Genomic DNA, 57,671 nt, shown 5'->3' on the forward strand with positions numbered 1-57,671 from the left:
TGCGCAACTCCTCTGCATATTCTTCAGCTGTACCCAGTCCGCCACTGGACCAGCGCTCCACTACCTGCGGTTTTGGCTTAGGCTCGTCCTTATTCACGTCAAATCGGAATGTCATTCTTCCGTTATTCAACAGTAACACCTCACCTCATCTAATCTATATGGAAATATATGATAGACAATAGAGAGATATGCTATTTTTATAGCCAAATGAATAATGAAAGTTATACGGATTCAGTTTACATTACATGTAACTTTTATATACTATATAAAAAGAGCTAAAAGTGTGCACTATACTAGTTAAGCTAGAAATAGGATTTTAGTTCATTACAGTTTAGGAGGGCTTTTTCTGAAACAAAAAATTCAAGCAGCAATTGTGGGCTACGGTAATTTAGGAAAAGGTGTACGTAAGGCCATTAACCAAAGTGAAGATATCGAGCTGGTTGCGATCTTTACGCGCAGAGAGCCTGGACAACTGGAAGCCAGTGAAACCGGTGTGAAATTCGAGCATATCTCTGCCGTCGAACAATATAAGGGAAAAGTAGATGTTATGATTCTGTGCGGAGGATCGGCTACCGATCTGCCAGAACAGACACCAGCTATTGCCCGGATGTTTAATACCGTGGACAGCTTTGACACTCATGCCAAAATCCCTGAGTTCTTTGCGACCGTTGATGCCGCAGCTAAACAAGGCGGAACACTCAGCGTAATTTCTACGGGCTGGGATCCAGGCCTGTTCTCCATGAACCGTCTGCTAGCTGAAGCTATTCTTCCACAAGGTAAAGAATATACTTTCTGGGGTAAAGGCGTCAGCCAAGGTCACTCTGATGCCATTCGCAGAGTAGAAGGCGTTAAAGGTGGCGTACAGTATACTGTTCCAGTACAAGAGGTTATCGAGGCCATCCGTGCGGGTGAAACACCAGAACTCACTACTCGTGAAAAACATCTTAGAGAGTGTTTTGTAGTAGCTGAGACAGGTGCAGATCAAGAGCGCATTCGCGAAGAAATCGTGAATATGCCGAACTATTTTGCAGATTATGATACTACAGTTACTTTCATCACTGAAGAAGAACTGGCAGCTCAGCATAGCGGTATTCCGCACGGCGGGTTTGTTATTCGCAGTGGGGTAACAGGAGAAGGCACGAAACAAATTGTTGAATTTGGCCTGAAGCTGGAGAGCAATCCTGAATTTACAGCTAGTGTGCTTGTGGCTTATGCCAGAGCTGCTCAGCGTATGAGTCAAGAAGGTCAAAGCGGAGCGCGTACTGTATTCGATATTCCACTTGGGATGTTGTCTCCGAAATCACCAGAAGAACTGCGCCGCAACTTACTCTAAAATCCTGTCAACAAATAACCCGCGTAGGACTTTTAATGGTCCTCGCGGGTTATTCGTTGTCCAGAGCGGCAAGCATCATGTCTGACAACCCTCTATACAAGACTAAGAATCTTACTCTTAACATGATTCATTTCGTAATTCTTCAACAAAGTCTCATGCGCACGATCCGCAATAATGGCGCCAAGCTCAGGATTTTTCAGTAAATTCAGTACACTTCCAACAACCTCAACTGAGGTATTAGCCAGCAAAATATTTCGGTTATGCTCACAATTCAGCTTCTCACACATGATTGAGCTGGTAACCACCGGGGTTTTTAGCGCCCAGGATTCCAGTATATTTCTAGAAACTTCGCAGCCTTCAAGGATGGGCACCAGAACAGCTTTAGACCGTCGTATGTATTCAGTAGAGGAATTTACTGGTCCAGTGACTATGACCGATTCATCTTCCTTAATCAAAGTCATGACCTCCGGGTGAACCTCTGAGCTGATAATGTAACTTTTGATATCAGGCACTTGTTCCTTAATCATGGGATAGGTTTTTTTAAAGAATACTCGGGCTGCATCTATTCCCAGTCTTATATTCATATTCCAGTGCAGAACAATTGAATTTTCTTTAGTCACAGGCTCTGCAAAAGTCTCATACTCATTCATCTTGATGAAATGGGGGACAACATGAACCTTACGGGCATCGGCAAATGATAGAGATTTGAACGCTAGTGCATCCCATTCCGAGGTTGCTAAAAGTAGTCCCGTCTTATTCATTAATCGCCGTTTATTCCTACGATCCCATGCAGCATTGAGTTTATTATATGGATTCTTCCTGCTTAACTTTCCTGCCTCTCCGGCAGATCCTCCGCTTCCGTTTGCAAAACTATAGGTATCTGTGATCACACTGGCTTCTGGAAGCAAGTTCCGCACCATATCAATGCATTTACCCAATAGGACATGCGATATAAATACATGCTTATAATTATTGGAACGGCAAAGCTCCAAAATAGTGTTCTTCATATCTTTATCTATATGACTTAAGTTCGAGAAATTCCGCAGTTTATGTAAGGGGCGCAGCATTGGCCTCCAGGTCGTATAATCTTCATTAATGTTATGAACCGTAAGTGCCGTCCGCTCATTTATAGACACGGTTTGGTTGGCACTGCCGTACGTCAGCAAATCTATATCAAATTTCCCAAGCAAAATCTCGAGAATACTCCCTGTTCTCATTTCTCCTTCTAGATCCTCTGCGCTTTGATTCTGGGCTGATAGGAACAGCATTCTTTCTCGCATGACTCTGGCTCCTTGTATTTTGTAATAAAAACCCCCATCTACTAACTGAAACTTTAGATGCAGTTCAATAGTAACTCATTTCACTTAAAAGTTTTGTCGATTTATAGGAGAAGCATAAAATTTTTTAAGTTTTTTTCTGAGTTACCAGAAATCCATCACGATTTCCCCTTATAAAACGCCACATTTTCTAAAATATAGACTAAAACCCCTTTTTTGACGCCATACATAATCATGAATTGCTCTATGGATAGAAATCATAATCGTTAGGTAATATGTACTACGCCTCTTTGCATACAAAAAAAGCATCTCCCTCGCTTAATGTCGAAAGGAAGACACTTTAGTTGTCGTAGCTTCTAACTACACAGTTCCGGCCCTTTTTCTTAGCCTGATACAATGCAGTGTCACTAAGTTTGTAAAGAGTGTTCAATGCGTATCGTTCACCTGAATCCACCGTGATGATGCCAACACTTATCGTGTAATGCAAGGGCACACCATGAATGACCGCCCCTGTAACCGCTGTGCGCATCCGCTCTGCAATCATATCACTGTTTTGTTCATCGGCTCTATGCAGCAGCACAGTGAACTCCTCACCACCGAATCTTCCGAACAGATCACCATTGCCAAGCTGCTGTTTTATTTTATGAGCCAGATCCTTCAGAACATGGTCGCCGGTATTGTGGCCGTAGGTATCGTTTATGCGTTTAAAGTGATCCACATCCAGCAGTAAAAAAGAATACGGCAGCTTCTTCATTGCTGAGGCAGCTATTAAAGGCCGGGCGCGCTGTACAAAGGATCTGCGATTCAAAATACCTGTCAACACATCATAAGTGGCCACCCGTTCCAATTCTGTAAAGGAATCCTCCCTATAAAGCAGCATGATTCCTGCAGTTCCTAAGAACATAAGCAAATAAATCCCCAGATAAAAAAATATCTGCAGCCAGTGAGAGGTCTGTGCATTCCATCCTAACATCGAATAAAACGGTTCAAGTCCCTTGCTAACCAGCGCTAAAATTACAACAAAGTACAACAATCCTATGGTTCGCTGGAGAGAGGTTTCTCTAATCTTCACAGCTAATATATAAGCTGGCAAAGCTATGATCATAATCCCAAATAGACAAGTTGCAGCCATAACCAACCGCTCATCTGGCATAATTATATGCAGTAGCACTACGATGACAATGGATACTCCGAACAGGATCGTATAATATCGTTCAATCCTACTCCCAAAAACTCTGAGAAGCATCAGAAGCGCTAAGCTTTCCAGCGTACCTCCAGCTAAAGCAAGCAGCATACTGATTGGAATGGGAAGTCGTGAGTCTGTGAAATCATTCAGCAAAAGGAGAATTAAAGCTGCCAGCTGCAAATATTTTGCCGTGACAAACAAGGTAGAAGTCCGTTCCTGCGCGTAACGCAAACGATAGACGACAATAAGTAATACCGTAAAGGATTGCCACATAAAGAGGCAGACCAGCAGTGTCTTGAGATCCAGATGCATGTTAGTGAATTTCACCCCCTGTATTCTCCATGCTCAATAAATATAATTGTATCTGACCACTCGGTTTCTTCCTTCTTGTTTGGCTTGGTATAACGCTTTATCGCTCAGCTTGTACAGCTTATTTATCCAGATCTCCTGATCCGGTATGATTGTAATTACACCTATACTAACTGTATAGCCTTGTAAAAGTTTTTGTGTAGGCGTCTTCATTACTGCCTTTCGTAACACTTCAGCTTTCCGGTCACAGCTAGCTTCATCCAGCCCGCAAAGGATAACTGCAAATTCCTCGCCGCCCAGCCTGCCAAATAAATCGCTGTTTTCGAGGTTGTCCTTAATCGTCAATGCGAATTCTTCCAGAACAACATCGCCGGTATCATGGCCGTATGTATCATTGATTTCTTTGAAATGATCCAAATCCAGCAGCATAAACGAAAAGTACTCTTGCTCAGCAACTGCCTTCTCAAGCCGTACCTCAGCTTCCTCAAGAAATGCTCCACGGTTAAGGATTCCAGTCAGATCATCGTAGCTAGCGATTCGTTTCAGTTTCACAAAGGAATGCTCGTTAGAAAGTAGAATAAAGCCTGCGGCTCCCACAATCAACAATAAATACATCCCCAGGTAATATAAATACTGCGAAAGATTAGTTGTGAACACGTTCATCTCTGGCTCCCAGATCAATGCAACAATCGCGCGGAGCAGCATAATCCCTGCAAAAGCGTAAAACAATATTCCGAGTATCTTCTGAAGAGGGGTGCCTTTGGGGTTCACCGTGAGGTGGTAAGCTGGATAGACAATAAACAGTATCGACCATAATGAGGTACAGGCTATGCGCCAGCTGGAATGATGAAAGAAGATCGCAACAATACTAAAAGTAATCGAACTAAGTATGGAAAGCGTTATGTAATACAACTTTATCCGCTGACCAAGGATTCCCATCATCAGCAGTAAAGCAATAATCTCCAGACAGCAGCCTAAAAGAATCAAAGCGTTGCTAAGTGGAATGGATAAAGCGCGGGGGATATGACCCCATAATAATAATGAACACCAGAAGAGCAGCTGCACCGCCTTTGAGCGTATGAATAAGGTGGATGCCCTGTCTTTAGGAGCGCTCCTCCGGTAATTGGTTATCAGCAGCAATATAAATAGATTTCCAAAAATAAATAAATACACTAACGTTTTGATATCAAGCTGGGAGTCCATGAGTCACCACCTACACGGAAAAATTGATCCTCTACTGACAGCACTATAGCACTCAATGGCTGGTTCAGCAAATACCCTATTTATTTCATTTTTTAGAATGTACATACACCGCTTAAGTATACAAAAAAGCACTTCCCCCTGCACGGAGCTCGGGGGGAAGTGCTATGGTCAAGAGAATATGAATATTCTCGTGTAGGCCTGTGTTTGTATTAACGCTTCTTCAAGCCGTCCGCCAATGCGTATCCAACCTTCCAGATATCGCCTGCGCCCATCGTAATCACTAGGTCACCTGGGGCAATACGAGGTTTCAGATCAGCAAGCACATCTTCTTTGGTTGGCAGATGTCTTGCACCAGCGTTACTGTTCTGCACAATAAGCTCAACCAGCTTCGCAGATGTAACCCCCTCAATCTGCTTCTCACCTGCCGGAGAGTAGATGTCGGTGATGATCACCTCATCTGCTTCGCTAAAGGCGCGGCTGAAGGCATCTAGCAGGAAGAACGTACGTGTATACCGCTGAGGCTGGAATACGGCAATAATCCGTTTCCCCGTTGCCTTAGCAGCACTGATTGTCGCCTGAATTTCAGTTGGGTGATGCGCATAATCATCGATGACCAGAATGTCATCGACTTCTCCGAGCACTTGAAAACGGCGCTTCGCACCATGGAATTTCACGATCGCTTCAGCGATTTTTTCAAAAGAGATTCCTGACTTCAAACAAGCGATAACCGCAGCCATTGAATTATACAGATTGTACTGGCCTGGCACGGATAGTTCAATTTGTCCCAATACTACGCCATTATGGTTCATCGTATACGAAACCTGACGGTCGCCAAGAACGATGTCTGTGGCAATATAATCTGCAGTCTTCGACTTGATGCCGTAAGTAATCACCTTACCTGACACTTCAGGCAATAAAGAAATCACGTTCTCGTCATCTGCACACACAATCGCAGTGCCGTCTTCACGGGTCTGGTTCATAAACTGTACATAAGCAGCCTTGAGACGGTTAAAATCTCCGCCATAATTCTCCAAGTGATCTGCTTCCACATTCGTGACAATTCCAAGCCAAGGGTGATAGTGCAAGAAAGAGCCATCGCTCTCATCCGCTTCCGCCACTACATAATCGCCTTGTCCTGCCTTTGCATTCGTACCGACGTTCATAATCTCTCCGCCAATAATATACGTAGGATCAACTTCACACTCTTCCATTACAAGTGCGATCATAGAGGATGTAGTTGTTTTACCATGCGCTCCGGCAACAGCTACCCCTTTACGTTCGTTCAATAAACGGGCTAACATTTGTGAGCGGTGCAGAATTGGAATCTTAAGACGCTCTGCTTCCACCCATTCCACATTATCGCTAGACAAAGCCGTAGAGTACACGACCAGATCCGCACCTTTTACTTGTTCTGCTGTATGCCCAATATAAATCTTGGCACCTTTAGCAATCAATTTATCCGTCAATTCTTGGGCAGCCACATCGGAGCCCGTAACCGTATATCCCATTTCTAGCATTACTCGGGCAATCGCGCTCATACCGTAGCCGCCGATCCCTATAAAATGCACACGTTCAGTAGTATCCAACAGTCGTCACCAGCCTTTTTCAGTATCGGGTTGCTGCAAAAGTGTACCGCGCACGTCAGAAATCAAATACAGCGTACCAGATACGACGGCAAGGTCATCCTCCGCTGTAATCGACTTCAGTTGTTGCAGCGCTTTTCCCCAATTATGTTCTACTATGATTACCAAGTTTTCCTTGGCATATTTATCCCGCAGACTTTCTGCGATAACCTGCAGATGCTCCGCGTCCATTTTGTTCTGGAAATCCGGTTCGGTCAGGATGAGCGTATCCACTATAGGCAGTATATGCTTAAAGTAGGATTCATGATGCTTATTTGCCATCATTCCCATAAGTAAATTTAATTTACCGTATTTATAGAGCTGTGGCAGGCTTTTGGCAAGGCTCTCCGCGCCTTCCGGATTATGTGCTCCATCCAGTACGATCCTCGGAGATTTACTTACCTCTTCCAGCCTTCCAGCCCAAAATGCATGACGCAATCCTTCCAGAACATCTTCATCCTCTAGCATGAACGCCATATACTGGCGCAAAACTTCAAGAACCATCATGGCTCCTGCCGCATTGCTAATCTGGTGTTCGCCTTTCATCACAATCCCAAGTCCAAGCGAACGGAAGGGACCCTTAAAGTTAAAGGTCTGCACATCCGCATGGATTCCAGTAGCTTCATAGCTAAAATCTTCTCCGGCAAGATAAAGAGTAGAGCGGCAAGCCGCCGCTTTCTCCTTGAGTACAGCCACGACTTCCGGTTGATTTACGCAGCTAACAACAGGTACACCGGGTTTGATAATCCCGGCTTTCTCCATTGCAACCTTCTCAAGCGTATCTCCCAGAATATCCATATGGTCATGGCCGACATTTGTAATCACCGACACGATCGGAGTAACGATGTTCGTTACATCCAGCCTTCCCCCAAGCCCAGTCTCCCATACGACAACATCCGGACAAGAAACACCCGCAAAAAATAGAATGGCCACAGCTGTAGTTACCTCAAACATCGTTGGTGAGCCAAATTCCGTTTCTGCAATCTCATCTACCAAAGGACGAAGGGTATTCACTAGCTCAAGAAGAGTTTCTTCAGGAATGTCCGTATTATTATATTGGAACCTGTTCGTGAACTTCGTAATATACGGAGACGTGAAGGTGCCGACAGAATAGCCGCTTTGCAACAGTGCGCTTGTCAAAAAAGCACAGGTGGAGCCTTTGCCGTTGGTACCCGCCACATGAATAAATTTCAGCCGACGGTGCGGGTTTCCCAGCTTGTCCATCAACATCTCAATTCTGTCTAAACCTGGCCGGATTCCAAAAGGAATCAGGCCCTTGATCCAGTTAACCGCTTCGGTATATGTCGCAAGAGGGGCGGTGCTCCCGCCCCGATTTAGGTCATCCATGTCTCTTATCCTCTCAGCTCTGCTATGCGGGCAAGTACTTTCTCACGTTTGGCAGAATAATCTGCCTGCTTCGCCTGCTCCTCTTCGATAACTTTTGCGGGAGCTTTGGCCACGAAGCCCTGATTGCTCAACTTTTTCTCTACGCGTTCTACTTCGCTGTTCAGCGTCTGCACTTCTTTTTCCAGACGAGCGATTTCTTGTTCAATATCAATCAGCCCCGACAAAGGCAGAAGCAGTTCCGCTCCCGTTACTACAGCGGACATTACCTTGTCTGGCGTTTCCGGATTCAGGCCAGCTTCGAAAGAAGAGGTATTGCAGAAACGTCCGATGTAGTTGTCGTTACGAGTAATGATGCTCAGCGTTTCCTCATTGCTCGCTTTAATAATCAAATCAACCTTTTTGCTCATCGGTACATTTACTTCAGCACGGATATTACGAACTGCCCGGATTACATCCATCAGCAGGTTCATTTCCGCTACCGCTTGCGGGTTCTCCAGAGCAGCATCATACTCAGGCCAAGCAGCCAAAGTAATTGTCTCTCCTTCATGCGGCAGATGCTGCCAGATTTCCTCCGAAATAAACGGCATAAACGGATGGATCAAGCGCATCGTGCGGTCGAGTACATAAGCAAGTACGGACTGTGTCTTCGCTTTGGCTGCGGCATCCGTTCCGTAAAGCGACAGCTTCGCGAACTCAATATACCAGTCACACAAATCGTCCCAAATGAAGTTGTACAGCTGGCGGCCGGTCTCGCCGAACTCGTACGAGTCAATTAGACGCGTAATTTCACGAGAAGTTTCGTTCAGGCGGTGTAAAATCCAACGGTCAGCCGTAGTTAGCTCACCAGTAATGTCAATATTCTCGAAGCTAACTCCTTCAAGATTCATGAGGGCGAAGCGTGACGCATTCCAGATCTTATTAGCGAAATTACGCGCCTGCTCTACCTTTTCCCAGCGGAAGCGTAAATCCTGACCCGCTGTGCTGCCGGTAGAAATCATATAACGCATAGCATCTGCGCCATACTTCTCGATAACCTCAAGCGGATCTACACCGTTTCCGAGTGATTTGGACATTTTTTGTCCTTCAGCATCCCGTACCAAACCATGCATCAATACGTCGGAGAATGGTTTCTCTCCGGTGAATTCCAGTGCCGAGAAGATCATCCGCGCTACCCAGAAATAAATAATATCGTAGCCTGTTACAAGCACATCGTTCGGATAGTAACGTTTGAAATCTGCACTGTCTTCATTCGGCCAGCCTAGGGTTGCAAATGGCCAGAGGTTGGAGCTAAACCAAGTATCCAGAACATCCTCGTCCTGTTTCAGGTCGGTTAAGCCGCTGATCCGGCGCGCTTCTTCCTCGTCATTCGCCACAACCAGCTCACCGGTAGATTCAGAATACCAAGCCGGAATACGATGTCCCCACCAAAGCTGACGGGAAATACACCAGTCGCGTACGTTTTCAATCCAGTTCAGGTAGGTTCTCTCGAACCGTTCAGGTACAAAGTTAACCCCATTACCATCCTTCTGTGCATTGATGGCAGCTTCGGCGAGCGGCTGCATCTTCACGAACCATTGTGTGGACAGGTACGGCTCAACAACCGCTCCTGAACGTTCACTGTGTCCAACTTGATGCACATGATCTTCAATAGAGATCAGAACGCCTTGCTCCTTCAGATCCGCCGTGATGGCCTTACGGCATTCACTCCGGTCTTGACCTTGGTAAGGTCCTGCTTCTTCGTTCATCGTACCGCTCTCATCCATTACGTTGATCTGCGGCAAATTGTGCCGTTGACCTACCTCGAAGTCATTTGGATCATGAGCTGGCGTGATCTTAACCGCACCGCTGCCAAACTCTTTATCTACATACTCGTCAGCGATAATTGGAATCTCCCGGCCGATAATCGGCAGGATCAGCGTTTTACCAATCAGATCTTTATAACGATCATCCTCAGGATGAACAGCAACTGCCGTATCACCCAACATCGTCTCCGGACGTGTGGTCGCTACAGTGATATGTCCGCTGCCATCTTTAAGGGGGTAACGCAGGTGGTACAGATGACCGTTAACTTCCTTATATTCAACCTCGATATCCGACAACGCCGTACGAGCCGCCGGATCCCAGTTGATGATACGTTTACCGCGGTAGATCAAGCCTTTATTATAAAGCTTAACAAATACCTCGCGAACTCCCTTCGACAAACCCTCATCGAGGGTAAAACGCTCGCGGGAGTAGTCAAGGGAAAGTCCCATTTTTGCCCACTGCTCATGAATGGTGTTCGCGTATTTGTCTTTCCAATCCCACACCTGCTCCAGGAACTTCTCACGTCCGAGGTCATGTCTGGAAATCCCCTGCTCGCGCAGCTTCTGCTCTACCTTCGTTTGTGTTGCAATACCTGCGTGGTCCGTACCTGGCAACCAAAGCGTATCGAAGCCCTGCATCCGTTTAGTACGAATCAGGATATCCTGTAATGTGAAATCGAGCGCATGCCCGATGTGCAGCATTCCTGTTACGTTTGGCGGCGGGATCACAATACTATAGGCTTTAGCATCCGGACGCTGGCCTGCACGGAAATATCCGCCCTCTGTCCAGTAGGAATACCATTTCTGTTCTGCTGCCTTCGGATCATACGTTGTTGGCATCTCGTTTTTAGATTCATTCGTAGCGGCAGCATCTGCCGCTGTTAGATGGTTTTGGTCAGCCATTCTCTGATACCTCCACTAGTTTACTTGTAGTTGCTTATAGTTGTTAATAAAGTTGCTGTATAGAGCGCACAGGTCTCTGAAAAAAACAAAAAGACCCCTCGTCTCAAAGGACGAAAGGTCATTCTTTCGCGGTACCACCTTTGTTTCGCGCCAATGAAAAATAAAACTACACTTCTTACCCTACGGATTCAGAAGCTTAGCGCGACACTCGTACAGATAACGGCTGCTACCGGCCACAACCTAACTTATCCTTCACAAATATGAAGATAAGCTCAGAAGGGCGACTCCGGGGCGACTTCGGGGGCTGTTTCCTACGGAATGTCACAGCACTTGCAATTCCGCTCTCTGAAGGGCTGACCGCCTACTCTTCCCGTTCCCAGTCTTTACTTAGATATTGCTTACTCCATAATACATTTTGAGCCCCCCCTAGTCAACCTGGATACGCCTTTGCAGCGGGACTTTAGGCTGAATTTCGACTTATTTCTTCTGAAGCATCCCTTCCAACAATGAAACAGCAAAAATCCCGATCCTAATACCTGATCGGGATTCACCTATTCATGTGTGTACGCATCACGATTCGATTACGGGATGTACAACACTTGGCCTTCCTCTACACTCTGCCCGGATAAGCGATTATACATTACCAGCTCCCGCGCACTTAGCTGATACTTCTCTGCTATGGTATCCAGTGTTTCTTCACGCTGCACAATACACAGCCGAACTTTGCGGAACATGTTAGCTCCATCCGCGCTGGCAATGAATCTGCTCTTCCATTCCGTATTATTGCCAACCTCTGGAACGTCCACTGCTGCAGATGTGTTTCCTTCCGACTGCAGAGCTTCCTGCTCTTTACGGACACGACTGGAGCTTAGTAAAGAGGAGAAGGTGAGATGTTCTTTTTCCGGAATTTCTGCTTCTTTTTTACTGCCCAAGGCGATCTTAAGATCTTGTTTCTCCTCATGAGAAGCCACACTCTCTTGTGAAACAAAAACTTCGTTCGCATTCTCATTAATCGGCGCAGTATTCTCTTCTTGCTTAGGGAGCGCATTATTAGCCTCATTTTCAGAAGCGAATACAGGGATATCCTGAATTGCATCTGCACTAACGGCTAGGACAGCAGTCTCTCTAGGAATAAAATATTCCTCTGCCGACTGTTGGTTCTCTTCGCTCACATTGCTTGCTTGATTCAGCTGAGACACCTCAACCTCTTTGTTCTGGGCCTCGGCTTTAAACCAGTAATCGGATAAACCCGCTTTAGCATCGTCAACTTGGGACTCCAGACTATGTGTCCGTGCTTTAGCTCCCTTGTCCTTCTCCTGACCGGATGAGAAATTGACTACAGGGGACGTATGAGCGGCTCCACTTGAGACTAATGATTCTTCTGTTTCCTGTTCATTCGCTTCGGCATGCTCATGTTCTTCTACAGCAACCTGTGAGGCATCCTCACCGAAGGTCCACTGAGAATTTTCATAAAGTGCATCATTTTCCTGTTCTTGTAGCTCCGCAGTAGCTTCTACCCTGTCATCATTCACAGGAGAATAGGCGACTGTATACTCCTCTTGCTGCCAGGCTGGTTGAGGTTGAGGGTCCGCACCACCGATCCCCCGCAGCGATAATACGCCTGTTATATTCACAGTGCGCATCGTGAGCAGATCGATATCAAAATTCTCAATCTCTACCCCAATATCTTCAATCGAGCTGACGCGTGTAAGCGGAACAGTGATTTCCACGGGAATGGCATGCTCCAGACGTTGTGTTCGGTCATCTTCACTCCGGTAAAGCCCGGTAAGCAACAGCTGACCATATAACTCGGCACGATCCTCCCGCTGAATCACCTGAATTTCCGGAAGTAGTTCAACCTCCTCCAGCTCAGCTATTCCCGGAAGCTCTTCCGAAAGGTGAATGCGTTCGTAAATATCAAACCGCAAGCCGTGGGACTGATCAAACACGGGATATGTCCTCCTTCTTGGCATAATCTAACCCTGAGACAGGCCCAGAGCATAAGCCCAAAATGTTACTCCCCACATGTATATGCTTCAAACAGAGAGGCATGACAACTTTGGTAGTACTAACCGGACAGGATGCTAATAAATTTCATGAATTTAAGAGCTCACCAAACCTTCAGCCTGCTGATAGATGCACTACTTCGTAAGAACAAAGTATTATATGCTGCTTTTATTAATAAGACATGGATAGATGTTTTTTTTCTGAAAAAATAGAAAAAGAACAGCAGAACCAGCTTTTGCTGATTCTACTGTTCCTTAGCCACTTACGTATCTGTCAGGGTGCTTCAGACAGCAGCTCTCGCAGCTGCAGCATATCCTCCGGCCACGGATCGCTAACTTCCAGCTGTTCTCCGCTCCAAGGATGGCGGAAGGACAATGCCTCGCCATGCAGGGCATGGCGGCCGGCAGCGCTGGAAGCCCAGATCGGACCGCCATATAGTTCATCCCCATACAAGGGATGACCCATATGGCTGAGATGAACGCGAATCTGATGCGTCCGTCCAGTCTCCAGCTGCACATGCACTAGGCTTCCGCCATGCAGTGCCTCGCGCTCGATGATTCGCGTCACGGCAGATTGTCCGCCGGGCGAGACCCGTCTGCGCGCAGCGTGATGCCGGTCGCGCCCAATCGGGGCATCGATCACCTTAAGCGCGGGCGGCACGATGCCTTCAACGATCGCGGCGTAGTGCCGCGAGATGCTTTTTTCACGCATATTCTCGTCCAGGACTAACTGTGCGAACTCATTTTTCGCATACATCACCGGACCCGTTGTATCTTTGTCCAAGCGGTGAATATGGCGCACAGCCACATTTTCGCCGGAAGTGATATAATGCGCAGCTACGAGGTGATCCAGAGTTACACCTGTTCCACTGCCATCGGGATGTACCGCCAGCCCAGCTGGTTTATGAGCTACCAGGCAAAAATCATCCTCATACAGCACCTCAAGCTCTTCCCATATCGGTTCAAGCCCCGCTTCACGATCGGGAAAAAGCGCCAGCCGAAGCCGGTCGCCTTTCCACTGAATGCCTCCCTCGCGGCGTAACCGCAGATGAAGTTTCTCGGGCATGCCTACAGTTTCTAACAGCCACTTGTCAATCGTTGCCTGCGTATCCTCGGCTCCAGTAATGATTTTGCCGGGTGTTACCTCCAGCCACTCTCCACGCCGGGTCCAAGCGCCACCACCGGTTCTTTCTCCGGCTCCGATGCTCAAAGGGCCTTCAGGGCATTATAATGGCCCTCAATGGTATCATCAATATCTTGCTCACTATGTGCAGCCGATATGAACATCCCCTCAAACTGTGAAGGTGGCACACTGATGCCTTGGTTTACCATATGACCAAAATAACGACGGAAAAGATCCGTGTCACTGGACTTAGCCGTTTCAAAATTGATTACAGGTCCTTCAGTAAAGAATGGGCAAACCATTGATCCTACCCGGTTGATAGTGAGCGGAATGCCAGTCTCAATTGAATTCTTTTTCAAACCCGCTTCCAGACGTGCACCCAATTGTTCCAGACGATCATATACTTCCGGGGTCAACAGCTTGAGCGTAGTATATCCGGCTGCCATCGCCAATGGATTACCACTAAGTGTGCCCGCCTGATAAATCGGTCCAGTAGGAGCGATTTGCTCCATGATCTCTCTTTTGCCGCCATAAGCACCCACTGGAAGTCCGCCGCCGATAACTTTGCCAAAACAAGTAATATCCGGAGTAATCCCGAACAAGCCTTGAGCACAGCCACGATTAACACGGAAGCCTGTCATAACCTCATCAAAAATAAGCAGCGAACCATTGTCAGAAGTTAATTTACGAAGCCCTTCCAGGAAGCCTGGAAGCGGTGGAACAACGCCCATGTTGCCGGCAATCGGCTCTACGATCACTGCGGCAATCTCATTGCCAAAACGTTCGAAAGCAATCTGAGTGGACTCCAAATCATTGTAAGGAACCGTAATGGTATTCATTGCAACGCCTTCTGGGACACCCGGGCTATCCGGCAAGCCCAATGTAGCTACACCAGAGCCAGCCTTAATAAGCAGACTATCCGCGTGACCGTGGTAGGAGCCTTCGAACTTCAAGATTTTGCTGCGCCCAGTGTAACCACGTGCCAAACGAATCGCGCTCATCGTAGCTTCCGTTCCAGAGTTAACCATGCGTACGATATCTACAGATGCCACTCGTTCAACAACGGTTTTTGCCATTTCCGTTTCGAGTAGCGTTGGAGCGCCAAAGCTTGTCCCTTTTACCGCCGTCTCCTGCAATGCCTTCACAACCTCGGAATGCGCATGACCCATAATCAGCGGACCCCATGAGAGCACATAGTCGATAAAGCTGTTGCCGTCGATATCAAAAATACGCGAACCTATCCCATGATCCACATAAATCGGAGTCAGACCTACGGATTTAAACGCCCGTACAGGGCTGTTCACCCCGCCGGGAATATATTGTTTTGCTTCATCAAAAGCCTTCCGGGACGCTTCCTCTTTACGCGCCATTGGCACATTACTCATGTATCTTCACTCCTATTCTCTTCTTGGTTACACAAGCTTGTACAAACATATATTAGCTGCCGCGATGTCGGTGTGATGAAGATTAGCCGCGCAGCCAGCGGGCTGCATCTTTTGCAAAATAAGTAATAATAATGTCCGCACCAGCACGTTTCATGCCCGTCAGCATTTCCAGCACAACGGCTTGCTCGTCGATCCAGCCTTGCAATGCCGCTGCTTTTACCATGGAATATTCTCCACTCACATTGTAAGCCACCAAAGGAAGATCAAACTGATCACGAATCGTACGAATCACATCTAGGTAAGCCAGAGCTGGCTTCACCATTAACATATCCGCGCCTTCCAGCACATCAGATTCTGCTTCACGGAGTGCTTCACGCAGATTGGCAGGGTCCATTTGATATGTTTTGCGATTCCCGAACTGTGGTGCTGAATCCGCTGCTTCGCGGAAAGGGCCATAAAATGCCGAAGCATATTTGACCGAATACGACATAATCGGCACATGCTCAAAGCCGTTCTCATCAAGTCCCGCACGAATTGCGTGAACAAATCCATCCATCATGTTGGAAGGGGCGATAATATCTGCTCCAGCTTTTGCTTGGGATACCGCCGTACGAGTCAAAAGCTCCAGCGAGGCATCGTTGATAACATCGCCATGGACCACACCATTCACCGTATGCGTATGCACCATTCCACAATGTCCGTGATCCGTAAATTCACAAAGGCAGGTATCTGCAACGACCAACAGCTCTGGGTACCACTGCTTGATCAAGCGAGTAGCCTCTTGCACAATTCCATCCTCTGCAAAACCGGAAGAACCGATAGCATCCTTCGTCTCAGGAATCCCGAACAATAATACAGCCGGGATGCCTAGTGCGGCAATCTCGTCCACTTCTGCTTTTAACGTATCCAGCGAAAAATGATACACGCCCGGCATCGAGCTAATCTCATTCTTCACACCTGTTCCATATGTCACAAAAATAGGCTGTACCATATCCAGCACATTCAGTATCGTCTCCCGCACCATGCCACGAATTCCAGCAGAACCGCGCAAACGGCGGTGACGTGTAATTGGAAAGCTCATTTGTTCATCCTCCTGAAAAATAAAATATAAAACCAAATTATGTGTCTGGCAGCAAACTACAACTAGCCGCAGCCAAGTCTAAATTAGCTACAACCAAACCGCCGACCACTGGCTAACTACGTATAGTTGTAGTTTGTGCAACTATCTCGATGTTTTGTCCTAATTGTAAGCTTTAGTTGCATTCTCTACAGTTATTTATTACAAAAGTGCGAAGATTCCTCATTTAGCGGATATTTAATTGCACATACTACAACTAAACTCGGCTTTAGCTGATATATAGGAAATTTAATTGTATAAAGTACAACTAAACCTAAACCTCAAGCAGATCTGCTCACATTAACCTACTGCATATTCTCTACATACCAGTTAGTTTACAACCAAATATTATCCTCCGGACTCCATAAGTCACTACGTTCGGAGTTCAATTTATATGTTACTTGAAGGTAGCGATGTGGCACTTTTGAGCGTAGATATAACGGCGAGTAAACCAACAAATGTTAGTTAGTAAAAGTAACCGCGAACTCATTAATAACTACCAACTCACATGTAACCACGAACTATTTAGTAACTACGAACAAACTCTAAACTCACATGTAACCACGAACTATTTAATAACCACGAACTCACATGTAACTACGAACTATTTAGTAACCACGAACAAAACTCTAGCCTGTAATGTAACTAATTATAAGCTGAGCGCTATATTTCTAAGCAGGCACTGCCTTTCTCCGTAGAACAGCTACTACTCTCCCCGCGGAGTAATCAGCTTTTACCTTCCCACCAGAAAGCAAGCTACGTAAGTTAAGCTCACCAGTAAACTATTGCTTCGTTCTATCCTCGATCCGAGCGCTACTGCAGCTGAGTCTCCGCATTCCAGCGGCAGAGCTCCTGCACCAAACTATCTATGGTTGCCTCTTCAGGCAAGAGTCCCGGTGTCAGTCCCGCGTCTACCGCAGTCTGCTCCGTTAACGGGCCGATGCAGGCGATTTTCACATTTGCAAGCAGCGGGAGCGGATCTTCAAGCCCCATCCGTTTCAGGATGTGTATGAAATTACGCACGGTTGACGAGCTGGTGAAGGTTACCGCGTGAACGCGACCTTCCTCTAGCAGCTTCAGCAGCTCGTCGTCATCCTCACCCGTGACAACCGTTTCATAAGTATCCACGTCTGTCACCTGAAGGCCAAGCTCTCTCAGCTTGTCCGGCAGCCAGTCCCGCGCCAGATCGCCGCGCGGCAATAGCACGTTCTGCCCCGGCAGCAGCTGGGGACCGAACGTCTCAATCAGACCTTCCGCCTGAAACTTTGCCGGAAGTTCTTCAGCAATCACCCCGCGCTGCGCCAGCGCGGCGGCTGTGCCTGGCCCCACCGCTGCAATACGCGCGCGGTGTAGCCCGCGAATGTCCGCCCCCAGCTCCGCCAAGTGGCGCCAAAAAAAATCCACGCCGTTCGGGCTAGTGAAGAATACCCAGTCGTACGATTCCAGCGCGCCAAACGCCGCAGCAATCTTCGCCTTCTTCTCTGCCCCTTCCGGCATGATCGTCTCGATCACCGGGAACTCGTAGGGTTCCCCGCCGAGTTCTTCAATTCTATCCACCAGCTCGCTTGCTTGGCTGCGAGCCCGTGTCACCACGATGCGTTTGCCGAATAACGGCATCGCCTCGACCCACTTCAGCTGCTCACGCTGCAGCACCACGTCGCCGACGACGATGACTGCCGGCGGCTGAAAATCCGCCGCCTTCACCTTCGCCTCAATATCGGCGAGGGTTCCCGTCAGCGTCTCCTGATCCGCGCGGGTGCCCCAGCGCACAAGTGCCACTGGTGTTTCTGGCGGCCGCCCGTGCTTGATCAGCTGAGCGCTGATGTAACCTATTTTAGCTACGCCCATTAGAAACACTAACGTTCCCGTGGCGTTCGTTACTTTATCCCAATGAATGGAATGATCCAGTTTATCCGGACTCTCATGCCCGGTGATAATCGACAGGGAAGAGGCATGATCGCGGTGCGTAACAGGTATACCCGCATAGGCAGGTACACTGATCGCTGACGTGATGCCCGGTACGATTTCGTAATAGATCCCATTTTTGCGCAGCAGCTCCGCTTCTTCACCCACCCGGCCAAAAATCGTAGGGTCCCCACCCTTAAGCCGCACCACTGTTTTCCCCTGTAAAGCCAAATCAACTAACAATTGATTAATCTCTTCCTGCTTCATCGTGTGGCGATCCGGCAGCTTACCTACATAAATCTTCTCCCCGCCGGGTTTCATGCATTTCAGCAATCTAGGACTTGCCAAGCGATCATACACCAGCACGTCGCTTTTTTGGATACACTCGAGGCCTTTCACAGTAATCAGCTTTGCGTCCCCGGGACCTGCACCTACCAAATAAACCTTCCCCGTCAATCCACTCATCCCCTAACGTCTGACAGTATCTTCTCCGCTCCTCTTGCAATCAGCTTTTTAGCGACTTCTTCGCCGAGCTGTACCGGGTCAATCCCCGTGCAAGTTTCTTTCAAAATCGTTGAACCGTCCGGTGTTCCCACCATCCCCGTTAACGAGATTACTTTGTGCTCAGCGGTAGCAGCTTTGGCGGCTGTGTCAAGCACCGCATGAGCACCAATCGGCACTTGGCAGCCGCCATTCAGCACGCCAAGGAACGTGCGCTCCGCCGCTACCGTTAATGCCGTATCGGCGTCGTTGTATAATGCCAGCAGCTTCCGCAGGTCAGCGTCATCTACGCGGCATTCGATGCCGAGTGCGCCCTGCCCTACAGCGGGCAGGCAAACCTCCGGCGGCAGGTAGGCGCTCACGCGATCCTGCCAGCCCATGCGCGACAGCCCCGCCGCTGCCAGCAGGATTGCGTCGTATTCGCCGCTCTCCAGCTTGCGCAGCCGCGAGTCAATGTTGCCGCGCACGGGCTCAATGACCAGATCAGGCCGCAGCGCAGCGAGCTGGCTGGATCGGCGTAGGCTGCTTGTGCCTACGCGTGCACCCTGAGGCAGCTCGTCTAGCGAGACGCCTCCGTTAGAGATCAAAACATCACGCGGATCGACACGCTTCGGCACAGCACCATTGATCAACCCATCCGGTAGCTCGGATGGCATATCCTTCATGCTGTGCACCGCCATGTCGATTTCTTTTTCCAGCATCGCTTGCTCGATTTCTTTCACGAACAACCCTTTGCCGCCTACCTTGGATAAAGTAACGTCAAGAATGCGGTCACCTTTGGTGACGATCTTTTTCACTTCAAAAGTAAATCCAAAACCATGCTCCTCGCTAAGTCGCTCCAGATCAGCAATCACATGTCCCGTTTGCGTCAACGCAAGCGCGCTCTGTCTACTCCCCACTATAACCTTACGCATTTGTCCATTCCTCCTGGTAACGTTCGCCTCTTACTCTTCACCGCAGAACCTTGCACTAGAAATCCAAACCCAAACTAACCAATTAACTACTCTCACTCTAAAAAAGGCATTATTGCCTTTGAATTCGCTACTTCGGATGATCCCCACCAAATTTGAGGCATTATTGCCTTTTATTTAGCTCCTTCGGCGATTGTTGCTCATTTATAGGGCATTTTTGCCTCTCTTTTTGCTAAATTGGCTGTTGTTGCTCAATTTAAAGGCATTTTTGCCTTTCTTTTAGCTCCTTCGACGACTGTTGCTTATTTAGAGGGCATTTGTGCCTCTCTTTTTGCTAAATTGGCTGTTGTTGCTCAATTTAAAGGCATTTTTGCCTTTCTTTTAGCTCCTTCGACGACTGTTGCTTATTTTAAGGGCATTGTTACCGTACATTCCACCATCCAAGCTACTTAAGCTCAATTCAACAGTATTTATACCGTACATTCCGCCATCCAAGCTACTTAAGCTCAATTCAACAGTATTTATACCGTACATTCCACCATCTCAGCTACTTAAGCTCAATTCAACAGTATTTATACCGTACATTCCACGATCTCAGCTACTTAAGCTCCATTCAACGGGATTTATACCGTACATTCCACCCTCTAAGCTACTTCAACCCAATTCAACGGGATTTATACCGTACATTCCACCATCTAAGCTACTACGAGCCAAATCAGCCATATATCAAGTTACTCAAAACCGCTCATCCACTTCATATCTTAATCTAACCCAATTTTCTAATCTTTACAGTGTCCACGCGCACTTTTACTCCACCCGTTGCTCAGCAATCCAAGCGTCCATATCCTCCGGACTCCACGCTATGAAGGTACCCATACTCATCTCGTTCAACACATCCAGCGTGCCAAGCTTCCGCAAAAGCCTTCCACGAACTTCAGCAGAAGGTTCATTTTCCTTAATCCGGGTACGCATAGCATGCACAAAATCCAAATATGGTTCATATGCCGCATCCAGCGCTTTTTCAAGCACATTTTTGATCTTCGTTGCCGCAAGCGGGCCAGCACCCGAAGTAGATACAGCTACTGTCAAACGTCCCCTCCGAACCACTCCGGGCGTGATAAAGTTTCCCGCTTCCGCATGGCTGGCCACATTCACATGAATTCCAAGCTGCCTTGACTCCCGCGCAACCTCTTCATTAACCGCCCTATCGTTAGTGGCTGCATATACGAGAAAGGCCCCACGGAGATCTCCGGGAGCATAAGTACGGTCCATCCAGATCAGAAGACCTTTTTCAGCTAGAGAATCAAGCGGATCTGTCAAAGAAGGACTAATCACCTTAACCGCCGCTCCAGCTTCCAACAGCCCGCTCACCTTACGTTCAGCCACGACACCACCGCCAATAACCACACAGTGCTGCCCTTCACAATCCAGCATTATGGGTAAATAACGCGTCATGCCCTTCACTCCCCGCTCCAACCGTGAAAATCAGACCAAGAATTCAACAGAAAGTTCAAGATAATAAAAGCATATCCTAAAATCGCCCAGCGAGCCATACTTACTCCACTTTTCCGCCCGGACTTCTTAAAGATAATATAAAATATGTAAATCCCAAGACCGATAAGAGTCGTTAATACTTTTAAATCCTTCAATAAAAGCGTCCGTCCCTCAGATACTATAGATAAACCCGCCACCACCAGCGATATTCCCAGCAAAGGAGTGCCCACCAAAATAGCGGTGTAAGAGTATTTATCTGTAGTCTCCAGGTTCGGCAAACGACGGATCCGGTCGCTCCATTTCTTGCTTTTGAGTCTGGTGTGCAGGAACAAGTACAATATTGCAAAAACCGTTCCTAACGTCAGTGCTGCAAAACTCATATTTGCCAAAATCACATGCATCGTCAGCCAGCCATACACCGCACTCCAAGTCTCAAGCGTATGCCCACCCGCCGTCAGCCACACCCGATTAAGCAAAAAAACACTAAACCCAGCCATACTGAGCAGCAAAATCGTAAACTCGCCACCACGTGTAAAAGCCACCGCAAGCGAAGTCAGCACAATACTAAACGCAAACCAAAACAAGAAATCATAAGGTGTAAAAATAGGCAGGCCTTTCTCCTGAGAGAAACGAATTCCAAGTCCTGCAACTTGCAAAAGACCCACAACAACAAGAAGCCCCGTGCCTAACCGCTTCCCACCCGGACTCCTTTTAAGGCAATCCGAGAAAACAAACAGCAGGCTCAGGGCATAGACCAGCAGAGCGGCGTCATATATTCCGTTCAGCAGTTGCATATTATTCACCCACCCAGCAAGCCTGCCGGAGCAAGCGCCGTTTTAGGCACAGAGAAATCAGCGCTGCCAGCCGTACGTTCTCCAGAACTAGACTGCTTCACCGAGGCAATGTCTCCATCATCTGAATCGGATTTGAGCTGTTCCTGCAACGCAAAGATTTTGGAAAAATAATCAAGAGCTTCATTCCCCTGCTTACCGCCGGACAGCTCTTTAATTACATTGATCGGATCATGCATCATCTGGTTCACGATACTTTTAGTCAGGCGGCGGATTACTTTCCGCTGATGCTCGTCCAGCTCGGGCAGCTTGTTGAACAGACTCTCCATCGTTTCTTCATGAATCGTATTCGATTTATCCTGAAGCGCCCGGATCACCGGTCTTACCCCAAGCGTCTTGAGCCACAGCTGGAACTCATCCATTTCCTCGCTGATCATCACTTCAATCTTCGCAGCTTCACTTCGGCGCATTTCCAGATTGTTCTCCACAATGCCCTCCAGATCGTCAATATCATACAAAAAAACATCCGGCACATTTGCCGCCGCAGGATCAATATCACGTGGTACAGCAATATCAATCATAAAAAGCGGCCGCGAAGGGCGGCGTTTCATAGCATGCGCTACCTTATCAGCCGTAAGCACATACCCGTCTGCTCCTGTCGAGCTGATCACGATATCTACTTCATTTAGAGTTGTTAACGCATCTTCAATCGTGCTCGGCTTACCCGAGAACTTCTCCGCCAATTCAATCGCACGCGACAGCGTACGGTTAGCGACAATCACTTCTGCCGCACCACTACTGTATAGATGCTTCACGGTAAGCTCGCTCATTTTGCCGGCGCCGAGAATCAGCACTTTTTTCCCAGTGAACATGCCAAAAATCCGCTTGCCCAGCTCCACAGCCGCATAACTGACCGATACTGCGCTCTCGCCGATTGACGTTTCACTATGTGCTCTTTTGCCCAGCGTCACCGCTTGCTTGAACAACCGATTGAACCAAGTTCCAGTTACACCCTCAGCCTGAGCTGTGAGAAAAGAACTCCGCACCTGTCCCAGGATCTGCGTCTCCCCAATCACCATGGAATCCAGGCCGCAAGTCACGCGGAACAAATGCGCAATCGCCTGTTCGTCTTCATAAATATACATATGCTGAGCAAATTGCTCGCTTTTCACACCAAACCATTGCTCCATAAAGCCGCGGATGAAATAACCAGCCATATGAAGGCGGTCCATCACCACATAAATTTCCGTACGGTTGCAGGTAGCTACTAAGACCCCTTCTAGCACACCCTTCGTCTTCATCAGTTGATGGAGCGCTGCCGGAAGATCACTTTCCGCAAAAGCAAACTGTTCCCGAACCTCCACGGGAGCCGTACGATAATTCAGGCCAACGACGACGATGTGCATCGATAGTTCACCATCCTAGTCTCTATAAGTTGCTGAAATCCAATTATATAAATTAATATCTTACATACCGTTCACTTTCACAACATCTCAAAACACTGTGTTAAGTATATCACACGAAAATAAGACTTTTTACAGATTTTTTGAACGCTTTATGAAATCCAGATAATAATTATTATAAATAAAAAACCGTAGGTTCGCTACGGTTAGGATGAGTTATTTTTAGCTAATTTATTTTGTCTTCACTTTACTGTTACAATTTCCACTTTGTAATAAATGGAACTTAATGTTTCATTTCAAGCTTATTTATTATTCTCACTTTTTAAAGAGCCTTACTTACTTGAAACTCTTTTGTCTAAAGGTGATTCTCAACATTACGAAAAATCTAATACGGTTTTTAAAAAAAGTGTCGATAACTCTTGAACATTATAGATATTACAGTTCGAAATGTTTTTTAAATGATGATTAACTAGACAGAAAATAACTGGTCTTGGATTGTAAAAATACTATATGAAAAACAGAAAGTTAATGTAATTATCTGAAATAGAAGAATTTAATAGATAATAATAATCTGAAGTAAAGAACTTCATTGGAATTTCAATTGCATTTCTGTAATACTAAAGGAACTTATATATTGAAAGTAGGTATATTAATGCGAACTGCTTCAGTCTTTATTTGGGGAATTGTTTTATTTGTATTTACTTGTGCATTTAATTCGAAATTTTGGGAGACCGGTCAAATCCCTACTTTTCATTGGATACCTAATCCTGATTTTCATGCTCTACTCAAAACCAATCTTACATTATCTATAAGTAACATTATTCAAAAAGTCGGTCATTTTTCAGGATTCGCAGTCCTCGCCTTTCTACTGTACAGATGTAATAATAGTGTTTGGAAAAGCTTTATACTTTCCGTAACATATGCTATTTTGACAGAACTTCTTCAGTTATATTTTGGGCGTGACGGCAGAATATACGATATAGTCATTGATACAGCTGGTGTTTTCGTTGCACTTTCTCTTGTGTGGATTACAAAGCTTATTAATCAAAAGGTCGGAATAAATCATTAAATCTTTTAAGTTAGTTGTCATTTTTAGAAATAAGTATATGTTACATAATTAAAACGTTATTTTGATACACACAGTAAATAGAAGTTTGGGGAATCATAGAATATATTTTCACTTAAGCCATAACTATAACAATTTATACATTGTCTTCCTCTGAGATTGATGTAATTTTAACCTAAGGACTTTCTTTACCAAGATAATAATACCTGGGCGTATCATCTATTAGATTCGTCTAACAATCTCCCGAGCATTATCGTTTATCTCAAAGCTTTGAGATAATAAACTATTCTCTTGAAATCTAACAGCATACATAAATAGCTGCCTATTTTTAAAAAAAACTATAAGCAATTCCAGGATTACTACGTAACATGGATTTAGCTTATAGTTTCTTTCTTAACGATAAGTCGTTCATAAATCACTTATGCGATTCGTTACTAAGGATTTGTTGCCACCATTCAGCATTATCAATATACCATTGGATCGTCTGCGCAATTCCGGTCTCAAAAGTATAAGTTGGCTTCCAACCTAAATTCTCAAGTTTCGTTGGATCAATGGCGTAGCGTTTATCATGTCCTAATCTATCTGTTACAAATTCAATCAAATCTTCAGATTTCCCCAAGGTACTGATAATCGTCTTAACTACTTCAAGATTAGTTCTCTCATTATGACCACCTACATTATATACTTCACCACTTACTCCTTGGTGCACAACAAGGTCAATGGCCGCACAGTGATCCCAGACATGGAGCCAGTCGCGAATATTTTTTCCATCTCCGTATACAGGAACCTTCTCTTCGTTTAATACTCTTGAAATGGTTAGTGGAATCAGTTTCTCAGGAAAATGATAGGGGCCGTAATTGTTCGAGCAGCGTGTTATGTTCATTGGTAAACCAAAGGTCTCATAATACGCACGGACTAGCAAATCAGACGCTGTTTTGCTAGCACTATAAGGACTGTTAGGCTGCAAAGGTGTTTCTTCGGTAAAAAATACAGTAGGATCAAAATCGAGTTCGCCATACACTTCATCCGTAGAGACATGGAGGAATTTAGTAATGCCGAATTTTTTAGCTGCATCCAGTAGTACCTGTGTCCCCATAACATTCGTACGAACGAATATCGCAGGATCAGTAATTGAGCGATCCACATGACTCTCCGCAGCAAAATGAACAACATAATCGAATTTCTCCAACTCAAAAAGAGACAATATTGCCTTTCGGTCAGCAATGTCAGCTTGAACAAACCGATAGTTGGATTTGGACTCAATATCCTTATGTTTTGTTAGATCACCCGCATAAGTTAACAAATCCAAATTCACAATATCATAATGCGGATATTTATCTACCATATACTGTACGAAGTTGCCTCCAATAAATCCGGCACCACCTGTAACCAGCATCTTTTGCTTACTCAATGAACGCACTCCCGATCTATTAGCTTTATTAGTTATTGTAAAAAAAAATTCAAATTAGCATCTTTTAATAAAGGCGCCTTCTCATCCTTGGCAGATAATACAGGTGTAATATGAAGAGGCCATTCGATGCCAATAGAAGGATCATTCCAGAGAATACCCCCATCACATTCCGGGGCATAAAGCTCATCGCACTTATACTGAACCTCTACGTCTTCTGTTAGTGTCATGAATCCATGTGCGAATCCTTTTGGGATCAGCAGTTGCTTTTTGTTCTCAGCACTCAGTTCAATGCCGAACCATTTACTATAGGTAGGACTACCTTTTCTGATATCTACGGCTACATCAAAAATAGCACCACGTGTACAACGAACCAATTTCGTCTGTGCCTTGGGATGTAATTGATAGTGCAAACCACGTAATGTTCCTTTAGTCGCAGAGTAGGATTGGTTATCTTGTACAAACTCCATCTCAATTCCATGCTCTTTAAACTTAGCTCCGCTATACGTCTCCATAAACCAACCGCGGTGGTCCCCAAAAACAGCCGGTTCAACGACTAATACGCCTTGCAATAAGGTTTCTGTAATTTTCATCACTGCCACACTTTCAGTTATTAGTATTGTATTTTACCTGTAGCTACTTTCATCAAATACTGACCATACCCCGTCTTACTTAACTTCTCCCCGCAATTCCACAAGTGTTCTTTAGTAATCCATCCATTAATATATGCAATTTCCTCCGGAGCGGCGATCTTGATTCCTTGATGATCTTCAATAGTCCGTACAAAGTTAGTTGCGTCGACAAGACTTTGATGAGTTCCTGTATCTAACCAGGTGAATCCCCGACCTAGAAGTTCCACATCAAGCTCACCAAGATTTAAGTAAGCTTCATTAATGGAGGTAATCTCCAATTCTCCACGTGAAGAGACCTCAACGTTCTTAGCAATCTCAATAACTCTGTTATCATAAAAATATAGACCAGTAATTGCATAGTTAGATTTTGGTTGAGTTGGTTTTTCTTCCACGCTTAATACTTTACCTTCTTCATTAAACTCTACCACGCCGAAGCGCTCTGGATCTTGTACATGATATCCGAATACCGTTGCTCCTTGTTGTTTAGAAGAAGCACGTTGCAACATTTTCCGCATTCCATTGCCATAGTAGATATTATCTCCAAGGATCATGGCAACTGAATCATCACCTATAAAAGATTCACCCAAAATAAAAGCCTGCGCTAAACCATCAGGACTTGGTTGAACTATGTATTGTAGTGAGATGCCAAATTGAGAACCGTCACCTAATAAGCTTTCAAATCTAGGCGTGTCCTCTGGAGTGGAAATAATAAGAATCTCTTTAATGCCCGCTAGCATTAATGTGGATAGTGGATAATAGATCATTGGTTTGTCGTAAATGGGTAAAAGCTGCTTACTTGTGACCATTGTTAATGGGTATAGGCGCGTACCGCTGCCGCCTGCTAAAATTATACCTTTCAAGATAGATTCATCTCCTGTCAAAATTTCTAAATCATAATATTTTTACTTCTATTTCACCTAATTATCAGTTCTCATATCAATCTCTCTCAATATAGTTTCTTAATTATAGAAACAATGAATACTAGTAAAAGATATTACCAATTATTAAATTTTAATTAATCTTTTAACCTTATTAAAACTAGCTATTGCATCTTTCCTTTTAATCAACAAATATAAGCCATAGAATAGTAAATATATCGATACCCCTGTCCACGTAGATGCAAGCCACCCTGTCATTATAAATATGAAGGTCATTACTAATTCCAATATTATATCTTTAAATACTTTAATTTCAAGAATTTTCGCTAAGAGAATTTCTGCAAAAATACATCTAAATGATAGAACAATAACTATCGATATAACAGACAAAGTTAAATTTTCATAAATAACCGTGAAAAGTGCTGTAACAATGCAGCTTATCATTACTGAGACAGCATTCACAAATAAAATAATCTTTTCTTTTCTCAATGCTTTAAGATACGTATTTATCAGCAGTGACATTTTCCCATCATATATGCACATTGGAAATACCAACGCCATGTACATTAAACTTTCTCGATACTCAGGTAACCACAATGTTAAAATGATTCTCAGTGGATAGTAAAATATAAGCACTCCAATTAATGGAACCATTAAAAATGTTCTCATATTTATATAAAGTTCCGGAAATTTATCCTCATCCATTCTTCTTAACATTGGAAACATAATAATACCTAATGCACTAATAAATATCATCATTAAATTTGAAACACTTAAAGTCAAGGAAATTCTACCAAATGTAGAAACATCCCATGTTCTCTCGATACCATACCTTACTATCCCTATTATCAATACACTTGCGATATTCGCGAGCATCAGTTTTATACCAATATTAATATTTGCCATTGTCTCTTTCACATTAAAAGATAAATCACTGAGTTTTCTAATTACAATATCATTACAAAAGTATATAGCATAAAGTAATGAGCATGATTTTCCGATTAAGTCTGCATAAATCAGTAATTTATAATCTCTTACCCCTATTAAAAGTAAAAAAATTACCAATGCAATATATAACAACCTATCACTTATTGTACATTTGGCATACTCTTTTATACGATTTGTACCTTGTAATATATATAGCAGCATAATTCGAGTGTTAGAGATTATCGCACAAACACCCGTCATTTCTAATATAAATAACTTATGTGAATTCCCCACATAAAATTGACAATAGAGAAGTAATCCTATAAATATAGTCGTTTGAAAGAAAAATTGCATCCAAAACTGAGAAAAAAATATCTTTTTATTTAAATCTTTGTAATCTTGCCCACCATACCTTAAATATATTCCGTCATTCCATCCAAAATGTAAAAAACCAACATAAAAAGAATAAAACATATATAATTGCCAATATCCATATTCTTGCACTCCAATTAATTTTGGGACAATTAATATTACTAATGCAGAGACTATCATTGTTAATATATTCGATGAAAATGTATATGAAAAATTTTTGACAAAAGTAATGACTTTATTATTCAAAATTAATCCCTCATCTTTTGAACTCATTCATTTAAGAAACATCAGATATCTATCTGTCTCAAATACCGACTATCCTTTGTAATAAAACACAAAAATAAATTAATTTATTTATTATTTATTTCTTTAAATAACTCATAATCTATATGATTAAAATTTCGCGTATAGTATCTTATTCTTTGTATAGTTTCTATGGTACTCTTATAATCTTTTGTAAGCATAAATATTTTTATACCTATCGCGTTTATATAAAATATCCTCCATAGAAACCAATAGTTATAATTATAAAACTCTTTTTGATTTATTATTCGATTTGAGAAGTGTAATATGTATCGATTGCAATTTTTTTTCTTTGTATTGTTTGTTTTATTAATTGAACTACTTACTTTATGATAAATAGTTGCACTCAGTATTGTCTCAACTTTAATATTATTTATTTTTAATCTTTTACAAAAATTGAAATCTTCTTCTCCAAAAAAGAATTTTTCGGTAAGAACACCTATTTTCATTAATATCTCATTTCTAATCAAAAGTGCACACCCAGTAACAAACGGTGTTTCTATAACTGTTTTCCCTTCTTGGATATATCTATCTATCTTCTTTTGTGAATAATACTTACGATCTCCATACCAAGTAAATCGACCGCCTGCATTCCACAATTTGTTTTTATCATCAAAATATCTAATGTTACAACTTGCGGCACCAGTATCTTTTTTAATATCCATATAATTAATCATTTTCGTTATAGAGTTCATTAACATTGTAGTATCATTATTTAATAAAAAAGAATATTCGAATTTGGATTTTATTTTATTTAGAATCAAATTGTTGCCTTTTGCAAATCCTAGATTATATCTCCCTTTAATTAAAGTCAAACCTCCCTCTTCAAATTCACTCATGCTCTGAAATTCTGTATCTTCAACTATCCTATAATTAAATTTATAATTATATCTAAGCCATTCTTCAATAAAAGTTAAAGAATTATCGCTAGATCCATTATCCAGTATGAATATAGAATGGTTGTTCCCCTCATATTCAACAATAGATTCTATACATTCGATAGTGTCTTGATAGCCATTCCAATTTAGTATTATCAATCCCACCTTATTCACGTGGCACCTCGATTAACTTATATTTTATAGATATTTATGTTAACAATAACAATATCAAATACAAACGAACCATCTTAGAAAACTATTTTCTTCTTCAAAATAATTTCAATCACGTATAAATAAATAAAATTCAATACAATACCAGATAAAGTTAAGAAATTACCAAAAAACATCATGGAAATAACTGATAACATATAAGCAACTAAAGCTATATTTCCCCCAGCACTCATAGCATTATTATAAAAGTAATAAACTATTGAAAAAAATACTGTTATATAAATAGTAGCTACTAAAAAGCCAGAATTATATACACTTTCAGCAAATAATCCACCAACATTAGTATTCAAAATATCAGAGATAGGAACCGGAAATGTGTATGCAGGATAAATGTAATCACCTGTTGAAAAAATAGCCTTTACAATATTTATAGGAACAGTAAACATAATTGAAATTCCCTGAATTGAATCAATATTATTATGAAAAAAATAATTTGTGGATATTAGTGGTCCAAACAGATATGAAAAGAAATGTTTTACTGAAAACTCTAAGGACACAATAAAAAGATTTTTATCAAAATACCCCAAGGTAATAAGTGGTTTAACGGCATAAATTCCAATGAATACCAAAACACCAACAAACACTGTTAATAATACATATTTTAGAGTTTTTCTGATATTTATATTTCTAATGATGCCATAGAAAATTATCATATGTATAAAAGAAATAAAAATATTGTATTTCCCTCCAAACAAAAACAGATTAAAAAAAACTAATATTATTAATATTAAGTAGTGCGCTTTTTTTTTGTTATCTAAATACAATATTAAAATGTACGGTAATAATATTGTGGATAAACTTCCTATGTGTGCAAAAATACCAAAAGATTTCCCTTTAATATTTTCAATACCATACATATTTATGGATTGAAAAAGTGATATATATTTCGCGAGAACTCCAATACAGAATAACAACAAAATAAATTTTGAATATGTTTTAGTTATATTGTGTTCATAATTCTGAATATTGTATGTATAACTATTTGCATCCTTTTTCTTGAATAAGCGAAAAAATATACTTATAAGGAAAATTATTATTAAAAAATATAATATATACACAATGGAATCGCTATCCACCTTATAAAAATCTAATAATCTCACGCCAAAAAAATTATTAAAAGGAATCATTAATAAATAGATTCCAGATATTATTATAAAAGGATTAAGGAAAGTTTTATATAATTTGTATTCAAAATATATCAGAGTACTTATAACAAAAGTAAAAATAAACTCCATAAAAACACCTACACTTCATCTTTTATTAAAAATAATCTAAATTATAGTGTTAGAATATAATTGTTCCATAATAGAAACATTTTCCTTCCAATCATACAGTTTCAAAACTCTTTCCCTTCCTTTTTTGCCCATTTCTTTTCTGAGATTTTTATCAAGAATTAATTTCATTAAGGCTTCCGCTATAACATCAGGTTTCATTCTTTCAACAATGATACCGGTAACTCCATCTTCAACTACTTCTTTGAATCCATCTACATCTGTAGCTACAACTGGAAGTTCCATTGCCATTGCCTCTACTACTGCTACACCGAAGCTTTCACTATCAAGGATGCTGGTCACACAAAATATATCGAATTCTTCCAATGCTTTAGGAACATCAGAATTCGATATTGTACCTTTAAAAAATATGACATTTTCCAAATTATAATTAACAACTAAATCAATCAGTTCTTGTTTTTGGCTACCGTCACCGTATATATACAAGCTTATTTTATTTAAAAGATCTTTACGACCTTCGATTTCCAGATTATCTATTAGTATTTTCATTGCATGAATTAGAAATGATATTCCATATTTAGAATTTAAAGTTTTTATTATCCCTATATTTAACTTTTCATCATCTTTTTCCTTGCTTTTTCGCGAGAATTTTTCTAAGTCTACTCCGAATGGAGTCACTTCAATATTTACTGATTCCGTATTCAGCAGTTTTCTCACTTGCTCCCCCATACAAAAACTAGTAGAGGCGATTTTATTCGCATATAATAAATTCTTTCTGATAATTTTCATTTTTATTTTGCTTTGATAAGGAAAGTCGTATACATCACTTCCCCAAACTGATAAGATCAACGGCTTTATTTTTGTAATTCGTGATAACGTCCCGTAACCGCTAGCATAGTGTGCGTTAACCACATCAGGACAGATATTCTTAAATATTCTCATTAATTGAATAGAATTAATATAATAACCTAAAGAGCCTTTATATCTAAGCTTATGTTGGATTACTCTTTGGTCTATAATATTTGCTCCAGATATATGATCAGAGTTATAAACTAAATGAACCTCATGACCATTATCTACAAGGCTATTTACCCATCGCACCGTATGAATACTGTTGGCCCCAGATAAAAATAATATCCTCATATTACATTCATTCCTTTATTAAGATTAATTGTTTTTTCTAAAGATTTAATTACAGTTTTCGCCTCTTCTATATCATACTCATACCACCGACTTTCATTAATGGCCTCAATCAGTTGAGCCTCAAAGCGATATTTGATTACTTTAGCTGGAACTCCTACTGCAATTCCATAATCAGGAACATCGTGAGTAACTACAGCATTTGCACCAATAACAGCGCCATTACCAACTTTAATTCCTTGCAAAACAACCACATTTGCGCCACACCAAACATCATTTCCTATTATCGTTGGATTTGTGTTTAAAGAATGTCCAATTAACGCAGAGCTGATTTTTTGGTATGTCGTGATATAAGATACACTATGAACTCCTTGTCCTATTTTAACAGCAGGACCTATTGAACAATAATTACCGATTATTGCATTATTGACCATCGAATAAGGACCAAAATAATTATGCTTTCCTAGCAGAGCACCTTCTTCTATAAAAACACCTTTTGTAAATTTATTTTTTTTTCCTATTTTTTTTGCATAAACCCCCTTTTTCCCTATAATAATTCTATAGATTCTAAAAATTGCTTTCTTAAGAAAGCCCATCGATTATCACCTCATTTTCTTACATTTAATATAAACTCTCATTCGGTATCCACAATTAATAATTTTTCAATAACCACTAACTGTTATATAAATAGTGATTAATATATTTCTAAAATATGACTATAATCTATAATCTCCAAAAACTATATCCTTTTTTTTCAATTTCTTCTTTCTCTAAAATACTCTTCACATCAATGATTACCTTCTCGTTATTGTCGATTTGACGGAACATGCGATCTATTTGATCCAAATTCAACGATTTAAACTCATCATGCGCTACCGCAAATACAAGACAATCCGCATCTACAACAGTATCAATATTAATTAAGTTGACACCATACTCTTCCTGTGCACTAACAGGGTCTGCATAAGGGTCCACAACAATCGGTTCAATACCGTATTCTCTCAATCTATTAATTATGTCACTTACTTTTGAGTTTCTAGTATCGGGACAGTTTTCTTTAAATGTTATACCAAGTATAATCACCTTAGCCTTCTTGACTACTTTGTTAGAGAGAATGAGTTTTTTTATAATAGCATCAGCTACAAATTCACCCATTCCATCATTAATTTTTCTACCCGAGAGTATAATTTGACTATGATAACCTAATTTTTCTGCCTCATACAAAAAATAATATGGATCTACCCCTATACAGTGACCTCCTACTAATCCTGGATAAAAACCTAATGCATTCCATTTTGTGTTCATTGCACTAATAACTTCATTAGTATCAATTTCCATACGATCAAACACCATTGCTAACTCATTCATAAAAGCTATATTAATATCGCGTTGAGAATTCTCCACTACTTTCGCAGCCTCTGCTACCTTAATTGACGGTGCTCTATGTACACCTACAGAAATTACTAGTTCATATATTTTAGATATTTCTTCTAAACTTTCAGCATCCATAGCTGAAACGATTTTTTTTATATTTTCAAGTCTATGTACTTTATCACCAGGATTAATTCGTTCAGGAGAATAGCCTACTTTAAAGTCAACCCCGCATTTTAATCCTGATTCTCTTTCAAGAATAGGTACGCATATATCTTCTGTTACCCCTGGATATACAGTGGATTCATAAACAATAATAGATCCTTTAGCCAAATTTTTCCCCAGAATAATACTAGCACCTACAACTGGAGATAGATCTGGTGTTTTATCTTGATTGACAGGAGTAGGAACAGCAACAATATGAAATTTTGCTTCCTTTAATTTAGCTTCATTCGTTGTAAATTCTATAGTTGAGTGTTTTATGGCATAATTACCCACTTCATTAGTCGGATCTATACCCTGTTTATAAAGGTTAATTTTCTGTTCATTTAAATCAAAACCGATAACGTCAACTTTCTTTGCGAATGCTACAGCAATAGGCATTCCAACATATCCCAGTCCTATCAAAGATATTTTTTCTTTTCTATTTACAATTTGGGTATATAGTGTCATGTTAATTACCTTTCTTTATTACAGTATTATTTACTAATGGTTATTTTGTTTATATGTATCAGATACCAGAGATAAATAATCAAATAGCTGTTTGGTTACCTTATCCCCATTAAACTTCTCCTCATATAAAAATCGTGCATTTCTCTTATTTTCCTCATGCATATTTCTATTGTTATAGTACTTTAGAATTTTCTTACTTAAGTCTTTCCCATCTTTGTAATGAAATCCACATTGAAATTCAGATAGAAGATCTTCCATAGATCCCGTCACGCTTACCAATATAGGCAAACTCGCCGATAGATACTCACCAAATTTATTAGGAGTATTAGTTTTATAATTTATACTATCTACATATGGTGCAATTCCCACACTAGAGAAACTTAATAGTGATGTAATCATATCCTTTTCAATCCAACCAGGAAAAACTATATTATCAGGGGATCTTTGCATAATCAGATCCATATTTTCTCCCGTACCACATAATACAAACTTAATATTCTTCTCTTTTTTTAAGAGCATTGCTGCTTCAAGTACACTATCGAAATCAAACTGACGTCCAAAATTCCCTGTAAATGCTACAATAAAATCATCTTTTGATAGTTTATAGGTTCCCCATTTTTCTTCGAAGTTAGCTTCATCTGATGAATATTCAAAGTTTGGGTATCCTATTGGTATCACTCTATCTAGTAATTTTCTTTCACGACCTGATAAATTCAAACCGTACTGTAAAAAAACTTCTGATAAGCCAATGATTGAGTAGGCATTTTTCAGTGTATTACGTAAAGAGCGTCTACATAATGCTACGTATGGTAAAATTAACTTTTTCATTCCTTTTGGTACTACTTCTACAAATATTTCTGGCCACAAATCACGCATATCAACAACAACTGGCACTTGCTCTTGTTTTCCATATTTCGCAACCATCTTGATAACTTCAATCGGAGTATTCCCTGCCAATATCACATCTGGTTTTTTTTCAGAAGACATTAGTTTTCTTATTCCTTTTGCTGCCTCTTGGTGGTGAATAATCCTTTTTACTGAAACATTTTTTTTGTATCCATTAACGAATGATACGTGAAGATGATAGTTTTTTTTCAACAAGATGTCTTCATCCTGACTTACTCGTTGAATTTTTTTATAATGATCAAAGGAAACAGAGAACCAATGTACTTCATTCTCAGTATTTGATATAAAGTTTGCTAAGTTCCCAACTCTTCTCAATCGAGTACTCTCACCATCAATTGGTAATGGTTCTCCAACACCAATAATCCATATATTCAAAATTTTGTCTCCTTGCTGTATTAATATTCGACTAAATCAACCTGAATCATATCGATTGCACATTCACAAGTTTGCACTGCATTCGCAACGGTTGATGATTGGGCGATAACAAAACCTATTCTGTCTGAACTGCTGTTTATAGCTTCAATAGTATCTCCAGTTTTCTTTATAAAGCTAATTTGCTTTACTCCCTTAAGTTTTTCTGCATTTTCAACGTTTCTAATATTTTTAATTACACCTTCCGAAGTTTCGAAGTATCTAATTGCAGAACTCATCTCATACTTAGTTTCCACATTCGGTTTTTGACCTAATGCGATCTCTATGCAACACTTTACCATATCTACTCCAGTGGATAATGGAACTAAATGTGTAGTAATATTATCTCCACCTAGCCTTGCACCAACCTCTACAATTTTAGGTCCCTCACTTGTAACTATTATTTCAGTATGAGATGGTCCATTATTGATACCTATAGCTTTTATTGCAGAAGTTGCAACCATTCTAATTTTCTTTTTAACATCATTAGATAAACAAGAAGGTTGCGAGTGGCCCATTTCTACAAATCTTGGCGAACCGGTTGTCAACTTATCTGTAATTGCAATAATATGTATATTTCCATCTATACTTATTGTTTCTACGCTAACCTCTGGCCCTTCCAAGTATTCTTCAACTATAATTTCCCCGCTTCTCGAATGTTGTTTACTGTAATTAAAAGCATGTTCAATCATTTCATAATTTTCAATATTGTTAATCAAAAAGACACCTCTGCTGCCAGAATTATCTGCAGGTTTCACAATATATCGATCTTTAAACTGTTGAACAACTTTTATATATTCTTTAAAAGTACCTACTTTATAAAAAGTAGGTATTGGGACGCTGTGTTCTTCCAAACACTCCCTCATTACAGCTTTATTAGTTGCCTTCAGAGCTGTTTCCTCCGAAACTCCAACAATATTTAGTTCTTTAGCTACTGCTGCAACAGTCCTCATTGGCATATCACTAGCAATAGTAATTATCCCATCCACGTTGTATAGTTTGGCATATTCAACTACTTTAGGAATATCTAGAGTACTAATCTCAAGACAAATATCAGCACTATTAAATCCGATAGCATTCTTATCCATATCTACTGCTACAACTTGCAAGCCCATTTCTTTGGCTTTCAAAATAGCTGGTAACTGTAATAAACTAGCTCCAAGTACCATTATTTTTTTCATAGAGTCCTCACATCAACTGATTTTTGCTTATGGCTAATCTTTACTCTTATTCAATATTCACTACATCCTTTTTAATACTTAAATCTTCTCTATATATATTTTTTGAAAGCAAAACGCTCTTTACTGTCATGCAAAATATTTTCAGATCAAACAAAAATGACATTTTTTCCACATATATTATGTCATTCAGAAGTTTTTCCTTAGTACCTACGGCGTTTCTATTGATAGCTTGGTTATATCCTGTTATACCCGGTCTTACGCTTAATATAGTTCTTTCTTCTTCTGTATAATTATTTAACCACATAGCTGAATCTGGTCGAGGACCGATAAAAGCCATATCCCCCTTTAGAATGTTGAGCGCTTGTGGAATTTCATCAATACTGGTTTTTCGAATTATTTTACCAATTTTAGTGACTCTTTCGTCGTTATCAGAATTGTATGTAGAACCATCTTCAAGTCTAATATCCGGTGCATTAACCTTCATAGATCTAAACTTAATCATTTTAAATATTTTACCATTTTTCCCTATTCTATCAGGGAAATAAAATATTGGTCCTCTATCTTCAATTTTGATTGCAGTACCAACGATAATAATTAATAAGAGCACAAAAGGTAACAGTAATAATGAAAAGAAGAATCCGATTATTCTTTTTATGAATTTATACATTCATCTTCCTCCACTCAATAATTAAATAAGTCTTTAAATTTATTATTATCCATATCTTTCTTATAATCAGTCATCATTTTTTCAAAATCGGAATAGTTTGGAACGAATTCAAAGTCTCTTCTTGCTTTATCTATACTGAACACAAAAGATCTAGTATTATTAGTGACATCCTTTCTATACTTAATTTTTGATATCTTTTCAGAATTTTTCGCAAATATCTTCGAAATAACCTCAGCTTGTTTCTTTAGAGTTACAGCCTTACCAGAGGTCATATTATATAAGCCAGATGTTCTCTCGCTCTTCATTGCTAAATAAAAGGCATGTGCTACATCCTTAACATACACAACATCTCTACTGAGCTCTCCATCTCCGTATATTGTTAAATCTTCTCCAGTACTAGCCTTATCTATAAATATTTGCAAACCAGATTTCAATCTCGTTCCATTTACATATAAAGATCCATGCGGCCCCACTCCATAGACTGGTGGTAATCTAAATATAGAATTTTTCATTCCATGTTGCTGATTGTAATATTCCATTACATCCGAAGCAGCATTCTTTGATATAACGTACGCTGCATGATCACCTATAAATTCAAATCCCCTTGGTTCGTCCTCGGTCAGAGGTCGGTCTTTGCTCCAAGAATTAAATACATCTGCATACGATGCTGTTGAGATCACCCTTTTTATACCATTAACTCTGCAATATTCGAGCACATTAATAGTACCAATTGTATTTACAAAAAAATAATCCGCTGCATTTTCATTCTCTTCAATTTTGACCGGAACATTTGCTGGTAATAATCCCGCTAAAAGAATCACTCCCTCCACATCTTTTATAGGAAGCTTTTCAAAATCTTTCTTATTAGATATATCTAGATTAATATAATCAACACCAAGACTCTTATAATATTCTCTGAATTTATCATTTCTCCCAGTTACCAACACTTCACAGTTTTGCTTAAGGAGTTCTTCAACTGTATATACTCCAATAAAACTTGATGCTCCAATAACAAGAATCATAGTTATTTCCTTTCAATCATTTAGATTTTTAGAATTTCTTTCAATCGTTCTATTACGTACTCTACTTCTTCATTTTTCAATAAAGTATGAAGGGGCAATGTTATTTCATTTTCATATTGTTTATAAGCGTTAGGATAATTTTTAATATCAAATCCTAATTCTTTATATGCTGTAAACATAGGTAATGGTTTGTAGTGGACATTACATGCAATTCCCACATTTGCCATCTTAGTTATAATTTGATTTCTTTCAAGTTCTCCGATACCAGGTATTCTCACTAAATACAAATGACCACTTGATAAAAATCTCTCATCAAAATGCTTATAACTTTCTAATCTCATAGGAGCTAATGCACTATCATACATTTCAATAATTTCTCTTCTTCTGCTCATTAAACTATCATATCTATTCAATTGTACCAATCCAATTGCAGCTAATATATCCGTCATATTGCATTTATATCCAGGATATATAATATCATATTCCCATGAACCCTTTTGAGCCTTAGAGAGGGCATCTTTAGATTGACCATGCAAACTGAACAGCATATATTGGTTGTATAACCATTCATCATTTAAACCAATATCATTACGCCAAACAGCTGCCCCCCCTTCAGCAGTTGTTAGATTCTTCACAGCATGAAAAGAAAAGCATGTGAAATCTGCAACCTGTCCACTCTTTCTTCCATTAAATTCAGCACCAAATCCATGTGCTGAATCCGCCATAATAATCACTCTATTAAAGATTTTCTGCACGTCGTTGTTAGCCTTAAAAAGATCACGCTTTCTTTCCACCACTTTATAAAGCTCATCATAATCACACATTTTCCCTGCTAAATCCACTGAAATTATAACTTTAGTCTTTTCATTAATTGCGTCAGCTAGTTTTGAATAATCCATTTCAAAGGAGTCTTTAGCAACATCAACTAATACAATTTTTGCCCCTACATGTTTTATCACAGAAGCAGTAGCTGTATAGGTATAGGCTGTGGTTATAACTTCATCCCCGGCACCAACACCTAGAATACGAAGTGTTAATTCCATTGCAGCTGTTGCAGAATTTAGACAAACTGCTTTATTCACACCAATATATTCAGCAATTTTAAGCTCAAACAACTTCGTTCTAGGGCCGGTAGTGATCCAACCAGATTTTATAGTTTCTATTATCTCTGAAATCTCGACTTCAGAGATATCTGGTGGTGAAAAAGCGATATTTCTTACTTGTATTCCATGCATTCTGATTGCCTCACTTTGTAAACCTTCACAGGCTTGTTTTCAGTTAAGATAACACTATATTTTTTTTGATTATATCTATTCCCTTTATACAATTAAAACAAGAATTGGATATCAAACTAAAACCGAATATACTAAACAGCTATGAAAGATAAGTAAAATCACCCTAATGGTTTTTCGATTATTAACATATAATGATTTGAGTGTAGCCATCTAAACTGAATCTAACATCCCTTAATCCGCCATTCCCGCAGCCAAATCCTTCCCCAACTGAAGCTGGGATTCAAATTCACTTTTATATTGACTAATAATTTCTGTACTGTACCCATTGCTGTTCAGTTTTTGTTCAGCATCAGCAACTATACTATTGAAGCTAGCAGTGAATGAGGCTAGTTGTTGTACCCCTTTAGCTTTAATACTTTTCTTACTCGCCTCATCTGTTGCTCCAACATATTCAAACGCAATACTCATTAATGTAGATTGGCTTTGATTTTTAAGCGCCGTAAGTTTAGCTTCTGTGTCACTGGTGATAGTTTCATATGAAACCTTTCCAGTTCCCGCAGAACCCCCACCTATTGCACCAGTTGAATCCGTTGGCACTGGTGTCGCTACTGGAGATGGATTCTTACCATTGTTTGTCGATCCATTAGTGGCTTGTTCCTGATAAGCCTTGGAAGCTGCAGTAATGGTCTTCGTCTTCTGATCCCAGCTAATGTTATGACCTACAGATTCCGATAAAAAACGTAGGGGTACATATAAGGAACCATTCAGTATAAAGCTAGATTGACCTGTAGGCAAAGCCTTGGTTGCACCGTTAAATACATAACTCGCCTTAACTTGATTGAGGACAATATTCTTCGCTGCTGCTGAAGAACCATTCCCGTTCTTTGCATTCATTAGGTATTCTTTAATCACAACTAGCTCTGAACTGCTAGGCTCTGCTACGGTAACTTTAACATTTTTAGCATCCCAAGCCACACTCTTCTGCAAAGCATATGACATAAACCGTAATGGAACATAAGTTGTATTGTTGTACATGAATACATACTGACCTGCGGGTGGTTGAATACTCACGCCGTCAAAAATCAAATTCACGTTCATACTTTGCACTTTAATCGTATTAGTTGCAGCCTTAGTCGTTGTACTCGGTACCGCAGCCGCTGCCGATACAGATATAGGTGCGGATGCTGTTAATGGTGCTAACCCAATTGAAGCAACTAATGATAGAGCTACGACTGAGAATATTGCTTTAGACATACTTATTCACTTCCCTTTTCTTTTTCTTGTACGATCACTTGGTCATACGTTTTCCCTTGGCTTATTCCATACTTCTTTGCAATTTGAATAAGTTGATTGTATTGTTCTTCTGATACTTTACCTAGGATAATACTCCGAGCTTCCCGCTTTTCTTTAGGCGTTAAGCCACCCTTTGCCAAATCTTTAAGATGATTTATATCTGATACACTAAGTTGACCAAGTACTATTGAAGCTACATCTGCTTTATCTTTAATCGTTACAGTCTCTTGAATTTGTTTAGCTTTATCCGTAGAGATCTGTGCTGTATAACCATCTTTTTGTTCAGATGATGGAGCTTTGGTCGGTTCACTAGTAGTAGAGGTTGTTGTTTCTCCAGCAGTTTTACTGTTACTTTGATTACTACTTCCATTATCATCTACAGGTGGAGTACTAGGAGTACCAGATTCTACAGGATCAGCATTACCAGTTGTTACTGTATCTTCTCGCACTGTTCCTTGATCTTGACCATCACCAACATTATCCTCAGACTCCAGATCAAAACCATCTACCATTGAATTCATCAGCTTATCGACAGCGTAATTCGCGGCGAACAAGCCGCCAACACCCAGCACTACAATAACTGACAGCGTCCATAAAAGGATCTTTTTCCATCGTTTGTTGAACACTTTATATCCCCCTTTATGAATAGTTAGCTAATAGCAACTTGGGCAACGGGCTGCATTGGTACAATCTGATTGATTATTTCGCGGATGACTTCTGGTTCCTCAGCGAGAACACGTTCCAAACGTTTAAATTCCAGTTCTAACTGGTTCAGACTTATGACATTAGGTTTACCGATAAAGATTCTTCCATGATCGGTAGAGCCTAAATTCTCTTCATCTGTAAGCAACTCTTCATATAACTTCTCACCCTCACGAATACCGGAGAAATGAATATCAATGTCCTTATAGGGTTCATATCCAGAGAGCGTGATTAAGTCTTCCGCCAACGTTAGAATCTTAACCGGCTCTCCCATATCCAGAATGAATACTTCTCCGCCTTTGGCGAAAGAACCAGATTGGATGACAAGCTGTACTGCTTCCGGAATCGTCATGAAATAACGCACCATTTCTGGATGTGTCACAGTGACTGGACCTCCGGCAGCGATCTGCTGCTTAAAGGCTGGAATTACACTACCACGACTGCCAAGAACATTTCCAAAACGCACAGCAGAAAACTTCGTTTGACTTGTGGTGTGCAGGCTCTGCACATACATTTCAGCAATCCGTTTAGTGGCACCCATTACGCTGGTTGGGTTAACCGCTTTATCAGAAGAGATCATTACAAATCTCTCGGCACCATATTTATCTGCACAATCCGCAACATTTTTGGTGCCAAAAACATTATTTTTAATGGCTTCCGAAGGGTTCCGCTCCATTAAAGGAACGTGTTTATGTGCTGCTGCGTGAAAGACTACATGCGGTCTATGGCCACTGAATATGTCCATCATTCGACTGCGATCCTGCACATCTGCTATCACGGTTACAATGTTCAACTCCGGAAAACTCTTACGAAGTTCCATTTCAATCGTGTAAATACTGTTCTCACCGTGTCCAAGTAACAATAGCTTGTCCGGACCAAAAGGAGCAATCTGCCGGCATAACTCCGAACCAATAGAGCCGCCAGCCCCCGTAACTAACACCGTCTTATGATGTACATAACCTAAAATACTGTTCAAATCAGCTACATTCGGTTCACGTCCTAATAAATCTTCTACACTAACATCCCGAAGTTTCTTAACTGATATTTTCCCAGCGATCAGATCGTTAAGAGCCGGGATTATCTTCAGCTTAGCTCCAGTCTTTTTGGCAAGATTAATAATCTCAGAAATCTCAGTACGTGAAACAGAGGGCATGGCAATAATAATCTCATGAATTTCTCTTTCTTTCACAATAGCTGGGATAGCATATCGATTACCTAATACAGGAACACCCAATATATACATATGGTATTTATTCGCATTATCATCAATGAAACCGACTAATTTGGTATGTGCAAAAGAGGGTCCCATCATTTCCCGAGCAATTAATAACCCACAATCACCAGCACCTACAATTAGTGTATGGGTCTTAGTGTCTTTGTAATTGATTCGGTCATTATGAAGTACTCTCCATACAAATCGAACTCCACCTACTAATAAAAGAATAGTCTCCATGGACCGAACTTCTATGGCAAGAGGTACTCTATCCGGCAAAATTAGATACGCCAGTGCAAATGAAAATAAAGACCCTACTACAATAGCTTTAGAAACCGATATAATTTCACCGATACTGGCATATTGCCACATTCTTCGGTAAAGACCGAAGTATATCAGGCTTCCACCAAATGCAAATGTTGCAATCAAACCAAATTGCAGCATCTGTACAACATATTCCTGAAGAGCATGGTTAGGGTACCGAAACAAATAAGATGTCACAATACTGAACCAAATGATCGCAAGATCAATGAAGAATAAAAGAATCACTCTAGATTTCGCTGTCATTTTCAGTGCCTCCAAAAATAACATTTTTAATTATGAATAAATCAATTTCCATAGTAGTAGTAATAGTACCCTTCACTAGCTTTACGTTTTACATTATTGAGAACAACGCCGAGCATTTTTGCACCTACACGATCTAGATTAGCTTTAGCTTTTACTGCGATATCGCGTTTTACCTTACCATAGCTGACAACCATAATAACGCCATCACTCTTCGAGGCCACAATTTGTGCATCCGTAACCGCTAATAGTGGTGGAGTATCAATAAGAATGACATCATACCGCTGACGCAAATCCTGTAAAAGAGTGCTCATCCGATTAGATGCCATCATTTCCGCCGGGTTGGGCGGGATTGGTCCAGAGGTCATGATTGAAAGATTATTAACACCGGAATCTTGGACAGTGTCCTCAAGAACTGCCTGCTGAGACAGTAGGGAGGATAAACCAAAACGGTTACTTAGTGTAAAAGTCTTATGTGCCGTTGGCTTCCGCAAATCGGCGTCAATCAACAATACTCTTTTATCTGCTTGTGCGTAAGCTGCCGCCAGGTTAGCAGATACCGTCGATTTACCTTCTTCCGGTCCGGATGAAGTGACCATAATCACTTGAATAGTCTGATCTACAGAAGAAAAATCAATATTCGTGCGCAATGCGCGAAACGCTTCAGAGACAGGAGAGCGTGGGTTCGTAACGGTGATCAGATGGCGTTGTTTATTTGGAAGCTGTGACATGTTCGAGGTCCCCCGCCTTTCTGGATGATTGTTTCTGAGTTTGTGCGGCACCTTGCTTGCTTTCATCTTGACCCAATCTTGTAATCATGGCTATGGTAGGCAAACCAAGATACTTCTCAATATCAGCTTCTGTCTTCAGGGTGTCATCCATATATTCCAGCAGGAAGGCAATCCCTAATCCAATCATCAAAGAGACGATAAAAGCAATAGCCATGTTCAGTAAAACATTCGGTTCTACCGGCCGTGGCTCAACAGTTGGATTCACTTTAGCTTCATTCAGAATCGATACATTTTCCACATTAAATAGACTTGGAATTTCTTCCTTGAACACAAGTGAAATGGCATTCACGATTTCAGCAGCCCGCTGATAAGAATTATCTCGAACGACAAGTGTCATCACCTGCGTATTATTTACGGAACTCACATTAACCTTTTTTAATAGCTCTTCCGCAGTAATATTGAATTGCGGATAATCCTTTGTAACAATATCAAGGATGGCCGGAGTCTTAATAATTTCCTTATACGTATTAATTAATTGAATATTGGTATTAATCTGGTTTAAATCAAGCTGCCCCACCGCTGACTGCGTCGGTGTTTGGTTAACGATAATCTTCGTGGATGCCTCATATACCGGGTTTTTAATATACAGACTATATACACCAGCAATACCGCACACCAATACAACTATGCTGAAAATGAGCCATAGTCTCTTCCTGACGATCTGAAAATAATCGCGAAGATCCAATTCTTGTGATGACAAGTGAAATTACCCCCAAGCTATTTCTGAAATATTTCGATGCCTGTTCAAATCTTCCCTATTTGCAAAAAAATCGCCTCCTCTCACCTACATGAGAGGAGGCTGTATACTATAAGTTTTATTTACTTGAAGTTAATAGTACGGTAGATAATTACTGCTGCTTCAGCACGGGTAGCTGTATCGTTCGGGTTGAACTTGCCAGCATTTCCGATAACCAGGTTGTGGCTTGCTGCAAACGCTACGCCATCTCTTAGGGATGCGCTGATCTTAGCAGCATCAGAGAATTTACTGATTGCAGTAGAATCGGTTTTTGCATCAGGATTGATAGATTTCAACGCACGGGAGATCATTGTTGCCATTTCTGCACGTGTAATAGTTGCATTAGGATCAAATTTGGCCGCACTGCGTCCAGTGATAATCCCTTTTTCTGCTGCAACTGCTACATATGGTGCATACCAAGCAGTTGAACTTACATCGCTAAAGCTTTGTACAGCAGAGTTGTTTTCCAGGTTAAGCGCACGAATCAACATTTTGGAGAACTCAGCACGAGTTACGTTGTTCTTCGGTGCAAATTTACCTGCTCCGACTCCTTCAATCGCACCTTTAGCAGCTACGACTTGAATTTGTCTACCAGCCCATGCTTGTACAGCAGCAATATCATTAAAGGAGACTTTATTCTCAAGTACTGCGTAAGAAGAGAATGTATCACGTGGTTCTACGATGAAATCTCCATCAAGAACTCCACCTTGGAATTGCAGGTCGCCGTATACAAGCTTACCAACGGAAAGCAATTCTTTATCAAGACCATCAGTATTCTTAAGTGGCAATTTGATAGTAATTGGTTGTTTAAATGTGCTTTGTGCCACACCGTTCACACTAAGTGTGAATTCATACACATCCGAAGCCAATTTCAGCTTGGTAACGGAAGTTACAACTTCTGGTTTAGCTGTAGTTACTGTCAAAGAAATCGCTGTGTTGAATTGGCTTACAGGAATCGTTACAGTTACACCGTTGAAAGTAACGGCGATATTCGCAATACCTTTAGCTTTTGCAGCTTCAATAATGGCTTGGGAAAGTGGAACTTCAACTGTAGTAGCGTTTACTGTTCCCAGATTCAGGGTCAAAGTAAGACCAGTTTTACCAGGGTTCGCTGCAACCAGCTTATCAAATTCTTTAATTACATCAGCATCAACCAATTTCAAGGTTGCTTTACCGTCAACAATGCTTACGAGCTTAGATACGTCATAGATTCCTGGAGTTTGAACAGGAGCTACAGGCGTTGTAACACTTCCATTTCCGCTTCCACTACTACCATTACCGTTGCCGTTGCCATTACCGTTGCCATTATCGCCTAATCCGTAGGCTTTAATATAAGCAAATGCAAGTGATTTCGCCGCAGGTTTTGCGGATTTAATATTATTGTTCAGGTTTTTCAGTGTTTCTTTCACATCACTAGCAGTAACTCCAAGCTTGTCCAACGCTTGACTTACTGTGAGTGCTCCTGTTCCTGTTGTATGGCTCAATACTTTTGCAATAGCTTCATCCAACAAAGTATCGTAACCGGATTCGGATGTGAGAATTGCCAACAAATCTGAAGTTGACTTGCTGCTTACCAGATCACGAAGTTCTGTTTCAATACTGCTCAAGAATTCAGCAACACTATCAACAGTAAGTCCAGACACACCCGCTTTATTTGCAATTTTGCTCAGCAAAGCAATGTTTTTGTCGTCGTTACGGATCACTTGAATTCCGGAGAAGTCATTTTCATACACATCATAGACTACACTAGTAACACTTTGGAACAATTTAAGTGATGTTTTTGTTTCCGCTTCATCCAGTGTAATATTTTTCAGAATTGGAGCAAAAATTTCTACGAATTCTGCCTCACTCAGTGCTGCAACCTCAGTCTTCAAATTGTAGAGATAAACTGCATCTGTTGCGGATAATTGTTTGTAAACAGCAAGAACCTTATCCTTAACTGCTGTACTGCTACTAACTGTAGCCGCAGATGCTGTGCCTACTGCTCCAAGGCTTCCCAACGGAAGACCCGCTACGGATGCTGCTACCATACTTGCTGCTAATGTTGATACTACTAGTTTCTTTTTCAAAGTCACTAAATATCCACCTCTTCTTATGTATTAAAATACTGTACTACCATAGACCTAGAACAATTCGCCCAAATGCTACGCTATTACGTATAGCATTAAATCACCCAATAAAACCCATTCTACCACTATTAGGTAGATTAGTCAGCCCTTTCGGAAAAAAAATCCAAACAATTTTTGTCGGTTTCCCCTTGTTTGTACGTATTTTCCATGAATAACCTCGCCATTGGTCATAATTTGCTGAGCATTGCCGCGAACATAGTCACGCATCTCAGGGCCTAATTCTTTCTCCATAACCACATAAGCAGCGTTTAATCCAAAAGGACGATGAACACTGTCATGTGCATCAGAGGCCAACACATGTACTGCATTTCTACGGCATAGCTCCAGCGACAATCTCTGTAGCTTATTCCCGAAAACGCCTGCAAGACTCTGTGCGGTTACCTGTCCAAGTGATCCTAGCTCTATCAATCTCTCTAGTTTAGAAGGATCAGCAGCTATTTCAGCATTGCGCTCCGGATGGGCGATGACCGGAACGAACCCTTGAATGATCAGCTCGTGGCAGATTTCTTCCATGTTACGTGGTACTCGTGAAGAAGGCATTTCCAGTAAAATATACCGCGAATCTGCAAGACTCAGCAGTTCCCCCCGCTCCAGATCATTCAGCAGATCACCGTAGATACGGATCTCTTGACCTGAAAGAACAAGCAGTGGATTACCAGCCTGACGAAGTCTTTCATTCATCAGCTCCACAGCTTCTTTAATCTTGGGGGCGTTATTCATATATTGACCGTTGGCATGATGTGGCGTGGCGATGACTGAAGTAATCCCTTCTCTGTGGGCGTCTTGCGCCATGGCAAGAGCAGCTTCCCAATCAGAGGCTCCGTCATCCAAAAAGGGTAAGATGTGGCAATGAATATCTATCATATGTTATCTATCGGTCCTTTTCCATAGAAATTTTAGTTTTATCAACAAAAAAATACAACCATTCCCACCAGGAATGGTTGCTTGATTGTAAATGAGTTCATATCTTACGCTTCGGTTGACTCCTCTTGCTGAGATTCATTTGCTATCATTTCAGCATCCTCTGAATCCGGAGATTCATTCTCAGAAGGACGAATATACCCATCGATTAAGCCCCAAAGCTCGTCTTTGCCGAGACCAATTTCCGAGGAGAATGGAATAAAATTATCCCCTGGCAGCACGCCCAGCTCCTGCTTCATGGTCTTGATATGCTTTTGCCAGCGTGTCTTCGGAATTTTATCCGCTTTGGTCGCTACAACACACATAGGAAGATCATAATGCTTCAACCAGTCGAACATCATCTTATCATTGCTGGTAGGCGAATGCCGCAGGTCCACAATAAGCAGAACAAGCTTCAACGTATCGCGCTCAGAGAGGTATTTTTCAACCATTTTACCCCATACCGCGCGTTGCGTCTTGGAAACCTTGGCATACCCGTAACCTGGAAAGTCAACAAAATACATGCTGTCTTCATTGATACGGTAATAGTTCATGTGTTGTGTCTTACCAGGCGTGGAGCTTGTCCGAGCCAGATTCTTACGGTTAATCATTCGGTTAATGAGGGAAGACTTCCCCACATTGGAACGCCCTGCCAGAGCAACCTCTGGCAAGGAATCATCAGGGTACTGATCAGGGCCAACGGCACTGATAATAAATTCGGCAATATTAACTTTCATAGGACTTCCTTTCTAATGCACACTACTCGGTGGCTCACTGCTAATTTCATTATGATGCTCAACTAACGCATGATGCAAGACCTGATCCATATTAGATACAGGTACGAACTCAACATCATTACGTACGCTCTCAGGAATATCTTTCAAATCCCGTTCATTGTCTTTGGGAAGAAGGATCTTTTTATATCCAGCTCGGTGAGCAGCAAGAGATTTCTCTTTCAATCCACCAATGGGCAATACACGTCCCCGCAAGGTGATTTCACCTGTCATCGCCACATCCTTCGAAACATAACGTTTCGTGAGTGCGGAGATCAATGCGGTTGCAATCGTAATCCCTGCTGACGGACCATCCTTTGGAATTGCACCTTCCGGAATATGGATATGAATATCAATCTTCTCATAAAAATCGGGCTGGAGCCCCAGCTCCTCCGCCTTCGAACGAGTATAGCTGAATGCGGCCTGTGCCGACTCCTTCATTACATCGCCAAGCTGTCCGGTGAGGGTTAGTTTACCTGTTCCCTGCACAACCGTAACTTCGATCAGCAATGTATCGCCGCCAACCTCAGTCCAAGCCAGCCCAGTGACCGTACCGATCTGATCTTCAAGCTCGGCCATACCGTAACGATATTTAGAAGCCCCAAGATAATCCTTGATGTCATCAGGAAGAATGACCACTTTCTCTTTTTCCTCAGACACGATTTGTTTCGCAGCTTTGCGGCATAATGCTGCAATCTGCTGCTCTAAATTACGCACACCGGATTCACGGGTATATTCGCGGACAATGCGTAATAAGCTATCGTCTTCGATAATCAGTTGATCTTCTGCAAGACCGTGGTTTTTCTTCTGCTTAGGCAATAGATAACGGCTGCCGATTTGTAGTTTCTCCAGTTCCGTATATCCCGGAATGAACAACATTTCCATTCGATCCAGCAAAGGACGCGGAATATTATGCACTACGTTCGCTGTTGTTACAAACATTACGTTCGACAAGTCGAACGGCAGCTCTACAAAATGATCACTAAACGTGTTGTTTTGTTCTGGATCCAACACCTCAAGCAGCGCTGAAGATGGATCTCCACGGAAATCCGCAGCCATCTTATCGATTTCATCCAATAGGATAACCGGATTAATCGTACCCGCCGTCTTCATGCCTTGGATAATCCGGCCCGGCATCGCACCTACATAAGTCCGGCGATGACCTCGAATCTCCGCCTCATCACGTACACCACCTAACGAGATACGGACGAACTTGCGGTTGAGCGAACGGGCGATGGAACGAGCCAGTGAGGTTTTCCCCACCCCCGGAGGACCTACAAGACATAAAATCGGACCCTTAAGCTTCTTAACCAGCTGCTGAACAGCCAAATATTCCAATACCCGTTCCTTTGGTTTTTCCAAACCGTAGTGATCCTCATCAAGTACCTGCTCGGCCTTTTTGATGTCAAGATCATCCTCTGTCTGTTCACTCCAAGGGAGACTAAGCAGCCAATCTACATAGTTGCGAATGACGCCGCCTTCCGCAGAGCTGACTGGCATTTTTTCCAGCCGATCGATTTCTTTCTCCATCTTTTCTTTCACACGTTCTGGAACATTTTTCTCTTCCATTAGCGTCCGCAGCTCTTCCGCTTCTCCTACCCGGCCTTCCTTCTCGCCGAGTTCTTTCTGGATCGCTTTCATTTGCTCACGCAAATAATATTCCTTCTGCGTCTTTTCCATCTGCTTTTTGACACGTTGATTGATCTTACGTTCAAGCTCCAGCACTTCACGCTCATTATTAAGAATATCAAGAAGCTTCTCCAGCCGTTTACTAACATCAATCGTCTCGAGAATTTCTTGCTTATCCTTAATTTTTAGCGATAAATGACTCGTAATGACATCCGCAAGTCGACCAGGCTCTTCTATATCGGATACAGCAGCGAGGGTCTCTGGGGTCACTTTTTTGGATAACGTAATATAGTGTTCGAACTGATTGAGTACTGTACGCATCAGCGCGTCACATTCTTGATCGCTATCTTCATCTTCCGGCAGCTCACGCGCCATAACCTCATAGTACTCATCATTATCGATATAATTAATAATTTCGGCCCGTTCTACACCTTCAACCAGTACACGTATCGTACCGTTTGGAAGCTTCAGCATTTGCCGCACATTGGCGACAGTACCGACCCGAAAAATATCGTCCTGACCTGGCTCTTCAATATTCACTTCCGACTGGGAACAAAGAAGAATCAAATTATCTTCAACCATAGCTTTCTCTAGCGCCCGAACTGACTTCTCACGGCCCACATCCAAGTGAAGAACCATGCTTGGGTACACAAGAAGCCCTCTTAGCGGCAATAAAGGAAAACGACGACCTTTTGTTTTATTTGTCATCATCGCTTTCGCACCTCCCATGGCTCTCAATTAATCTCATATGCATTCATTCTAACAAAAGCAGCCCCAAAACACCAACAGAGTCCTTAGATTTCAAGAAGAACCGACTTGCTTTTCCTTAAATAGAGACAACGTTTCTTGTAGTATTTAAAAAGGAAGCAGCAGAATTGCCTGCAGCCTCCTTTATTTTACAGCGACAAATCTCACCTTATTCTTCGAATTAGGGATCAATTTAGTTTAACCCTTTGCAGATTCACCAGCCGCATCGGCCTTCAGGAGTGAAGGTGCAGCGGAGAACAGCTCTCCAGCAACTGCAGGCAACCTTACATCTGCTGTATCGGCACCGAACAGATGACGGAACACCTCTTCTACTGTTTCCATTGGAATAACGCGTAATGGCGCGAGGTCAGCGAAGAGAGACTGCCAGTTTTCTTTTGGAATAAGCACTGTAGTGGCACCAGCTTGAAAAGCAGCTTCTACTTTGGCAATTACACCGCCCACTGGCTTAACCCGACCATGGATGCCTATCTCACCTGTGATCGCTACCGTGTTATCCACGGGAAGTCCACGAATAGCGGAGACAATCGCTACTGCCATCGCAACTCCAGCAGAAGGTCCGTCAATCGGTGTACCCCCTGGGAAATTCACATGTAGATCATAACGATCGGGCTCCAGATTCATCGTACGCAGTACGGTCAATACATTCTCAACTGAGCCCTTTGCCATACTTTTTCGCCGAATCGTGCGGGAGCCTCCACCGATCTCTTCTTCATCCACCACACCTGTCACGTTCAATCTGCCTTGGCCGTTCACAGCAGGCGCTGCGGAAACTTCGATTTCGAGCAGAGTCCCCATCCCCGGTCCATACACAGCAAGACCATTGACTAATCCAATCTGCGGTGCGGAAGGAATCTTGCGTTCCGTACGCAGTGGAAGCTGGCTGCTGCCTGCCACCCATTCCACATCAGCAGCATTTAGTGTATCTCTCTGCTCAGTTAAAGCTAATCCGGCAGCCAACTGAATCATATTAACTGCCTCCCGGCCGTTGGTTGCATACTGTTGCACCACAGTGACTGCTTCCGGACTTGGTTTAAGCCCAATTTTCTGTATCGCGTCACGCGCGATGACGGCAATCTCATCCGGCAGCAGCGGGCGGAAATAAATCTCCATGCAGCGCGAACGCAGCGCAGGTGAAATCTCATCCGGAGAGCGCGTAGTAGCGCCAACTAGCCGGAAATCAGCAGGCAATCCATTTTGAAAAATATCATGAATATAAGCCGGAGTATTATTATCCTCCGAATTATAATAAGCGCTCTCTAGCAGGACCTTCCGGTCTTCAAGCACTTTAAGCAGCTTATTCATCTGAATAGGGTGAAGCTCTCCTATCTCATCCAGAAAAAGAATCCCGCCATGCGCCTTAGTGACCGCGCCCGGTTTCGGCTGTGGCACACCCGCCACACCCATGGCCCCTGCACCTTGATAAATAGGATCATGCACAGAGCCGATCAACGGGTCAGCAATACCACGCTCATCAAAACGAGCGGTAGTGGCGTCAATCTCTGTGAATTTGGCGTCACTTTTAAAAGGAGAAAGCACATTCTTTTTCGCCTCTTCCATGACAACACGTGCTGCCGCAGTCTTGCCCACTCCCGGCGGACCATAAATAATCACATGCTGCGGATTAGCGCTGCAAAGTGCGGCTTTCAGGGCGCGCAGCCCATCTTTTTGCCCGACAATATCTCCAATAGAAGCCGGACGTGTTTTCTCCGACAATGGTTTAGTTAATGTAATCATCCTCATTTTCCGTAACTTGTCCAGTTCCTTGCGCGACTCTCGTTCTACTGCTGTCTTATTTGTCTTCTGACCCCGCAGCAGATTCCAAAAGTATACGCCGATAACCAGCGCGAAAAAGAGCTGCACGATCATCACAACTATACTTAATTCCATAGGTCATCCTCCTGTTTCGTTCAGTCTACCTTTCCACCCTTGGCTACTATTAGGTAGTATAGCCGTTTCGGTAATTAGTAAACGCGAATTTGAGGATTTGTTGAATTGTTGCAGTAGGATAGACTCTGATAATTAACTATAAGGGCATTAATGAGTATGGGGAGTACGAATGTAGCTTAGGTAAATTTTAAAAAGGAGATTGTTGAGGAGGTTGGAGAGGAAGGAATGCGGAGAAATGAGGGAGAGATTAGTGGAAAGGGAATTTGAGTAACTGTGGTGTTAAGGGGAATCGTCATACTTAGTAACTGAGGATCGTGATCGGTGCTACGTGGGGGTAAGGAACCTAGTTGTGCGTACCGCTAAGGGTAAGGGCGTCGGGAGTTTCCTGTAGACGTTTAGTTTGTTGAGTTCGAGGAGGTACTTTTAGAAGCTGAGTCAGTTGGACGCATTGGGTTACTTCTAAAAGCTGAGTTAACTGGGGATGGTGAGCTACTTCTAGAAGCTGAGTTAGCTGGGGACGGTGGGTTACTTCTAGAGGCTAAGTCAGCTGGGCATGGTGAGCTACTTTTAGAAGTTGCGTCAGTTTACCTCTAAGATGCAGAGTTAACTTAGTTTGCTGAACATATCCCTTTGTATCTCCTATGCCCGTAGAAACATCCTATTTAGTACAAAAATCTAAGTATCATTGGTACCCTGCCAAATAATTAGGGAAATCCTCCCTATTTATCAGTGATTCACGACCTCAAAGCTGCCAATTAGGGAAATCCTCCCTGATTATTGGACGAATCACACATAAATAGGAGAAATGTTCCTTTTATTAGGGAGTTTTTCCCTAAAAAGCTTGATTTTGAGCCATAATCGGCTTATTTCAGGGAGTTTTTCCCTAATTGTTGCGTTTTACTTCATAACGGACTTCACATCAAGCTCCTTCACATACCTTCTTTTCAAATTTCCACCTTCAACAAAAGCCATGGCCAACATTGTTACGCCTATATGATCAGCCCCATCAAACACTTCTGCTACACCTGCTCCATCAGCCACCAGCCATCAGCCTTTACAAATATCAATCCCAGTAATAAAGAACATCACGAGCCAGCTTATACTCAACATTTTTGACGCCGATTCCCCTCTTCACAGGAGTAAGCCAGCCTTTTTCACAGAGATTCTTTAGCATCATGCGTACTGTTTTGGGATCTAGCGTGAAATAATCAGCGACTTCTTTAGGGCGTATCACCCCAGCTTGACGCACCACTAAACGCATGATTTCCTTCTCAGCGATTAGCAGTCTGCCACGCGGTGCATCTACAATTTGGTAGCGGCTTAGCGCCAAACGCAGCAGTGTAACACATAACTCAGGGCGCTGTTCAACATCATCATAGGCAAATGAAATTACTTGATAACCCATTCCGTACAGAAAAGTTTCACGATTTAGCTCATTACAATACTTCAGCCTATCCATGTCTCTTACATGAGCTGCATACCCTTTGATCTCAAACAAAAGCTTGATCGGCCCCGGCAAAAAAGCAAAATCAGCAAAATAAGCTCGTCTTTGTAAATCCAGCACCTCATACTCCGGATGAAGATTATTGAAATCACCACAAAGCGGCCACCAGACATTCTGCAAAAATAATTTCTCGGCGTGGCCATGCCCTCTCTCCAGCCTCCCCCGACGTTCGCCCGTTCTGCTTGCAAGATGCTGCGCAATAAATTTTTCATGGGCTTGTTCATAGTTCATGTTTACTCATCCCTTCCTCCAAAATGGAAATAAACGCAAAAAAAACGCCCCATGAGCCCCGGATATACCGGAACTGCACAGGACGTTCTTCGCCACTTAGATCACTACTTACCTAACGTCGCCCAAAATTACTATACGATGCTAAGAAGTGTTTATAATATTATGAGATTGAAAATTCTTATAAATACCATTCAGACCAAGTTACTTCGATTGCACCGGAGGTGCAAGGTTAGCGTGGGCGCGGCCTGGGATTTCGCCCGTTGCCTCGTAAGCCACCACGATCGCATCAATTTCCTTTTTCAGCTCGTTCACGAGTTCTGCTTCAGGCACTTTACGGATCATTTGGCCGTAACGGAAAAGCAAACCTTCCCCACGAGCGCCAGCAATACCGATATCTGCTTCACGTGCTTCACCAGGACCGTTAACAGCACAGCCAAGGACGGAAACTTTAATAGGCACCTTAAGCTTCGAAATGTATTCTTCCACCTCATTAGCGATGGAGAAAAGATCGATATCCAGTCGTCCGCAAGTCGGACAAGAGATCAGCGTCGCCGCGTTAGAGATCAGACCAAACGTCTTCAGCAGCTCACGCGCCACCTTAATCTCTTCAACCGGATCGGCACTAAGCGAGATACGCAGTGTGCTGCCGATGCCCATAGAGAGCAGTGCACCAATACCTGCGGAGCTCTTCACTGTACCAGCAAACAATGTGCCAGATTCTGTAATCCCCAAGTGCAGTGGATAAGGGATAACTTCCGCAGCCTGACGGTAAGCTTCGATGGCCATTGGCACATCGGATGCTTTTAGAGAAACGATAATGTCGTGGAAATCCAGTTCCTCCAGAATCCCAATATGGTATAACGCACTTTCTACCATGGCTTCTGGGGTTGGATATCCGTATTTCTCCAAAAGGTGATTCTCCAAAGAACCAGCGTTTACACCAATCCGAATCGGAATTCCTTTTTCTTTACATGCTTTAACTACCGCTTCTACCTTTTCGCGACGACCAATGTTCCCCGGATTAATCCGTACTTTATCGATGCCGTTCTCGATAGCCATCAACGCTAGCTTATAGTTGAAATGAATATCCGCTACGAGTGGGATATGAATCTGTTTCTTGATCTCCTTGATTGCGGCAGCCGCCTCTTCATTGTTGACAGTTACGCGTACTAGCTGGCAGCCTGCTTCCTCAAGCCGCAATATTTCAGCTACAGTAGCCTCCACATCAGCGGTTTTGGTTGTACACATGCTTTGAATCGCAACCTCGTTGTTTCCCCCAATAATGAGCCCGCCAACATTGACAGGACGGGTTTGGTGTCTCAAGAACATGATTTTTCTCCCCCATAACGCCAAAGCTCCACCCCTTCGCTCCCGCTAATGTGAAGCGGGATAAGCGGAAGAAAGGTGGAGACTGTGACATGTATTGTTAAGGAAAAGCGGCTTACGCGCTTTCCTCTTTCTTCTTGTCTTTCTTAAGGTTGAGCTCAGGCAAAGCTTTCTCCTGAACGACCTGTTCCGTGATCACACAATCCTTAATATCATCGCGTGAAGGAACTTCATACATCACATCGAGCATGATGCTCTCAATAATCGCGCGCAGTCCACGGGCTCCCGTATTACGTTTGATCGCTTCCTTGGCAATTGCTTCGAGTGCCAATGGTTCGAACTTCAACGCTACGTTGTCCATTTCCAGCAGCTTGATATATTGTTTAGTGAGTGCATTTTTAGGCTCGGAAAGGATACGTACAAGCGTATTCTCATCAAGCGGCTCCAAAGTCGAGATGACTGGCAGACGGCCTACAAATTCAGGAATAAGACCGAATTTGAGCAAATCTTCAGGCAATACCATCGACAAATATTCGCCAGGCTTAAGATCCTTTTGTCCTTCAACTGCTGCGTTGAAGCCAATGATTTTTTTACCGATACGGCGTTTAATCATTTGCTCCAGACCGTCAAAGGCACCGCCAACGATGAACAGGATGTTCGTCGTGTCGATCTGAATAAACTCCTGGTGAGGATGCTTACGTCCGCCCTGCGGAGGCACAGAAGCAACAGTTCCTTCCAGAATCTTCAGAAGCGCTTGCTGCACACCTTCGCCGGAAACGTCACGAGTAATGGACGGATTCTCGGATTTACGTGCTACTTTATCAATTTCATCAATATAGATAATGCCGCGTTCGGCTTTCTCCACATCGTAATCTGCAGCTTGAATGAGTTTGAGCAGAATGTTCTCAACATCCTCGCCAACATAACCAGCTTCCGTTAAGGAAGTAGCGTCTGCAATAGCAAAAGGAACGTTGATAATCTTCGCCATCGTTTGTGCTAACAAGGTTTTACCAGAACCTGTTGGACCGAGCAAAAGGATATTACTCTTAGTCAGCTCAACATCTTCGATCTTGCT

46 protein-coding genes and 1 other annotated feature (2 of these 47 only partly in view) are annotated in these 57,671 nt (G+C 42.1%); of the genes, 2 read left to right on the forward strand and 44 right to left on the reverse strand.

What is annotated here, in order from left to right; genetic code table 11:
- Nucleotides 1-130 carry the beginning of an SPOR domain-containing protein gene (locus MHI32_RS24450; protein WP_076194477.1) on the reverse strand. It extends 1,109 nt beyond the left edge of the window, so only the first 130 of its 1,239 coding nucleotides appear in the window; its start codon is at nucleotides 128-130; the stop codon falls past the left edge of the window.
- Between the two features lie 216 nt (nucleotides 131-346).
- Between MHI32_RS24450 and MHI32_RS24455 the strand changes: the two genes are divergently transcribed.
- The gene (locus tag MHI32_RS24455; RefSeq protein ID WP_339191276.1) at nucleotides 347-1,333 is read left to right on the forward strand and encodes a diaminopimelate dehydrogenase; all 987 of its coding nucleotides are present in this window, start codon (nucleotides 347-349) and stop codon (nucleotides 1,331-1,333) included.
- Nucleotides 1,334-1,425: 92 nt separating this feature from the next.
- Here the strand turns inward: MHI32_RS24455 and MHI32_RS24460 are convergent, their stop codons facing one another.
- The 15 genes from MHI32_RS24460 to hemA all read right to left on the reverse strand — a co-directional run bounded on the left by MHI32_RS24460 (nucleotide 1,426) and on the right by hemA (nucleotide 23,621).
- Nucleotides 1,426-2,613 carry a glycosyltransferase gene (locus MHI32_RS24460; RefSeq protein WP_076305452.1) on the reverse strand — a complete coding sequence of 396 codons (1,188 nt, stop codon included), beginning with the start codon at nucleotides 2,611-2,613 and terminating at the stop codon, nucleotides 1,426-1,428.
- A 337-nt stretch (nucleotides 2,614-2,950) separates the two neighbouring features.
- Nucleotides 2,951-4,123 (reverse strand): GGDEF domain-containing protein, encoded by a 1,173-nt coding sequence (locus tag MHI32_RS24465; protein WP_143765076.1) that lies wholly within the window; start codon nucleotides 4,121-4,123, stop codon nucleotides 2,951-2,953.
- Between the two features lie 18 nt (nucleotides 4,124-4,141).
- Nucleotides 4,142-5,308 carry a GGDEF domain-containing protein gene (locus MHI32_RS24470; protein ID WP_076129397.1) on the reverse strand — a complete coding sequence of 389 codons (1,167 nt, stop codon included), beginning with the start codon at nucleotides 5,306-5,308 and terminating at the stop codon, nucleotides 4,142-4,144.
- A gap of 209 nt (nucleotides 5,309-5,517) precedes the next feature.
- The gene (gene murC / locus MHI32_RS24475) at nucleotides 5,518-6,894 is read right to left on the reverse strand and encodes a UDP-N-acetylmuramate--L-alanine ligase (protein WP_036685137.1); all 1,377 of its coding nucleotides are present in this window, start codon (nucleotides 6,892-6,894) and stop codon (nucleotides 5,518-5,520) included.
- A gap of 6 nt (nucleotides 6,895-6,900) precedes the next feature.
- The gene (locus tag MHI32_RS24480; protein WP_248549650.1) at nucleotides 6,901-8,277 is read right to left on the reverse strand and encodes a folylpolyglutamate synthase/dihydrofolate synthase family protein; all 1,377 of its coding nucleotides are present in this window, start codon (nucleotides 8,275-8,277) and stop codon (nucleotides 6,901-6,903) included.
- 5 nt (nucleotides 8,278-8,282) lie between these two features.
- Nucleotides 8,283-10,982, reverse strand: coding sequence for a valine--tRNA ligase (locus MHI32_RS24485; protein WP_076129400.1), 2,700 nt, complete (start codon nucleotides 10,980-10,982; stop codon nucleotides 8,283-8,285).
- A 103-nt stretch (nucleotides 10,983-11,085) separates the two neighbouring features.
- Nucleotides 11,086-11,369, reverse strand: a binding site (T-box leader).
- 194 nt (nucleotides 11,370-11,563) lie between these two features.
- Nucleotides 11,564-12,931 (reverse strand): LysM peptidoglycan-binding domain-containing protein, encoded by a 1,368-nt coding sequence (locus MHI32_RS24490; RefSeq protein ID WP_340011122.1) that lies wholly within the window; start codon nucleotides 12,929-12,931, stop codon nucleotides 11,564-11,566.
- Nucleotides 12,932-13,262: 331 nt separating this feature from the next.
- The gene (locus tag MHI32_RS24495; protein WP_254857109.1) at nucleotides 13,263-14,198 is read right to left on the reverse strand and encodes an RluA family pseudouridine synthase; all 936 of its coding nucleotides are present in this window, start codon (nucleotides 14,196-14,198) and stop codon (nucleotides 13,263-13,265) included.
- Complete coding sequence (gene hemL / locus MHI32_RS24500; protein WP_340012761.1) at nucleotides 14,195-15,481, reverse strand: glutamate-1-semialdehyde 2,1-aminomutase; 1,287 nt, start codon at nucleotides 15,479-15,481, stop codon at nucleotides 14,195-14,197. The genes MHI32_RS24495 and hemL overlap by 4 nt, the downstream gene beginning before the upstream one ends.
- A 97-nt stretch (nucleotides 15,482-15,578) precedes the next feature.
- Nucleotides 15,579-16,577, reverse strand: coding sequence for a porphobilinogen synthase (gene hemB, locus MHI32_RS24505; RefSeq protein ID WP_076129402.1), 999 nt, complete (start codon nucleotides 16,575-16,577; stop codon nucleotides 15,579-15,581).
- Nucleotides 16,578-17,426: 849 nt separating this feature from the next.
- Nucleotides 17,427-18,974 (reverse strand): uroporphyrinogen-III C-methyltransferase, encoded by a 1,548-nt coding sequence (gene cobA / locus MHI32_RS24510; protein ID WP_340011125.1) that lies wholly within the window; start codon nucleotides 18,972-18,974, stop codon nucleotides 17,427-17,429.
- Between the two features lie 5 nt (nucleotides 18,975-18,979).
- Entirely contained in the window at nucleotides 18,980-19,933 is a 954-nt protein-coding gene (gene hemC, locus MHI32_RS24515; protein WP_340011127.1) for a hydroxymethylbilane synthase, read from the reverse strand.
- Nucleotides 19,934-20,737: 804 nt separating this feature from the next.
- Nucleotides 20,738-21,385 carry an NAD(P)-dependent oxidoreductase gene (locus MHI32_RS24520; RefSeq protein ID WP_340011129.1) on the reverse strand — a complete coding sequence of 216 codons (648 nt, stop codon included), beginning with the start codon at nucleotides 21,383-21,385 and terminating at the stop codon, nucleotides 20,738-20,740.
- A gap of 5 nt (nucleotides 21,386-21,390) precedes the next feature.
- Nucleotides 21,391-22,218, reverse strand: coding sequence for a cytochrome c biogenesis protein CcsA (gene ccsA / locus MHI32_RS24525; protein ID WP_036685126.1), 828 nt, complete (start codon nucleotides 22,216-22,218; stop codon nucleotides 21,391-21,393).
- A gap of 5 nt (nucleotides 22,219-22,223) precedes the next feature.
- Complete coding sequence (hemA, locus tag MHI32_RS24530; protein WP_076186087.1) at nucleotides 22,224-23,621, reverse strand: glutamyl-tRNA reductase; 1,398 nt, start codon at nucleotides 23,619-23,621, stop codon at nucleotides 22,224-22,226.
- A gap of 631 nt (nucleotides 23,622-24,252) precedes the next feature.
- Here hemA and MHI32_RS24535 point away from each other — a divergent pair.
- A complete protein-coding gene (locus MHI32_RS24535; RefSeq protein ID WP_143766868.1) occupies nucleotides 24,253-24,687 on the forward strand; it encodes a VanZ family protein in 435 nt (144 codons plus the stop codon).
- A gap of 412 nt (nucleotides 24,688-25,099) precedes the next feature.
- On the opposite strand, the gene rfbB is transcribed toward MHI32_RS24535, so the two are convergent.
- The 28 genes from rfbB to clpX form a co-directional block, all read right to left on the reverse strand.
- Nucleotides 25,100-26,095, reverse strand: a complete 996-nt coding sequence (gene rfbB / locus MHI32_RS24540; RefSeq protein WP_340011131.1) for a dTDP-glucose 4,6-dehydratase — start codon at nucleotides 26,093-26,095, stop codon at nucleotides 25,100-25,102.
- 32 nt (nucleotides 26,096-26,127) lie between these two features.
- The gene (gene rfbC, locus MHI32_RS24545; protein ID WP_339191278.1) at nucleotides 26,128-26,685 is read right to left on the reverse strand and encodes a dTDP-4-dehydrorhamnose 3,5-epimerase; all 558 of its coding nucleotides are present in this window, start codon (nucleotides 26,683-26,685) and stop codon (nucleotides 26,128-26,130) included.
- 20 nt (nucleotides 26,686-26,705) lie between these two features.
- On the reverse strand, nucleotides 26,706-27,584 hold the full coding sequence (rfbA, locus tag MHI32_RS24550; RefSeq protein WP_339188237.1) for a glucose-1-phosphate thymidylyltransferase RfbA: 879 nt from the start codon (nucleotides 27,582-27,584) through the stop codon (nucleotides 26,706-26,708).
- A gap of 144 nt (nucleotides 27,585-27,728) precedes the next feature.
- Nucleotides 27,729-29,147, reverse strand: a complete 1,419-nt coding sequence (locus MHI32_RS24555; protein ID WP_340011133.1) for a hypothetical protein — start codon at nucleotides 29,145-29,147, stop codon at nucleotides 27,729-27,731.
- Between the two features lie 104 nt (nucleotides 29,148-29,251).
- Entirely contained in the window at nucleotides 29,252-30,256 is a 1,005-nt protein-coding gene (locus MHI32_RS24560; RefSeq protein WP_076179302.1) for a glycosyltransferase family 2 protein, read from the reverse strand.
- A 74-nt stretch (nucleotides 30,257-30,330) separates the two neighbouring features.
- Nucleotides 30,331-31,548: an O-antigen polymerase gene (locus tag MHI32_RS24565; protein ID WP_339188241.1), complete on the reverse strand. Its 1,218-nt coding sequence runs from the start codon at nucleotides 31,546-31,548 to the stop codon at nucleotides 30,331-30,333.
- Between the two features lie 36 nt (nucleotides 31,549-31,584).
- Nucleotides 31,585-32,688 carry a glycosyltransferase gene (locus MHI32_RS24570; protein WP_076179304.1) on the reverse strand — a complete coding sequence of 368 codons (1,104 nt, stop codon included), beginning with the start codon at nucleotides 32,686-32,688 and terminating at the stop codon, nucleotides 31,585-31,587.
- Nucleotides 32,685-33,281 (reverse strand): CatB-related O-acetyltransferase, encoded by a 597-nt coding sequence (locus tag MHI32_RS24575; protein WP_076179305.1) that lies wholly within the window; start codon nucleotides 33,279-33,281, stop codon nucleotides 32,685-32,687. Before MHI32_RS24575 ends, MHI32_RS24570 begins: the two co-directional genes overlap by 4 nt.
- Before the next feature lie 127 nt (nucleotides 33,282-33,408).
- A complete protein-coding gene (locus tag MHI32_RS24580) occupies nucleotides 33,409-34,728 on the reverse strand; it encodes a nucleotide sugar dehydrogenase (RefSeq protein ID WP_076179306.1) in 1,320 nt (439 codons plus the stop codon).
- A gap of 33 nt (nucleotides 34,729-34,761) precedes the next feature.
- On the reverse strand, nucleotides 34,762-36,009 hold the full coding sequence (locus MHI32_RS24585) for a glycosyltransferase family 4 protein (protein ID WP_076179307.1): 1,248 nt from the start codon (nucleotides 36,007-36,009) through the stop codon (nucleotides 34,762-34,764).
- A gap of 20 nt (nucleotides 36,010-36,029) precedes the next feature.
- Nucleotides 36,030-37,226: an ATP-grasp domain-containing protein gene (locus MHI32_RS24590; RefSeq protein ID WP_179087397.1), complete on the reverse strand. Its 1,197-nt coding sequence runs from the start codon at nucleotides 37,224-37,226 to the stop codon at nucleotides 36,030-36,032.
- Between the two features lie 46 nt (nucleotides 37,227-37,272).
- On the reverse strand, nucleotides 37,273-37,893 hold the full coding sequence (locus tag MHI32_RS24595; protein WP_076179308.1) for a sugar transferase: 621 nt from the start codon (nucleotides 37,891-37,893) through the stop codon (nucleotides 37,273-37,275).
- A 14-nt stretch (nucleotides 37,894-37,907) separates the two neighbouring features.
- Nucleotides 37,908-38,915: an NAD(P)-dependent oxidoreductase gene (locus MHI32_RS24600; RefSeq protein WP_076179309.1), complete on the reverse strand. Its 1,008-nt coding sequence runs from the start codon at nucleotides 38,913-38,915 to the stop codon at nucleotides 37,908-37,910.
- Between the two features lie 20 nt (nucleotides 38,916-38,935).
- Nucleotides 38,936-40,150 carry a DegT/DnrJ/EryC1/StrS aminotransferase family protein gene (locus tag MHI32_RS24605; RefSeq protein ID WP_339188245.1) on the reverse strand — a complete coding sequence of 405 codons (1,215 nt, stop codon included), beginning with the start codon at nucleotides 40,148-40,150 and terminating at the stop codon, nucleotides 38,936-38,938.
- A 231-nt stretch (nucleotides 40,151-40,381) separates the two neighbouring features.
- A complete protein-coding gene (locus MHI32_RS24610) occupies nucleotides 40,382-41,404 on the reverse strand; it encodes a copper amine oxidase N-terminal domain-containing protein (RefSeq protein ID WP_076179311.1) in 1,023 nt (340 codons plus the stop codon).
- A 2-nt stretch (nucleotides 41,405-41,406) separates the two neighbouring features.
- Entirely contained in the window at nucleotides 41,407-42,069 is a 663-nt protein-coding gene (locus MHI32_RS24615; RefSeq protein WP_076179312.1) for a hypothetical protein, read from the reverse strand.
- A gap of 23 nt (nucleotides 42,070-42,092) precedes the next feature.
- On the reverse strand, nucleotides 42,093-43,925 hold the full coding sequence (locus MHI32_RS24620) for a nucleoside-diphosphate sugar epimerase/dehydratase (RefSeq protein ID WP_339188248.1): 1,833 nt from the start codon (nucleotides 43,923-43,925) through the stop codon (nucleotides 42,093-42,095).
- Nucleotides 43,926-43,966: 41 nt separating this feature from the next.
- Nucleotides 43,967-44,653 carry a CpsD/CapB family tyrosine-protein kinase gene (locus MHI32_RS24625; RefSeq protein WP_036685074.1) on the reverse strand — a complete coding sequence of 229 codons (687 nt, stop codon included), beginning with the start codon at nucleotides 44,651-44,653 and terminating at the stop codon, nucleotides 43,967-43,969.
- A complete protein-coding gene (locus tag MHI32_RS24630) occupies nucleotides 44,634-45,413 on the reverse strand; it encodes a Wzz/FepE/Etk N-terminal domain-containing protein (RefSeq protein ID WP_036685072.1) in 780 nt (259 codons plus the stop codon). Before MHI32_RS24630 ends, MHI32_RS24625 begins: the two co-directional genes overlap by 20 nt.
- Nucleotides 45,414-45,532: 119 nt before the next feature.
- A complete protein-coding gene (locus MHI32_RS24635; protein ID WP_340011137.1) occupies nucleotides 45,533-47,518 on the reverse strand; it encodes an S-layer homology domain-containing protein in 1,986 nt (661 codons plus the stop codon).
- A gap of 141 nt (nucleotides 47,519-47,659) precedes the next feature.
- Nucleotides 47,660-48,442, reverse strand: a complete 783-nt coding sequence (locus tag MHI32_RS24640) for a CpsB/CapC family capsule biosynthesis tyrosine phosphatase (protein WP_340011139.1) — start codon at nucleotides 48,440-48,442, stop codon at nucleotides 47,660-47,662.
- A gap of 104 nt (nucleotides 48,443-48,546) precedes the next feature.
- Nucleotides 48,547-49,215, reverse strand: coding sequence for a ribosome biogenesis GTP-binding protein YihA/YsxC (gene yihA / locus MHI32_RS24645; RefSeq protein ID WP_036685063.1), 669 nt, complete (start codon nucleotides 49,213-49,215; stop codon nucleotides 48,547-48,549).
- Nucleotides 49,216-49,227: 12 nt separating this feature from the next.
- A complete protein-coding gene (gene lon, locus MHI32_RS24650) occupies nucleotides 49,228-51,591 on the reverse strand; it encodes an endopeptidase La (protein WP_076129428.1) in 2,364 nt (787 codons plus the stop codon).
- Nucleotides 51,592-51,825: 234 nt separating this feature from the next.
- Nucleotides 51,826-53,535, reverse strand: a complete 1,710-nt coding sequence (gene lonB / locus MHI32_RS24655) for an ATP-dependent protease LonB (protein ID WP_038573063.1) — start codon at nucleotides 53,533-53,535, stop codon at nucleotides 51,826-51,828.
- 897 nt (nucleotides 53,536-54,432) lie between these two features.
- Entirely contained in the window at nucleotides 54,433-54,576 is a 144-nt protein-coding gene (locus MHI32_RS24660) for a hypothetical protein (protein ID WP_340011142.1), read from the reverse strand.
- 22 nt (nucleotides 54,577-54,598) lie between these two features.
- Nucleotides 54,599-55,270 carry a BlaI/MecI/CopY family transcriptional regulator gene (locus MHI32_RS24665; protein ID WP_339188253.1) on the reverse strand — a complete coding sequence of 224 codons (672 nt, stop codon included), beginning with the start codon at nucleotides 55,268-55,270 and terminating at the stop codon, nucleotides 54,599-54,601.
- A gap of 201 nt (nucleotides 55,271-55,471) precedes the next feature.
- A complete protein-coding gene (ispG, locus tag MHI32_RS24670) occupies nucleotides 55,472-56,599 on the reverse strand; it encodes a flavodoxin-dependent (E)-4-hydroxy-3-methylbut-2-enyl-diphosphate synthase (protein WP_339188256.1) in 1,128 nt (375 codons plus the stop codon).
- Nucleotides 56,600-56,711: 112 nt separating this feature from the next.
- Nucleotides 56,712-57,671, reverse strand: partial view of an ATP-dependent protease ATP-binding subunit ClpX gene (gene clpX / locus MHI32_RS24675; RefSeq protein ID WP_036685052.1) — the 3' portion only. The gene runs 297 nt beyond the window's last position; only the last 960 of its 1,257 coding nucleotides appear in the window; its start codon lies beyond the right edge, outside the window; the stop codon is at nucleotides 56,712-56,714.

The sequence above is a fragment of the Paenibacillus sp. FSL H7-0690 genome, assembly GCF_037980415.1.
GTDB classification, from domain to species: domain Bacteria; phylum Bacillota; class Bacilli; order Paenibacillales; family Paenibacillaceae; genus Paenibacillus_AQ; species Paenibacillus_AQ odorifer.

What these genes read in the sequence shown, in the direction of transcription:
- MHI32_RS24460 (WP_076305452.1), bottom strand. Translation starts at nt 2,613, where the DNA reads ATGCGAGAAAGAATGCTGTTCCTATCAGCCCAGAATCAAAGCGCAGAG.
- MHI32_RS24470 (WP_076129397.1), bottom strand. Translation starts at nt 5,308, where the DNA reads ATGGACTCCCAGCTTGATATCAAAACGTTAGTGTATTTATTTATTTTT.
- MHI32_RS24480 (WP_248549650.1), bottom strand. Translation starts at nt 8,277, where the DNA reads ATGGATGACCTAAATCGGGGCGGGAGCACCGCCCCTCTTGCGACATAT.
- MHI32_RS24485 (WP_076129400.1), bottom strand. Translation starts at nt 10,982, where the DNA reads ATGGCTGACCAAAACCATCTAACAGCGGCAGATGCTGCCGCTACGAAT.
- hemL (WP_340012761.1), bottom strand. Translation starts at nt 15,481, where the DNA reads ATGGCGCGTAAAGAGGAAGCGTCCCGGAAGGCTTTTGATGAAGCAAAA.
- hemB (WP_076129402.1), bottom strand. Translation starts at nt 16,577, where the DNA reads ATGAGCTTTCCAATTACACGTCACCGCCGTTTGCGCGGTTCTGCTGGA.
- hemC (WP_340011127.1), bottom strand. Translation starts at nt 19,933, where the DNA reads ATGCGTAAGGTTATAGTGGGGAGTAGACAGAGCGCGCTTGCGTTGACG.
- MHI32_RS24520 (WP_340011129.1), bottom strand. Translation starts at nt 21,385, where the DNA reads ATGACGCGTTATTTACCCATAATGCTGGATTGTGAAGGGCAGCACTGT.
- ccsA (WP_036685126.1), bottom strand. Translation starts at nt 22,218, where the DNA reads ATGCAACTGCTGAACGGAATATATGACGCCGCTCTGCTGGTCTATGCC.
- hemA (WP_076186087.1), bottom strand. Translation starts at nt 23,621, where the DNA reads ATGCACATCGTCGTCGTTGGCCTGAATTATCGTACGGCTCCCGTGGAG.
- rfbC (WP_339191278.1), bottom strand. Translation starts at nt 26,685, where the DNA reads ATGAAAATTACAGAAACCTTATTGCAAGGCGTATTAGTCGTTGAACCG.
- MHI32_RS24565 (WP_339188241.1), bottom strand. Translation starts at nt 31,548, where the DNA reads ATGGAGTTTATTTTTACTTTTGTTATAAGTACTCTGATATATTTTGAA.
- MHI32_RS24570 (WP_076179304.1), bottom strand. Translation starts at nt 32,688, where the DNA reads ATGAGGATATTATTTTTATCTGGGGCCAACAGTATTCATACGGTGCGA.
- MHI32_RS24575 (WP_076179305.1), bottom strand. Translation starts at nt 33,281, where the DNA reads ATGGGCTTTCTTAAGAAAGCAATTTTTAGAATCTATAGAATTATTATA.
- MHI32_RS24580 (WP_076179306.1), bottom strand. Translation starts at nt 34,728, where the DNA reads ATGACACTATATACCCAAATTGTAAATAGAAAAGAAAAAATATCTTTG.
- MHI32_RS24590 (WP_179087397.1), bottom strand. Translation starts at nt 37,226, where the DNA reads ATGAAAAAAATAATGGTACTTGGAGCTAGTTTATTACAGTTACCAGCT.
- MHI32_RS24595 (WP_076179308.1), bottom strand. Translation starts at nt 37,893, where the DNA reads ATGTATAAATTCATAAAAAGAATAATCGGATTCTTCTTTTCATTATTA.
- MHI32_RS24600 (WP_076179309.1), bottom strand. Translation starts at nt 38,915, where the DNA reads ATGATTCTTGTTATTGGAGCATCAAGTTTTATTGGAGTATATACAGTT.
- MHI32_RS24605 (WP_339188245.1), bottom strand. Translation starts at nt 40,150, where the DNA reads ATGCATGGAATACAAGTAAGAAATATCGCTTTTTCACCACCAGATATC.
- MHI32_RS24610 (WP_076179311.1), bottom strand. Translation starts at nt 41,404, where the DNA reads ATGTCTAAAGCAATATTCTCAGTCGTAGCTCTATCATTAGTTGCTTCA.
- MHI32_RS24620 (WP_339188248.1), bottom strand. Translation starts at nt 43,925, where the DNA reads ATGACAGCGAAATCTAGAGTGATTCTTTTATTCTTCATTGATCTTGCG.
- MHI32_RS24625 (WP_036685074.1), bottom strand. Translation starts at nt 44,653, where the DNA reads ATGTCACAGCTTCCAAATAAACAACGCCATCTGATCACCGTTACGAAC.
- MHI32_RS24640 (WP_340011139.1), bottom strand. Translation starts at nt 48,442, where the DNA reads ATGATAGATATTCATTGCCACATCTTACCCTTTTTGGATGACGGAGCC.
- yihA (WP_036685063.1), bottom strand. Translation starts at nt 49,215, where the DNA reads ATGAAAGTTAATATTGCCGAATTTATTATCAGTGCCGTTGGCCCTGAT.
- lon (WP_076129428.1), bottom strand. Translation starts at nt 51,591, where the DNA reads ATGATGACAAATAAAACAAAAGGTCGTCGTTTTCCTTTATTGCCGCTA.
- lonB (WP_038573063.1), bottom strand. Translation starts at nt 53,535, where the DNA reads ATGGAATTAAGTATAGTTGTGATGATCGTGCAGCTCTTTTTCGCGCTG.
- MHI32_RS24665 (WP_339188253.1), bottom strand. Translation starts at nt 55,270, where the DNA reads ATGAACTATGAACAAGCCCATGAAAAATTTATTGCGCAGCATCTTGCA.
- ispG (WP_339188256.1), bottom strand. Translation starts at nt 56,599, where the DNA reads ATGTTCTTGAGACACCAAACCCGTCCTGTCAATGTTGGCGGGCTCATT.